The 57,671-nt window shown below is 38.6% G+C and carries 46 protein-coding genes and 2 pseudogenes; 43 read left to right on the forward strand and 5 right to left on the reverse strand.

Annotation, left to right across the window (positions count from 1 at the left end; all coding sequences use genetic code 11):
* Nucleotides 1–454 precede the first annotated feature (454 nt).
* Nucleotides 455–589, forward strand: a pseudogene (locus GJU41_RS25530) (VOC family protein); the annotation flags it as partial.
* 384 nt (nucleotides 590–973) lie between these two features.
* On the opposite strand, the gene GJU41_RS23160 reads toward GJU41_RS25530, so the two are convergent.
* Nucleotides 974–1,636 carry a GntR family transcriptional regulator gene (locus tag GJU41_RS23160; RefSeq protein WP_170292893.1) on the reverse strand — a complete coding sequence of 221 codons (663 nt, stop codon included), beginning with the start codon at nucleotides 1,634–1,636 and terminating at the stop codon, nucleotides 974–976.
* Nucleotides 1,637–1,804: 168 nt separating this feature from the next.
* Between GJU41_RS23160 and GJU41_RS23165 the strand changes: the two genes are divergently transcribed.
* Together GJU41_RS23165 and GJU41_RS23170 are read left to right on the forward strand one after the other, a co-directional pair.
* Nucleotides 1,805–2,578, forward strand: a complete 774-nt coding sequence (locus GJU41_RS23165) for an electron transfer flavoprotein subunit beta/FixA family protein (protein WP_154319703.1) — start codon at nucleotides 1,805–1,807, stop codon at nucleotides 2,576–2,578.
* A gap of 15 nt (nucleotides 2,579–2,593) precedes the next feature.
* Entirely contained in the window at nucleotides 2,594–3,571 is a 978-nt protein-coding gene (locus GJU41_RS23170) for an electron transfer flavoprotein subunit alpha/FixB family protein (protein WP_170292894.1), read from the forward strand.
* A 249-nt stretch (nucleotides 3,572–3,820) separates the two neighbouring features.
* On the opposite strand, the gene GJU41_RS23175 is transcribed toward GJU41_RS23170, so the two are convergent.
* Together GJU41_RS23175 and GJU41_RS23180 are read right to left on the reverse strand one after the other, a co-directional pair.
* Nucleotides 3,821–5,101, reverse strand: a complete 1,281-nt coding sequence (locus GJU41_RS23175; RefSeq protein ID WP_154319704.1) for a TRAP transporter large permease — start codon at nucleotides 5,099–5,101, stop codon at nucleotides 3,821–3,823.
* A gap of 13 nt (nucleotides 5,102–5,114) precedes the next feature.
* Complete coding sequence (locus tag GJU41_RS23180; protein WP_170292895.1) at nucleotides 5,115–5,657, reverse strand: TRAP transporter small permease; 543 nt, start codon at nucleotides 5,655–5,657, stop codon at nucleotides 5,115–5,117.
* Between the two features lie 252 nt (nucleotides 5,658–5,909).
* Between GJU41_RS23180 and GJU41_RS23185 the strand changes: the two genes are divergently transcribed.
* The 17 genes from GJU41_RS23185 to GJU41_RS23265 all read left to right on the forward strand — a co-directional run bounded on the left by GJU41_RS23185 (nucleotide 5,910) and on the right by GJU41_RS23265 (nucleotide 25,211).
* On the forward strand, nucleotides 5,910–6,959 hold the full coding sequence (locus tag GJU41_RS23185; RefSeq protein WP_154319706.1) for a TRAP transporter substrate-binding protein: 1,050 nt from the start codon (nucleotides 5,910–5,912) through the stop codon (nucleotides 6,957–6,959).
* 100 nt (nucleotides 6,960–7,059) lie between these two features.
* Nucleotides 7,060–8,229 (forward strand): iron-containing alcohol dehydrogenase, encoded by a 1,170-nt coding sequence (locus GJU41_RS23190; protein ID WP_154319707.1) that lies wholly within the window; start codon nucleotides 7,060–7,062, stop codon nucleotides 8,227–8,229.
* 12 nt (nucleotides 8,230–8,241) lie between these two features.
* The gene (locus GJU41_RS23195; RefSeq protein ID WP_154319708.1) at nucleotides 8,242–9,702 is read left to right on the forward strand and encodes an aldehyde dehydrogenase family protein; all 1,461 of its coding nucleotides are present in this window, start codon (nucleotides 8,242–8,244) and stop codon (nucleotides 9,700–9,702) included.
* Nucleotides 9,703–9,823: 121 nt separating this feature from the next.
* A complete protein-coding gene (locus tag GJU41_RS23200; RefSeq protein WP_154319709.1) occupies nucleotides 9,824–10,963 on the forward strand; it encodes an acyl-CoA dehydrogenase family protein in 1,140 nt (379 codons plus the stop codon).
* A 62-nt stretch (nucleotides 10,964–11,025) separates the two neighbouring features.
* Nucleotides 11,026–12,621, forward strand: a complete 1,596-nt coding sequence (locus GJU41_RS23205; RefSeq protein WP_154319710.1) for an acyl CoA:acetate/3-ketoacid CoA transferase — start codon at nucleotides 11,026–11,028, stop codon at nucleotides 12,619–12,621.
* Nucleotides 12,622–12,625: 4 nt separating this feature from the next.
* The gene (locus GJU41_RS23210; protein WP_154319711.1) at nucleotides 12,626–14,377 is read left to right on the forward strand and encodes an FAD-binding protein; all 1,752 of its coding nucleotides are present in this window, start codon (nucleotides 12,626–12,628) and stop codon (nucleotides 14,375–14,377) included.
* Entirely contained in the window at nucleotides 14,374–15,147 is a 774-nt protein-coding gene (locus GJU41_RS23215; RefSeq protein ID WP_154319712.1) for an enoyl-CoA hydratase/isomerase family protein, read from the forward strand. Before GJU41_RS23210 ends, GJU41_RS23215 begins: the two co-directional genes overlap by 4 nt.
* 20 nt (nucleotides 15,148–15,167) lie before the next feature.
* Nucleotides 15,168–15,878, forward strand: a complete 711-nt coding sequence (locus tag GJU41_RS23220) for an RraA family protein (protein ID WP_154319713.1) — start codon at nucleotides 15,168–15,170, stop codon at nucleotides 15,876–15,878.
* Nucleotide 15,879: 1 nt separating this feature from the next.
* Nucleotides 15,880–16,854, forward strand: a complete 975-nt coding sequence (locus GJU41_RS23225; protein WP_154319714.1) for a 2-hydroxyacid dehydrogenase — start codon at nucleotides 15,880–15,882, stop codon at nucleotides 16,852–16,854.
* A gap of 153 nt (nucleotides 16,855–17,007) precedes the next feature.
* Entirely contained in the window at nucleotides 17,008–17,670 is a 663-nt protein-coding gene (locus GJU41_RS23230; RefSeq protein ID WP_154319715.1) for a GntR family transcriptional regulator, read from the forward strand.
* 308 nt (nucleotides 17,671–17,978) lie between these two features.
* The gene (locus GJU41_RS23235; RefSeq protein WP_154319716.1) at nucleotides 17,979–18,239 is read left to right on the forward strand and encodes a stalk domain-containing protein; all 261 of its coding nucleotides are present in this window, start codon (nucleotides 17,979–17,981) and stop codon (nucleotides 18,237–18,239) included.
* A gap of 283 nt (nucleotides 18,240–18,522) precedes the next feature.
* A complete protein-coding gene (locus tag GJU41_RS23240; protein WP_154319717.1) occupies nucleotides 18,523–19,212 on the forward strand; it encodes a GntR family transcriptional regulator in 690 nt (229 codons plus the stop codon).
* A gap of 69 nt (nucleotides 19,213–19,281) precedes the next feature.
* A complete protein-coding gene (locus tag GJU41_RS23245; protein WP_154319718.1) occupies nucleotides 19,282–20,334 on the forward strand; it encodes an NAD/NADP-dependent octopine/nopaline dehydrogenase family protein in 1,053 nt (350 codons plus the stop codon).
* A 35-nt stretch (nucleotides 20,335–20,369) separates the two neighbouring features.
* Nucleotides 20,370–20,948 (forward strand): hypothetical protein, encoded by a 579-nt coding sequence (locus GJU41_RS23250; protein WP_154319719.1) that lies wholly within the window; start codon nucleotides 20,370–20,372, stop codon nucleotides 20,946–20,948.
* 31 nt (nucleotides 20,949–20,979) lie between these two features.
* Nucleotides 20,980–21,789 (forward strand): energy-coupling factor transporter transmembrane component T family protein, encoded by an 810-nt coding sequence (locus GJU41_RS23255; protein WP_154319720.1) that lies wholly within the window; start codon nucleotides 20,980–20,982, stop codon nucleotides 21,787–21,789.
* A 40-nt stretch (nucleotides 21,790–21,829) separates the two neighbouring features.
* Complete coding sequence (locus GJU41_RS23260) at nucleotides 21,830–23,572, forward strand: ABC transporter ATP-binding protein (protein WP_154319721.1); 1,743 nt, start codon at nucleotides 21,830–21,832, stop codon at nucleotides 23,570–23,572.
* Nucleotides 23,573–23,825: 253 nt separating this feature from the next.
* Complete coding sequence (locus GJU41_RS23265; RefSeq protein WP_154319722.1) at nucleotides 23,826–25,211, forward strand: MATE family efflux transporter; 1,386 nt, start codon at nucleotides 23,826–23,828, stop codon at nucleotides 25,209–25,211.
* Here the strand turns inward: GJU41_RS23265 and GJU41_RS23270 are convergent.
* Nucleotides 25,197–25,412 (reverse strand): hypothetical protein, encoded by a 216-nt coding sequence (locus tag GJU41_RS23270; protein WP_154319723.1) that lies wholly within the window; start codon nucleotides 25,410–25,412, stop codon nucleotides 25,197–25,199. The two genes, GJU41_RS23265 and GJU41_RS23270, sit on opposite strands and share 15 nt — an antisense overlap.
* A gap of 774 nt (nucleotides 25,413–26,186) precedes the next feature.
* Here GJU41_RS23270 and GJU41_RS23275 point away from each other — a divergent pair.
* The 6 genes from GJU41_RS23275 to GJU41_RS23300 all read left to right on the forward strand — a co-directional run bounded on the left by GJU41_RS23275 (nucleotide 26,187) and on the right by GJU41_RS23300 (nucleotide 32,946).
* The gene (locus tag GJU41_RS23275) at nucleotides 26,187–28,244 is read left to right on the forward strand and encodes a BglG family transcription antiterminator (protein ID WP_154319724.1); all 2,058 of its coding nucleotides are present in this window, start codon (nucleotides 26,187–26,189) and stop codon (nucleotides 28,242–28,244) included.
* Between the two features lie 233 nt (nucleotides 28,245–28,477).
* Nucleotides 28,478–28,951 carry a PTS sugar transporter subunit IIA gene (locus GJU41_RS23280; RefSeq protein WP_154319725.1) on the forward strand — a complete coding sequence of 158 codons (474 nt, stop codon included), beginning with the start codon at nucleotides 28,478–28,480 and terminating at the stop codon, nucleotides 28,949–28,951.
* A 24-nt stretch (nucleotides 28,952–28,975) separates the two neighbouring features.
* Nucleotides 28,976–29,260: a PTS sugar transporter subunit IIB gene (locus GJU41_RS23285; protein ID WP_154319726.1), complete on the forward strand. Its 285-nt coding sequence runs from the start codon at nucleotides 28,976–28,978 to the stop codon at nucleotides 29,258–29,260.
* Between the two features lie 76 nt (nucleotides 29,261–29,336).
* The gene (locus GJU41_RS23290; protein WP_154319727.1) at nucleotides 29,337–30,596 is read left to right on the forward strand and encodes a galactitol-specific PTS transporter subunit IIC; all 1,260 of its coding nucleotides are present in this window, start codon (nucleotides 29,337–29,339) and stop codon (nucleotides 30,594–30,596) included.
* A 23-nt stretch (nucleotides 30,597–30,619) separates the two neighbouring features.
* On the forward strand, nucleotides 30,620–31,645 hold the full coding sequence (locus GJU41_RS23295) for a zinc-binding dehydrogenase (RefSeq protein ID WP_154319728.1): 1,026 nt from the start codon (nucleotides 30,620–30,622) through the stop codon (nucleotides 31,643–31,645).
* 194 nt (nucleotides 31,646–31,839) lie between these two features.
* Nucleotides 31,840–32,946 (forward strand): galactitol-1-phosphate 5-dehydrogenase, encoded by a 1,107-nt coding sequence (locus GJU41_RS23300; protein ID WP_154319729.1) that lies wholly within the window; start codon nucleotides 31,840–31,842, stop codon nucleotides 32,944–32,946.
* A gap of 58 nt (nucleotides 32,947–33,004) precedes the next feature.
* Here the strand turns inward: GJU41_RS23300 and GJU41_RS23305 are convergent, their stop codons facing one another.
* On the reverse strand, nucleotides 33,005–34,852 hold the full coding sequence (locus GJU41_RS23305; protein WP_154319730.1) for a hypothetical protein: 1,848 nt from the start codon (nucleotides 34,850–34,852) through the stop codon (nucleotides 33,005–33,007).
* An 800-nt stretch (nucleotides 34,853–35,652) separates the two neighbouring features.
* Here GJU41_RS23305 and GJU41_RS23310 point away from each other — a divergent pair.
* From GJU41_RS23310 to GJU41_RS23395, 17 genes and pseudogenes are all read left to right on the forward strand, one after another.
* Entirely contained in the window at nucleotides 35,653–37,212 is a 1,560-nt protein-coding gene (locus GJU41_RS23310) for a primase C-terminal domain-containing protein (RefSeq protein ID WP_154319731.1), read from the forward strand.
* A gap of 908 nt (nucleotides 37,213–38,120) precedes the next feature.
* A complete protein-coding gene (locus GJU41_RS23315; RefSeq protein ID WP_224771462.1) occupies nucleotides 38,121–40,724 on the forward strand; it encodes a type IV secretory system conjugative DNA transfer family protein in 2,604 nt (867 codons plus the stop codon).
* 14 nt (nucleotides 40,725–40,738) lie between these two features.
* On the forward strand, nucleotides 40,739–41,629 hold the full coding sequence (locus GJU41_RS23320) for a replication-relaxation family protein (protein ID WP_154319732.1): 891 nt from the start codon (nucleotides 40,739–40,741) through the stop codon (nucleotides 41,627–41,629).
* 53 nt (nucleotides 41,630–41,682) lie between these two features.
* A complete protein-coding gene (locus GJU41_RS23325; protein WP_154319733.1) occupies nucleotides 41,683–42,021 on the forward strand; it encodes a hypothetical protein in 339 nt (112 codons plus the stop codon).
* Nucleotides 42,022–42,126: 105 nt separating this feature from the next.
* On the forward strand, nucleotides 42,127–43,101 hold the full coding sequence (locus GJU41_RS23330; protein ID WP_154319734.1) for a conjugal transfer protein: 975 nt from the start codon (nucleotides 42,127–42,129) through the stop codon (nucleotides 43,099–43,101).
* Nucleotides 43,102–43,125: 24 nt separating this feature from the next.
* Nucleotides 43,126–43,347, forward strand: coding sequence for a hypothetical protein (locus tag GJU41_RS23335; RefSeq protein WP_070874648.1), 222 nt, complete (start codon nucleotides 43,126–43,128; stop codon nucleotides 43,345–43,347).
* A 26-nt stretch (nucleotides 43,348–43,373) separates the two neighbouring features.
* Nucleotides 43,374–43,802 carry a conjugal transfer protein gene (locus GJU41_RS23340; RefSeq protein ID WP_154319735.1) on the forward strand — a complete coding sequence of 143 codons (429 nt, stop codon included), beginning with the start codon at nucleotides 43,374–43,376 and terminating at the stop codon, nucleotides 43,800–43,802.
* Nucleotides 43,771–46,353 carry an ATP-binding protein gene (locus GJU41_RS23345; RefSeq protein WP_428842547.1) on the forward strand — a complete coding sequence of 861 codons (2,583 nt, stop codon included), beginning with the start codon at nucleotides 43,771–43,773 and terminating at the stop codon, nucleotides 46,351–46,353. The genes GJU41_RS23340 and GJU41_RS23345 overlap by 32 nt, the downstream gene beginning before the upstream one ends.
* Nucleotides 46,350–46,787: an LptM family lipoprotein gene (locus GJU41_RS23350; RefSeq protein ID WP_154319737.1), complete on the forward strand. Its 438-nt coding sequence runs from the start codon at nucleotides 46,350–46,352 to the stop codon at nucleotides 46,785–46,787. The genes GJU41_RS23345 and GJU41_RS23350 overlap by 4 nt, the downstream gene beginning before the upstream one ends.
* Nucleotides 46,784–49,174, forward strand: coding sequence for a CD3337/EF1877 family mobilome membrane protein (locus GJU41_RS23355; RefSeq protein ID WP_154319738.1), 2,391 nt, complete (start codon nucleotides 46,784–46,786; stop codon nucleotides 49,172–49,174). Before GJU41_RS23350 ends, GJU41_RS23355 begins: the two co-directional genes overlap by 4 nt.
* A gap of 16 nt (nucleotides 49,175–49,190) precedes the next feature.
* Nucleotides 49,191–49,817 carry a hypothetical protein gene (locus tag GJU41_RS23360; RefSeq protein WP_154319739.1) on the forward strand — a complete coding sequence of 209 codons (627 nt, stop codon included), beginning with the start codon at nucleotides 49,191–49,193 and terminating at the stop codon, nucleotides 49,815–49,817.
* A gap of 307 nt (nucleotides 49,818–50,124) precedes the next feature.
* A pseudogene (locus GJU41_RS25535) lies at nucleotides 50,125–50,283 on the forward strand (peptidoglycan DD-metalloendopeptidase family protein); the annotation flags it as partial.
* 587 nt (nucleotides 50,284–50,870) lie between these two features.
* Nucleotides 50,871–52,694 (forward strand): reverse transcriptase/maturase family protein, encoded by a 1,824-nt coding sequence (locus GJU41_RS23370; protein WP_154319741.1) that lies wholly within the window; start codon nucleotides 50,871–50,873, stop codon nucleotides 52,692–52,694.
* Nucleotides 52,695–52,801: 107 nt separating this feature from the next.
* Complete coding sequence (locus GJU41_RS24830) at nucleotides 52,802–53,530, forward strand: C40 family peptidase (RefSeq protein WP_191559212.1); 729 nt, start codon at nucleotides 52,802–52,804, stop codon at nucleotides 53,528–53,530.
* A 951-nt stretch (nucleotides 53,531–54,481) separates the two neighbouring features.
* A complete protein-coding gene (locus GJU41_RS25540) occupies nucleotides 54,482–54,739 on the forward strand; it encodes a GNAT family N-acetyltransferase (protein WP_154319746.1) in 258 nt (85 codons plus the stop codon).
* A gap of 93 nt (nucleotides 54,740–54,832) precedes the next feature.
* A complete protein-coding gene (locus tag GJU41_RS23390) occupies nucleotides 54,833–54,991 on the forward strand; it encodes a hypothetical protein (protein WP_154319742.1) in 159 nt (52 codons plus the stop codon).
* A gap of 770 nt (nucleotides 54,992–55,761) precedes the next feature.
* Nucleotides 55,762–57,279: a phospholipase D-like domain-containing protein gene (locus GJU41_RS23395; protein WP_154319743.1), complete on the forward strand. Its 1,518-nt coding sequence runs from the start codon at nucleotides 55,762–55,764 to the stop codon at nucleotides 57,277–57,279.
* Nucleotides 57,280–57,671 lie beyond the last annotated feature (392 nt).

Genomic DNA, 57,671 nt, shown 5'->3' on the forward strand with positions numbered 1-57,671 from the left:
ATATTAAATTTAATATATACATTAACATTGTTGTTAATGTTAATGTATATATGTAAATAAAATTATGGTTGACTATGTAATTAATGTATATGTTTAACTATATAATTTTTTATATGATAATGTATATATTGACATATACATTATCATTGTTGTACAGGATGGTTTGAAGATAAAATACCTTAAGTATCTCTAGTAAAATGTAGATGGGGGAGGTCACTTATTAATAGAAGAGGGAATGAACCTAAATAGGATCAAATGATAATTTATAATAATGTCTGATTGTTTATATATAGATTGATAAGTTTAAAAAGTTTGATCAAAATCCTGTAGTGAAAATACAGGATCTTTCTTTTTTTATTGCACTAGCAATTGCACTAGCAAAGCGGTTTATTTCAATAAGACCTGCTTCCTTTGTATGATGGGAATATAAAAAAGTCCAAATTTGAGGTGGATAGTGTCTGTAAAAGGTTTAAATCATTTTTATTTTCAGTGTCTGATTTAGAGAATTTTTATTAAATTTTATCAAAATGTATTTGATGTAAAATTGTTAGTTAAGGGTAGAAGCACTGCCTATTTTGACTTAAATGGATTTTTGGGGTAGTCGACGTCGATATCCAAGGATATTTTGATAATCACTCAAACCAAGTTAATGAAATTTTCGGAGCAACGAATAAGCGATTGACAGGCCTTAAAACTCGTTCGAAAGTGGTTGGAAGCAGGCATTGGAGGAAGGAAACATAAGGAACCAATGTTAAAAGAAAGCTGGATTCCACTATTAACTTTAAAATGAATAAAACCACCCTTTTATCAAGAGCGGCTAGACTTTTGGATCATTCCAATGTAAATCCCTTCTTTGGGCGTAAACAATAATAACAATCCATTTAAAATATATATCCTTTCCAAAAACATGCAATCTATAAAAGCCAAATGTAGCTCACTTAATATCAATTTAAAAGGCCATTCCTAATGGTTTTTAGAAAATGATTTTCTCATCTTGGCGGATTTTTTCCCAGACAAAATGCATATGTGCCTTAAATGCTTCAATACACTTTTTTTCATCTCGTTCATACATGGCATCTAAAATCGGCTTGTGAAGTTCTGCAATTTCATCTAGCTTATCAAAGTAAATCTGACTCGTTAAGTACCAAATGCGATCGGATAAAGCGGTTAAATCCTCCCAAACCTGATACATAAATCCGTGATCAGCCAGCCTGTATATATAGCTATGGAAGGCATTGTCTGTTTCTCTAACCTTATCAAGATCATTATTTTTACCAGCAGTGAGCATGTTTTTGTAAAGATTCGACAATTCCCTTAAATCTTCATCTGTCAGGTTATTAAGTGCTTTTTGGATGGCTAAAGGTTCCATCATTTCCCGGAAGCTGTAGACTTCCTCTACATTTTTCTTGGAAAAATTGGATACAAATGACCCTTTATGTCGGTAATGAACAACTAATCCCTCAATTCTAAGGCGGGATAAAGCTTCACGAACTGGAGCCTGGCTAACTTTATATTCCTTTGCTATTTCCATCTCAATAAGCCGATCGCCTGGTTTTAATTCACCCTTGATAATGGCATCCTTTAATAGCTCACATACCTGATCAGCTAATGAAAAATTTTTGACTGATTTCCCCATAAGCATAACTCCTTTTCATTAACTATCAATTATCGTTAATATTAAGTTTAGCTAAAAAATAACAGATAATCAACGTTAATTATTTTTTGACAAATCAAAATATTGAGTATAGTATTAATTATATATTATCGATAATATATAATTTAAACTTTGGAAGGGAGTAAAGGTATGAATATTTATGTTGTAATGAAAAGAACTTTTGATACTGAAGAAAAAATTGTTATGAAAAATGGAGTGATTGAAGAATTCGAAGCAAAATATGTCATCAATCCATATGATGAATACGCAATTGAAGAAGCCATACTTTTAAAGAATAAACATGGCGGTGAGATCACAGTTATTACAGTCGGTGGAGAAGATGCAGAAAAAGAACTACGGACGGCATTAGCAATGGGGGCAGATAAGGCAGTTTTGGTGAATTCGGATGATGATCTTGAAGATGGAGATGAATGTTCAACCGCAAAGGTACTATCGCATTTCTTTATGAAAAATGAGTTTGATATAATCCTGGGTGGAAATGTGGCAATCGATGGAGGTTCTGGTCAAGTCGGCCCTCGATTAGCAGCACTTCTTGATATTTCATACGTGACGGCCATTACAAAAATTGAAATAAATGGTCAAGCAGTGACAATTGAGAGAGATGTAGAGGGGGACATGGAAGTTATTGAAACTTCACTGCCGTTACTCGTTACGGCTCAGCAAGGCTTAAACGAACCACGTTACCCCTCTTTGTCAGGAATTATGAAAGCTAAGAAAAAGCCGCTTTTAGAGCTCGAGCTTGATGATCTTGACCTTGATGAAGAAAATGCAGCAGCCAAAACCAAAGTTTTGGAAATATATTTAATGCCTAAAAAAGAAGCTGGGAAAGTTTTAAAAGGAGAGGTACATGACCAAGTAATTGAGTTATTAAATTTATTGAAGAAAGAAGCGAAGGTAATATAAGGGAGGAATAATCAAGTGGGACGAAAAGTATTGGCATTAGGTGAAGTTCGGGATGGAGTCATCCGTCATGTGTCGTTTGAAGCTATTGCTGCGGGAAAAGTTATTGCTGAAGATGGAGAAGTAATTGGTGTGCTTTTTGGTGAAAATGCAAATAATTTAGCAGAAGAAATGATTTCATATGGTGCAACTCGTGTTTTAACCGTGGATGAAGAAAAATTAAAAACCTACTCATCCGATGGCTATACACAAGCGATGATGGCTATTATTCAAAAAGAAAAACCAGAAGGAATAATAATAGGACATACTGCACAGGGCAAAGATCTAGCTCCATATCTTGCAAGCAAACTAGATACTGGACTTGTTTCTGATGCTATTGATTTGAAAAATGAGAATGATAACATCATATTCACTCGCCCGATTTTTTCTGGAAAAGCTTTTGAAAAGAAAATAATTATAGATGGCATGGTTTTTGCAACGATTCGCCCTAACAATATTCCTCCTCTAGAAAAGGATGAATCCCTTTCTGGTGATATTCAATCTGTAAAAGTAGACATTAAAGACTTGCGTACTGTGATTAAAGAAATTGTTCGCAAAACATCTGGCGGGTTAGATCTCTCAGAAGCTAAAGTTATTGTAGCAGGCGGTCGTGGAGTTAAGAGTGCTGAAGGCTTTAAGGTGCTCGAGGAGCTTGCCGATATTCTTGACGGAGCAGTTGGTGCATCACGTGGTGCATGTGACTCTGAGTACTGTGATTACTCTCTTCAAATTGGTCAAACAGGGAAAGTTGTGACCCCGGATCTTTACATAGCATGTGGAATTTCAGGTGCAATTCAGCATCTAGCAGGAATGTCGAATTCCAAAATACTTGTTGCGATTAACAAAGACCCTGAAGCGAATATCTTTAAAGTAGCAGACTATGGTATCGTAGGAGACTTATTTGAAATTGTACCATTATTAATTGAGGAATTAAAAAAGGAACTAGTAAATGCATAAAATGATTAAATGGATTGTTTGGGAGGATTCAGAAGTCTAAGTCCACAGATAACCTAAAATTAATGTCTATTAATGCCTTTTATCTTACAGGAGTGTTCTTTTCCTCTAAAACTAGTATGTGAAGGAAAGAATAATAAAAGCTTGTCGAAAAGGTAATTCTTCCTTAACGACAAGCTTTATTATGTTTAATTTATGGAACATATATTTTTTATCTTGATATACACTCTGCATTTCTAGCTCTCATAAAACTTATTTGAAAATTGAAGGCAAGAGAGTCGATACCTGTGGGACAATTATAATCACAATAAGCGCTAAAATCATCGCTAATATAAATGGGATTATAGCAATCGATATTCTTTCAATTGATAACTTGGATATGCCTGAAGCAACAAAAAGATTTAATCCAACAGGAGGTGTTAATAATCCTATCTCAGCAGCCAACACTAAAATAATCCCAAAGTGAATCGGATCAATTCCTAATTGCAGAATGACTGGCAAGAAGAGAGGAGTTAAAATTATTATAATCGAAAGCGTTTCCATGAAAGTTCCAATAATAAGAACCAATAAGCCAATTAATAGCATAATAACCAGTGGATTACTTGATATACCCATAATAAAGTTTCCTATCATACTCGGAATTTGATAGATTGAAATAAGCTTGGAAAATGCAGCTGCGGTACTAAGAATAATCAAAATGGCTCCTGTCATGATGGAAGAGGAAATAAATGCAGTTTTTATTTTCTCTAAATTAAGCTCTTTATGTATAAACAAACCAACTGTGAATGCGTATAAGACAGCTGTTACTGCTGATTCAGTTGGGGTGAATATACCTCCATAAACTCCTCCTAGAATAATGATTGGTGTCAGGAGCGCCCATTTTGCTTCCCAGAAATTAATTAAAACTTCTTTCCAATCAATCCTTCCCTCAGCCCCTTTATAACCTTTCCTTTTAGAAATAATGATTACAGCACCGATTAAAAATATTACTGCAACAAGTCCAGGTCCGACCCCTGCTAAAAACATATCACTTATGGATACATTTGCTAATATAGCGAAAATGATAAGTGGAATAGATGGAGGAATTAAAATCCCTAATCCACCGCCAGACGCTGATACAGCAGCTGAAAATCCTGGATCATATCCTTTTTTTATCATAGCTGGAATCATAATTGACCCTATTGCAGCTACCGTAGCTGGCGAAGACCCCGAAATAGCAGCAAAGAATAAACAAGATAACATTGAAACAAGTGCAAGTCCACCTGTAAACGTTTTCATTAAGGAGTTAGCAAATGCGATTAATCTCGCTGATAAGCCACCTGTTTCCATCAAAGCCCCAGCTAAAATAAAAAATGGAATGGCTATTAGGGGAAATGAATCTAATGCAGTAAAGGCGCTTTGTGTAAGGAATGCAATGGGAATATCGGCTAAAAGCAAAGAAACTAGCACAGCAATGCCGATTGCAATAGCAATTGGAATCCCGATAATTAAACACATGATCAAAACTGACCCTAAAGCAATACTTGCTGCCATAAATGAGACCCCCTTATTGTATGTTTTTTATTGGATGTTTTTCTAGTTCATTATGAATTACACTGCCTTGAATATGCTCAGGTTCTGAAGAAGTGTTTTTTCTTTTAATCATATTTTGAATAATTCGCAGAGACATTAATGCAAATCCAAATGGAACAATCGTATAAACGGCTCCCATATTGATTCGCGTTACTGCAGAAACTTGAATTGAACTCAATAAACTCTGAACCATTTGAGTACCATAAAATATCATAAAAATATTAAATGTTAACCAGCATAAATCTGAAAAATAGTAAATCCAATTACCAGTTTTCTTTGCAATTGTACTTTCTCCAATTTCCATTTTTAAATGGCGATTGTGTTTTGCAGCCAATGATATGGAGATGTAAACAAGCCATATAAATATGAATCTAGCCAATTCTTCTGTCCATTCTAATGGGTAATTAAAAATGAACCTAGTAAATATTTGAGCACTTATTAATAGAGTCATTATGGAAAATAAAACGATGCAAACATACTCTTCAAAATTTCGATCAATCTTCTTTACAACATTCATAAGATAATTAACCCTCCTTATATTCATCAAGATAGACAATCTTAAAGCTTATTATATTTTATCGATAATCGAAAAGTAAAGAGAAGTTTAGAAGATAATATATAATTTTTAAATTATTTTGACAATTAAAAAGAAACTTGATAGAGTTTGTATTATAGATTATCGATAATTATTAGAAATATAATCTATACTGTTTGGCGATTAAATTCTAGAAACACCAAATGTCTAGTGATAGGGGAGGAGAAATTTATTATGATGAAAAATGGTTTCATTCTGCTAATACTTATTCTTTTAGCAGGCATTTTGGCATCCTGTTCTAGTGAAGGTGCCACGAGCTCCCAATCTTCCAATGAATCTGGCGGATCTATGAGTTCCGGAAAGAAAGTAATTAAACTTGGTTCTGTAAATAATGAACAACACACATTATTTAAAGGATATGAAAAATTCAAAGAACTTATAGAGGAAAGAACAGAAGGGAATATAACTGTGGAGATTTATCCTAATGGACAATTAGGAGACGATCGTACAATGATTGAGGGTCTGCAGTTTGGTACATTGGAAGCCGTCGGGGTATCAACTTCCATGTTGGCAAACTGGGCGCCGCCCATGTTAGCTTATGATCTACCTTTTGTATTTCCCAACGCAGATACGGCTTATTCAGTATTAGATGGTCCTTACGGAGAAAAAGTAGGCAAACTACTTGAAGAAGAAGACCTTGTCTTTCTAGCTTACTTTGAGAATGGATTTAGACAATTAACAAATAGCACTAGAAAAATAGAGTCTGTAAAAGACATCGATGGATTAAAGATTAGGGTTATGCAAACACCTGTTCACATTGAGACATGGAGTACATTAGGTGCTAGCCCGACACCAATGGCGTATACAGAGCTTTTTACAGCAATGCAGCAAGGAGTTATTGATGGTCAGGAAAACCCATTTGGGAACACAGCGATGGATAGATTTTATGAAGTACAAGAATACATGACGGTTACAAATCATGTATATAATCCAATGGGGCTGGTAATTTCGAAAAAAATCTTTGATGGATTCTCAGAGGAAGAAAAGAAAATTGTATTGGACTCTGCTAAAGAAGCAGGCGATTATCAGCGTCAACTTAACCAGAAAGAAGATCAAAACTATAAAAAAATGATTAGTGATGGCGGTACAAAAATTACAGAACTTACACCTGAAGCACATGCTGAGTTCGAAGAAGCTGTAAAAAGTGTTTATGATGAATTTGTTGATGAGATCGGCCAAGATTATTTGGACGAGTTTCTAGCAGAAATAGAAAATGTAAAGTAAATTTAGCCACAAATGAAAGCGTTTACCGTTAGGGTACTCTTTAAATGATTTAGATCTCTTAAATCATCAAAATGATATTGCATTCACAGGAGGATTAGTTATGAACCTAATAAAAGATACTTTTGAATTTGGCCTTCACACTCAGATTTATTTCGGTGTTAACCGCCTTGCAGAATTACCTGAAATTATAAAAAAATATAACTATGAAAATGTATTAATTTGTACAGATAAAGGTATTGCACACTCTGGAGCACTTGATAGGTTAGAATCCATACTTAAGGAAGGGAATATTAAATTTGAAGTATTCGACGAGGTTGAACCTGATCCAACGATTCGAATCGTGAAAAAGGTTGAACAAATTTTCACGGAAAAAAAATGTGACGCATTAATCGGCTTTGGCGGAGGAAGTTCAATTGATATTGCTAAAGGCATTTCCATAGCTGTGGCAAATCCAGGTTCCTTAAACCAGTTCGAGGGGAAAAATAAAATTCCAAATAAAGGTCCTGATGTAATAGCTATTCCAACGACGGCAGGCACCGGATCAGAGGTAACTCATGCCACGGTCCTCAAAGACGAAGATCGAAAATACAAAATGGGTATTTTAAGCGAACATTTACACCCTAAGGCAGCTATATTAGATCCTGTCTTGCTTACAACTTTACCAAAAGGACTTGCTACAATGACCGGAATGGACGCCTTAAGTCATGCTATAGAATCATATACGTCTAATCAGGCACAGCCAATCACAGAAGCATTAGGACTCTATGCAATTGAATTGATTGGAAAGAACTTAAGACCATTTGCTGCAGATCGATCAGATATTGAAGCTGCTTCCAATATGATGCTTGCGAGCACAATTGCAGGTGCAGCGTTTATTTGGGGAAGGGTAGCAGCAGTTCACGCTTTATCCCATCCATTAGGTGGGCGGTATAAAATTCCACATGGTTTGGCAAACTCTATGCTTCTGCCAGTTGTAATGAAATATAATGTTAGCTCTAACTTTCAGAAATTTAGAAATATCGCTTTCCTGCTTGGAGAAAATGTTGAAGGCATAACACTTAGAGAAGCTGCCGGAAAATCAGTGACTGCTGTTGAAAATTTAATCTCGGACTTAGATATTCCTACAACGCTTAAAGAAATAGACATTGAATTATCCGATGAAGAAGTTCAGGTTGTTGCTGAAGAAGCATATGCAAGTGGGATTGCAAATGCAAACCCTAAACAGGTTTCAGTAAAAGATTTAGTTTCATTAATTCATACTATTCTATAAGAGGTGAGAAAAATGGTAACAGTAAAAAACAAGACTATTACAGTGCAAAACTACATTGGAGGTAATTGGGTACCTTCATCTAAAAATCAGACTTATAATAGAGAAAACCCAGCAAATATTGAAGAAACCGTGTCAATTTGTCCAAGTTCAACAACAGATGACGCCAATCATGCAATCGAAGCGGCTCACGAAGCTTTCAAAACATGGTCACAAGTTCCTGCAATAAGCCGTGCTAAATATCTTTATAAATTTGCCGATCTATTAGAATCACATAAGGATGAAGTTGCAGAACTTTTAACAAGGGAACAAGGGAAGCCACTTAGTGAATCTTTAGGAGAGGTAAATAAAACGATTGGTGAAGTCCGTTATACAGCTGGTGAAGCATCAAGGCTGTCTGGAGAAACATTGCCGAGTGAACGTGAAAACGTTCAAATTCGAACTGTGCGTGTTCCAAAGGGAGTAATCGCAGCCATTTCACCGTGGAATTTTCCATTAGTAACACCATTAAGAAAAATTGCACCAGCGCTTTCAGCGGGTAATACAGTCGTGTTCAAGCCAGCTAGCATAACAGGCGCAATGGGCGCTAAAATAACTGAACTATTTGAAAAAACAGGTTTGCCGCCTGGTGTTTTAAACTTAATTATTGGTTCTGGCAGATCTGTTGGAAATCAAATTGTTAATCACCCAAAAGTAAGAGGAATTACATTTACAGGTTCAACGGAGGTAGGTTCAAGTATTTACCAACTGGCATCTAAACGTTTAGTAGAAGTTCAGCTAGAAATGGGTGGGAAGAACGCGGCTATCATTTATGACTACCCAGATGTAGAAGGAGCGGTTACACAAATCGTTGGAGCTGCTTTTGCTGCAGCAGGGCAAAGATGTACCTCTATCAGCAGAATTATTATTAATGAAAGAGATGCAGACCGCGTATATGCCGCACTTAAAGAAAAAGCTGAAGAATATGTTATTGGAGATGGGCTCGAAAGTAATACTACGATGGGTCCTCTTGTGTCTAAAGATCAGTTGATTACAACGCAGAAATATGTAGAAATCGGTCATGAAGAAGGTGCTACACTGCTTACTGGAGGAGAAATAAAAATTCAAGAAAAAGATGGCTACTACTTCCGGCCGACGATCTTTACAAATGTAAAATCAAATTCAAGACTTGCCAAAGAAGAAATTTTTGGTCCTGTCCTTTCTATAATGACTGCAGACAGCTTTACTGAAGCAATAGAAATTATGAATGACAGCGAGTATGGACTTGCTGCTTCTTGCTTTACAAAAAATAAAGATTATGCAGATCAGTTTGTTGCACAAGCAGAAGCTGGAATGATACACATAAACAACGGAACCATTAGTGAATCGCATGTACCATTTGGCGGGATGAAAGCTTCTGCTGTTGGCCCTTACTCAATTGGAAGTACGGCAAAGGATTTCTTTACGGATTTAAAAGTCATTTATAATGCCAATTAATAGGAATCTATATAGAAAGTGTCATAAACATTTATCTGGCAGAAGAGCAGAATATTAGAAGTTTTATGAGTTTTTAATTATCGATAATATATGATATTTTTCAGAAAGGAAGGGTATTTATATGGCAATTACAGAAGCCCAACAAGATTGGAAAGACGTAGCACGCAATTTCGCGAAAAATAAATTAAATCCTGCTGCAAAGTGGCTAGAAGGCGAAGAGTTTTGGAGTAATTCAAAAAAATTAGCAGATCATGGTTTTTTAGGCTTAACCCTCCCGGAAGAATACGGGGGGATGAATCTTGATTTATTTGAAGCATTACTAATCATTGAAGAACTTTGCCGAGTATGTCCTACAAGTGGGCGCCATGCTTATCATGCCAGTATGGGGATTGCTTCCTTCATTAATCACTTAGGAAATGAGAATCAGAAAAATAAATATCTGCCGCAAGTCACTTCAGGAACACTTTTTGTTGCGCTTGGAATGAGTGAGCCAGAAGCAGGAAGCGCTGCAACAGATATGACAACAACTGCTATTGACGAAGGTGATCATTACCGTTTAAACGGATCGAAAGTGTTTATCAGTGACGCTCATCTTGCTGACTTGTTTGTAGTATATGCTCGTTTTGGTAATTCAGGCCGTACCTCAGATATAGGTGCAATTCTTGTTGAACGTGGAACACAGGGCTTCACAATTGGTCCGCACGAAGAAAATATGAGCGGTGAAATACAATGTACACTTTATTTTGAAGATGCAATTGTACCAAAGGAAAATGTTCTTGTTACAGAGAATGCCTTCAAAAAATTAATGGGCGTATATAACGGTGTACGCTTAGGATTTTTAGCACAAACGCTTGGGATTACTCAAGCTGCATTTGATCGAACAATTGAGCACGTAAAACAGCGGAAACAGTTTGGCAAAGACATTGCAGAGTTTCAAGGGTTACAATGGATGATTTCTGATATGTATGTTGAGTTAGAAGCAGCTCGCACACTTCTATACCGCGCAGCAGAGGCTGCATCAGATAATAAGCCTGATAAAAACGCAGTAAGTGTTGCAAAAATCTTTGTGGCTGAAGCATCTCAACGCATCACAGATACTTGTATCCAGCTTCACGGGGGATATGGATATTCAAAACAATATCCACTTGAATGGTACTACCGCTGTGTACGTGCTGCTTCAATTGCAGGAGGTACACTGCAAGTTCACAAAACAATGCTTGCTTCAAGCGTACTAGAAAGAAGATTCGATCAGCGAGGATAATGAACCACTAATTATACGAGTAACCAACTATTGATTTCAATGAAATTGGGAGGTCTTTGAGAATGGGGACAACATCTCATTATAAAAAAAGCAAGTCCAAGGTCATTTCCGCGGAAGAAGCAGTGAACAGAATTCCGAACGAAGCAACAATAACGATAGGAGGTCTTATCTCCATTCTCTGCCCGGAGAAAGTTTTGTCTGCCTTGGGTGAGCGGTATGTAAAAACAGCCGAACCAAAAAATCTGACTGTCGTTACCCCTGTCAGGGTAGGGTGGGATCCGGAAAGAAGCACTGGACTTGAACATGTTGCGTATAAAGGGATGCTAAAAAGACTTGTAAGCGGCAGTTTCAATGTCAAAGAGAGTCCAAATTTAACAGATATGATTCGGAACAATGAAATTGAAGCTTATAACTTTTCTATGGGAACACTTTTCCAGCTTATCCGATGCATTGCAGGTGGACATCCAGGATTGCTTACCACAGCAGGGTTACATACTTATGTTGATCCGAGATATGATGGCGGCCGTTTAAACAATTTAACGAAGGCCACTCTAAATCAAATCCTTGAACTTAATGGAGAAGAGCTTCTATTTTATCCGTCCTTTCCAATTGATGTTGCAATTATCAGAGGGACGACCGCAGATGAAGATGGAAATATTACGCTGGAGGAAGAGCCAGCTACTCTTAGCGGACTTGAAATGGCAATGGCTGCGAAAGCTAGCGGCGGCTATGTTATTGCACAAGTAAAACGTGTAACGAAAAATAATACCCTTCATCCGAGGTCAGTTGAGATTCCTGGTATTTTCGTAGATGCAATTGTTGTCGATGAGGAACAAACACAGAGCCTATTGCCGGGATATGAACCAAGCTGGACAGGAGAAATCAGAAAACCGATGAGCCAATTATGCAATCCTCTATCACTCGATGTTAAAAAAGTTATTCTCCAAAGAGCTGCAGAAGAAATTGAACCAGGCATGACGGTAAACCTAGGGGTAGGTATTCCTGTTGATTTGCCTCAGCTAGCAATTGAGCAAAATTTCTTTAAGGACATTACATTTTCCTTGGAGCATGGAGCTATTGGAGGAGTGCCGATGGGTGTAGAAGTGTTCGGTGCACATATAAACCCTGATGCATTTGTTACATCTACGCAAACCTTTGATTTCTATCAAAGCGGAGGACTTTCAGCTACATTGCTTGGCTTTGCCCAAATTGATGGTTCAGGGAACGTCAATGTGAGTAAATTTAATGGTATCTATAGAGGCTCAGGAGGTTTTATTGATATCACACATAAAACGCCAAAGATTCTTTATTGCGGGACATTAACAAGCGGCGGCTTAAAAATATCTATAGCAGATGGACAGTTGAAGATTGAACAGGAAGGCAGACACAAGAAGTTTGTAGAAGCCATTGAACATATGACGTTCAATGCAGCTCAGGCGATCAAAAAAGGGCAAGAAGTTCTGTATATTACAGAGCGCTGTGTTTTCAGATTAGAGGAAGATGGCATACATCTAATAGAACATGCACCGGGAATTGATGTAGAAAAGGATATTTTAAAAAATGTAGATTTCAAAGTAACGATTTCTCCTGATTTAAGAGAAATGAAGTCTAATTATTTCATGGAATCTGCCACTAAGACATTTATGGAAAGGGTGTAATAGATTGTCACAATATAATGTTGACAGAATAATTGAAACAGATGTACTAGTAGTCGGAGGAGGCGGAGCAGCAGCTAGGGCTGCTTTATCTTCAGTAGAGGCGGGGGCAGAAGTACGTGTAGCTGTAAAATCAAAATGGCTTGGAGGCGGTTCTACTGCAACTGCATTTTCTGAATTGCTTGCGATTGCTGCTGCCATTGGGCACGGAGATGAGCGTGATCACCCTGAAATCCACTATGAAGATACACTTGATGCAGGAAAAGGATTTATTGATCCGGAGCTTGTTTGGACACTTGCCTCGGAAGTTCCAGATCGAATAAAAGACCTTATTGATATAGGATTAAATTTTGATAAACAAGAAAACGGTAAATTAGTGCAAGGTATGAGTGATTTTGCAACTTATCCAAGAACATGCCGTGTAAATGGCGTAACAGCTCGGCATATCCTTGTTGCTCTTTCAAAACAGATTAAAAAAAATGGAGTTCCGATTGATGAACAAATGTCAGTTTTCAAATTAGTTACAGACGAAAACAAAAACATTTCAGGGGCACTTGCAGTAAACCATGAAACAAACGAACTGATCCTATACAAAGCTCCATCTGTTATCCTAGCCTGCGGCGGAGCTCAACATGTATATAAATACGCAGTAGGAACAGCTGAAATGGTTGGTAACGGATATGCAATGGCCTATGAACTGGGTGTTCCTTTAATCAATATGGAATTTATTCAAATCGGACCAGGAGCAATTAAACCTTCTATTACATTACTTTCAGGTCCAGTTTGGAAAACGAAGCCAATTCTTAAGAACAATAAAGGTGAAGAAATTTTCTCTAAACATGTTCCTTCGCATATAGATATTGATAATGTTTACAAGAAAAAAGTCTTTCCATTTACTATTTCAAGCGATGCGTATTACTTTGATACATCTATCCAGAAAGAAATGGAAGCGAATCCTGCACCAAACGGAGGAGTATGGGCTAATTTACCGCCTGGATCTGAAAAAATTGTGGAACAAAAAATCCCAAAAACAAGCGGTGTATTAAAAGCAAAAGGAATTGATATTCTTAAAGATAAGTTTGAAGTAGCACTTATTGCTCAATGCATGAATGGGGGCGCATTAATTGAGTCTCCAGATGGTACAACAAAAGTTCCTGGATTGTTCATTGCTGGAGAAACAGCAGGAGGACTTCGAGGTCCAGACCGTCCAGGAGGGAATTCCTTAGCTGAAGGACAGGTTTTTGGTCACCGCACAGGGAAAGCAGCTGCTGCATACGCGAAACAACAGATTCAGACCAGTGATGTTGAAAGCAAAGCAAAAACTTTATTAGCTGAGGTATTTGATTGGATAAAAATGAGTACAGGAACAAAGAACCTAAATGAAGCCTCTAAGAATTTAAAAGATAATATGTATAAAAACTGTCTAATCATCCGTAATGAAAAACGGTTAAATGAAGCGTTGGAACTTATAAACGACCTTGAAAAAGACCTTGAATCAGGAGAATTTAAGCTTGGTGAAGAGGACTTCGCTGCTGCTATTGATTTTAAACATATGCTCATTACTGCGAAGTCCATTGTGATTTCCGCCCAAGCCAGGAAAGAAAGCAGAAGCTGTCACTTTCGAGAAGATTATCCGGAAAAGGATGATTCAAATTGGATCAAAAGTATTTATGTTGTAAATGAAAATAATGAAATGAAACTAAAAACAAAAAATTGGCCAGGACAGCGAAAAGAAAAAAGAAATGAAGTTAACATATGAAGGTAAAAGTCACCGTTTGCGACAGAATTGCTCAAGTTCAATTCGATTCGCCTCCATTAAATTTACTTTCTAATAAAGCAAAATGTGAGATCAAGGATCTTTTTCAATCGTTAGGAGCAGATAAAGATGTTAGCGTTATTCTTTTTGAATCCACTGGAGAGCATTTTTGCTGTGGTGCGGACTTGAAAGAATTTCCTGATAGAATCAAGAATAATGAAAGTGAAAAAGCATGGATTGAGGGACATGAAATGCTTCAGGCGATTATGAACACACCTCAGCCTACTATTGCTTGCGTACACGGAAACGCACTCGGGGGAGGGGCAGAGTTAGCTAGTGCATTTGATATAAGGCTGTTTGCACATGATGTTATTTTTGGCTATCCGGAAATAACTCGAACTGTATATCCTGGCAATGGCGGATTTGAACGGTTAATTCAGCTTTGCGGAAAAGCGAACGCACTTTATCTGTTATTAACAGGTGAAAGAATGAAGGCGTCCGATATGCTGCGGATGGGAATAGCCAATAAAATTGTTGAGAGAGATCAACTGAAGAAAGAGGGAAAGAAAGTAGCAGAGCTTCTTGCCTCCTATTCTTTTACAACCGTTAAAACAATTAAACAAGCTATGAAAGATTACAAAAATGCTGAACAATTTTACCAAAAAGGAATGGACTACTTTTCTGCCCTTCATCAGACAGAACATATCAAAGAATCACTCAATGCTTTTTTTGAAAAAAGAAAGCCTGTGTACCACCAAAAATTAAAAGATTGATAAGAAATGAGGGTTGTAATATGAGCTTAGGATTTAGGGTGCTATCCGTTGAAAAACGTCTTAGCAAAGAGATAGTTGAGCAGTTTAGGCATATTGTTACGCCTCATATCAGCGATAATATGGGACGAATGATAGCAGCAGGTTGTGAATTAAGACCTTATCATAAAGAAGGTAAGCTTGTCGGAACAGCGCTTACAGTGAAAACAAGACCAGGTGATAACCTGCTGGTTCACAAGGCTATAGATATAGCTGAGCCTGGTGATATTATCGTTGTCGATGCTGGTGGTGATATAACAAATGCAATTGTTGGAGAAATTATGAAAAAAATTGCTGAAAAAAAAGGGATTGCCGGGTTTATTATAAACGGCGCAATCCGTGATGCAGCAGCATTCAAAAACGATACTTTTCCAGTTTACGCAAAAGGTGTAACGCATCGAGGTCCCTATAAAGATGGCCCTGGAGAGGTGAATGTGCCAATTTCCATTGGAGGAATGCTGATTAATCCAGGTGATCTTATTGTAGGCGATGAGGATGGACTTGTTGTCGTACCACAGGCTGAAGTCGAAGAAATTCTGAAAAAAGCAAATAACATGGCCTCAAATGAAGTGAAAATCTTTGCTGCAATCGAACAAGGGACAGTGGATAGAACATGGGTAGATAAATTGCTGAATGAAAAGGGCTGTGAACTTCTTGAACCTTCCAAGTCCATAATAAGCAGCAGGGAGCAGTAAAATGAAACCAAAAATCTATATTACACGTAAACTGCCAGATCAAGTTCTTACTCAAGTCTACGAACGGTTTGAAGTAACAATGTGGACAGAAGAAGAAACTCCAGTTCCACGTAATGTGTTGGAAAAAGAAGTTCAAGATGTTGATGGTTTACTTTGTTTGTTAACCGAAACAATAGACGAACAGTTAATCAAAAAAGCAAAACATTTAAAAATTATTGCTAATATGGCTGTTGGCTACAATAATATTGATTTAGATTGTGCCTCAAAGCATGGGATTATGGTAACAAATACCCCTGGTGTTTTGACCGAAACAACAGCTGATTTGACATTTGCCATTTTAATGGCAACAGCACGCAGACTTATAGAGGCTTCCAATTATTTGAAGAGTGGTGAATGGAAGACGTGGTCTCCTATGCAGCTCACAGGACAGGATGTTTTTGGAGCTACTCTTGGAATCATAGGACTAGGCCGAATTGGAGAAGCATTGGTAAAACGGGCAAAAGGTTTTAATATGAATGTTCTTTACTTCAACAGAACTCGTAAATATGATAAAGAAAATGAGTTGGGCATCACCTACTCCTCTTTTGAAAATGTTTTAAAGGAATCTGATTTCCTATGCATTATGGTCCCTTATACACCAGATACAATAAATCTGATTGGTACCGAAGAGCTTAGATTAATGAAGAAAAGTGCGATTCTTATTAACACAGCAAGAGGTGGAATAGTCGACGAACAAGCGCTTTACCATGCACTTAGAAACAATGAGATTTGGGGTGCAGGACTAGATGTCTTCCAAAATGAACCTGTAGCGCTGGACCATCCACTTTTAGCATTGCCAAATGTTTTATGCCTTCCACACATAGGAAGTGCAAGTATCTCAACCCGTTTGAAGATGGCTAACCTTGCCTTAACAAATCTACAAGCTGGTTTATTAGGAGAGGCCCCTCCCAACTTTGTGAACAATTATATTAAATAAATGTTTCCTAAGAATGCAGTACTCGTAGTACTTTATAATATTATTCATCAAGATTCATATTTTTTCACTTGATTTGCCTTGTAATTTTCCCAACATTATACTTAGTAATATTTAAAGATTATCGATGATATATAATTCAGATGAGGTGTAACAATGGGGAGATTATTGAAGCAAGATTCTCTTGCGGATCAGATATACCATTTGATAAAAGATTCAATAATAAAGGGTGAATTAAAACCTGGTGACCGTATCACGGAATTAGATATTTCTACTAAACATGGTGTAAGCCAAGCACCTGTTCGAGAAGCCTTTTTGAGGCTTAATGAAGATGGTATGGTAGTAAGTATGCGGCATAAAGGAACATTTGTCTCAAATCTCTCTCTCAAGGATATTAAAGAAATATATGATTTCCGGGAAAAGATGGAACCGTTAGCTATTCAGCTAGCAATCGAAAATGCAAAAGAACAAGACAAAATAAATCTTCTTTCACTTTTTGAAAAAATGGTGGAAGCAGGGGAAAAGCAAGATGTTGATTTAATTAGAAGTGCAGACGTGATGTTCCATACTTATATATATAAACTGGCGAATCATTCTTTTATGTATAGAATATGGGAATTATTAAGTGCTAGATCAAATCGTGTTTGGTACCTTACAAGCCAAGTATACTTTGATGATTTTAATGAACTGACACAAATTCACAAACCTATAGTGGATGCATTCATCCAAAAAGATACTGAAAGATGTATAGATGCCTTTACAGTTCACTTGGAGTTTGTTAAAAACAAAATTCTCTCAAATAGAGAGCTGGAAAAATGATGGTGGGGCAATTTTTTTATCATCTGTGTCCAAAAGGTGTTCCATGTCAGATAGACACAAATTTGAATTTAATTTAGACGGTAACGTGGATTAAGACTAATTTCGCCTATTACAGGTTGAGTTATTAGATAGAAATCTGTAAATATTAAAAAAATATCTTTATTTGAAGATACTTTTTAATAAGGTTTTTTTCTAGTAATAATTGATTAACAATCGGCGTAGTTGTTGAAATTAACGGTTTAAATCCTTAACGTTAATTCTTATTCTTCTCCTATGAATTATATATATCATAATTATTGTTATAACATATGCTAATATATATATTAATATATGTTGATGTGTCAAATCCAGAAAACTCGGTCCTATTCGTTCAAAAAGGGAAAACAACTACTGAATTCCCTGTAAATAAAAACATCGTAACTATTAATGGTAAAGAAATAGAGCTTGATAGCGTGACTGTACAAACAAATGGAAATTTTTACGTTTCAAAAGAAGCTGTACAACTAGTGAAAAAAATAAATAAGAAAAGAACGGTACGAGTTGTTTTTTCTATATCTTTACAGATGTGAAATAAAATGGGTCTGATATACGATAAGAATAGCTAAATCAAAGAAACAGTCCGATAAGTATAAATTGGACTGTTTCTTCTTGTTCAGGATTATGTCATACACCATAAACTGTAGGTATATTTGATTGGAATCTGCTTAGCGTAAGATTTCTCCATTGGCTACCGATGTCCTTATTTTATAAAATACAAAATATTTTGATTATTCTTTACATTTTAAGAAAAACTGAATACAATATAATTGTATACAATTATATTTGGATACATTCTACAGGAGGTGAGAATTTTTGAGAACACAGCGAGATATCCCGTTAATGAGAGTTTCGGCTAAAGACTTCGCCTATACAGAAGTTAAGCAAAGAATCATAAATTGTAATTTCAAACCAGGTCAACAAATTGTTGAAGAAGAATTATCAAATGAATTGGAGATTAGTCGAACTCCTCTTAGGGAAGCTCTTCAAAGGTTAGAACTAGAGGAATTAGTCGTTCGTCAACCAAATGGGCGTTTAAAAGTCGCACCAGTATCGGTGAAAGAAGTTAAAGAGCTTTTTTTAGTGCGCAGCATGTTAGAAGGAATTGTCGTGTCAGAAGCTGCTGACAACATTACGGATCAGGATATCAAAAATTTATCTTATTTAGTTCGAATGGTTAAAGAAACTTCAGTGGAAGGGAACCATGAAGATGTCAGTAATTTTGGTACACAATTTCATACTTACCTCTACAATTTAAGTCAGAACAAAACGGTAGTAAAAATACTATTTCAACTAAACGACCATATCACGCGATACAGACGGTTAGCTCATTTTATAGACACAAAAAAAACATCGGATGAACATGAGGTCATACTTGATTTCATCATTAAAAAAGATAAAAAGAATGCAGAATTAACTATGAAAAATCATGTATTAGATTCAATGAATCAAGCTGTCCAAGCAGTAATTCAATATGAAGAAACTTTGCAAATCGAATCCAATTAATAGTTAAAAAGAAATTAAGCAGTCATTTTTTAAAGACTATTTCTATTACAAGTGAATAAGGGGGATAATATGACATTTGCGGTGATTGGAGCAGGTAATACAGGCCAAGCGATTGCAAGCTACCTCTCTTTAAAAGGGGAGAGGGTAAAATTATACAGTCGAGATCCATTAAAGGCAAAGAGAATTTCGCAGCAAGGACTAGAGCTGAAAGGGATGTATTCTGCGAAGCTTAGTATAGAAGCGTCTTCTCTTATGGAAGAGGTCATCGAAGATGCAGAATATATCATTGTCACTACTACATCTTTAGGACATAAACAAGTCTTTAATAAACTGAAACCTCTATTAAAAGATAACCAAACCATTGCTATTTTTCCAGGTTATTGGGGGGCAATAGAATGTAAAGAGATTATTGGAGGTATTATAGAAGAGAAAAATATTACTGTTGCAGAAACTAGTGCGATGCCTTTTGTTAGTAAAGCAGATAATGCAGGATCCGTCTTCATCAATAAAATTAAGAAAAATGTTCTCATCAGTTCCATTCCTACATCAAAGAATTCTTCCATCTCAAACAAGTTTTTAGAAACCTTCCCACAATTAATAACAGCTAAGAATATATTTGAGACATCTTTAAACAATTCAAACGTTGTTGTCCACACTCCAATTACACTTTTCAATGCAAGCAGAATCGATTCATCCGAGGAATTCCAATTTTATGGTCAGGGTGTTTCACCACTAACCGTTGCATTTATTGAAAAACTTGATCAAGAAAGAGTAACGTTAGCAAATTTGTTACAAGTGGAAACTAAAGACATCCTCAGTATCTTGAACGAATTTTATGGAACCAATTATTCAAGCCTTTATGAGGCTCTGCCGGGATTATTCCCAGTTGGAACTGCACCTACCACTCTAAATCATCGGTACATCACAGAGGATATCCCATTTGGACTTGTTCCTATATCGGAATTAGGAAAGAAAGTGGGGATAGACACCCCTTATACAGATTCAATCATAAACACAGCTTCTTTATTTATGAATACGGATTATAGAGAAGAAGGTGTTAATTTTAAAGATTGGAGGAAAGAGCAAATCTTAGGTGTAGGAGGGCTAACGCAACAGATCTAGGAATATCAAATTAATATTAAGTGGGGGGCAAAATAATGACTGAATTAGTTACTGGAAATAAAATTGCTGTACTTAAGAAGAAGGTAACTGCGGTTGATTTAATTACAATTGTCGTATTTGCTGTCTTATATCGAGTACTATGGTATTTCTTTAAATTTGCAGGAGTTGTCTTTCCATTTAATCATACGTTTGTTTATCTGTTTTGTTCTTTCTGTCTAGTTCTTTGTTGGGTGATTGTAAGGAGGCCATATGCTTCTGTCTACTTTACTGCTGCCTGGTGCGCTATCAACTTTTTTATCCAAGGAGAAATACCCGTATACTGGGTTTTGGTTGTAATCGCTCCATTATTGCCTGAAATCTATTTAAATATGAGAAGTAAAGCATTTGCAAATGCTGACGAGGTTTATTCCAGTACAAAAGATTTAATCGTTGCGGCTGTTCTTTATAACATGGTATACGAGGCTTTTGTTTGGTGGAGTATTATCAGTGTTTATCAGATTCCTGTTCCGTTTAATATGATTGCAATCGTGTTCGCTATTTCTATTGTAGGTATGATAATTGGTGCTGCTATTGCCAGGAAACTTGGGCTCAAACTGAAGGGTCTTTTAGGCTGATATTCTAGTAATTCATATGGAGGTGTAAACAGTGGCTGCAATTGATTTTGTTTCCAACTTGGATGAAAACACTTGGGTCCATAAATTAGACCCAAGAGCTAAATTACTTTTAATATTGAGTTTCGTTATTATCCCACTCTTATTCTTGAATCCTGTATATTTAACTACCATTCTATTGTTGGGTCTGCCATTATGGTTTGCAGCGAGGATCAAGATTAAGCCAATCCTTCCATTGCTCGTAACGATCGTTATACTTGCTATGTCTGCAATTGTTTTTGCAACTTTTTATAACTACAACCAGCCAAATGCTAACATCCTTTTTTCAATTGGCTCACTTCAAGCAACTGATATCGGCCTATATTCAGGTCTAATCCTTGGTTATAGGATTGCTATTCCTTGTTTTATGACGATCATATTAATTTCTACAACAGATCCTGCTCTACTTGCAAAAGGGTTAATGAAAATGAAGGTGCCTATCAGTGTTGCATTTATGTTTTTAGGAACATTGCGGTTTTTCCCACTAGTGTTCGAAGAATTAACCAATATTTCTAATGCCCAAACAATTAGAGGCGTAAATAAGAAGGGGATAAGAGGAAGTTGGAACAGTTTCAAATTGGCTGTCTTTCCACTTTTAATTAACTCTTTGAGAAGAAGCAGAACAATGGGTCTAGCCGTTGAAAGCAAAGGGTTCAGTAAAATGGCATGGAAAGAATACTATCAGGATATGAAATTCACAAATATCGATACGATTATTACTATATTAACGATTATTTTCTTAATAGCTGCTTTATATGTAAGATTCGTTTTGGGGTTAGGTGCAGATAATTCAGTCGTCTTATAGTAAAGTGTCCATCAAAACCCTTTACAAAAGGAGTGAGAGTATGAGCAGTAATATAATAGAAGTGAAGAGCCTAAGTTATTCATACCCAGGGGTAGAAACTAACACATTAACTAACATAGACTTAGAAATCCAAAAAGGCGAGTTTGTCCTCATAACTGGTACAAGCGGAAGTGGCAAGACAACTTTGGCAAAATGCTTAAACGGGATCATTCCTCATCTCGCAGAGGGTAAATTAGAAGGAGATGTAATCATCAACGGAAAGAATACCCAAAGCGTGCCTATGCATTCTCTTGCCTCAGAAATAGGCATGGTTTTTCAAAACCCTGAAGACCAAATTTTCTCAATAAGAGTGGAAGATGAAATTGCTTTCGGGGTAGAATGCCAAGGATACACTCAAGAAGTAATTAAAGAAAGGGTACACTATGGGCTTCAAAAGCTCAGATTAGAAGATATTAAGAAGCAAATAACGTTCTCTTTATCAGGTGGGCAAAAACAAAAGGTGTCAATTGCTAGTAACTTAGCGATGCTACCATCTATCTTAATTCTTGATGATCCTACAACGGACCTGGATCCAGTCAGCAAACAAGAAGTCATGGATATATTGGCAGAATTAAAGGAAGAAATCGATACGACATTTCTAATTATCGAACATGATTTAAACGATCTTATTGAGTTTGTTGACAGAGTTATCATTATGAATGAAGGAGAAATACTTTATAACGGTCATCCGAGCGAAATTTTATATAATCATTTTAATGAATTGGACGAATTAGGAATACGTATACCAGACCATATACGACTAGGTAAGTTTCTGTTTCAAAAAGGATTTAAATACGATTCCTTTCCAATTTCAAAAAAAGCAGTTTCTGAATGGGTTAAAAATTTACTTGTTTCTAAGAAATTGACTCTGCCAATACATGAAAATAACTTAAAAAGCAGTACCCAAGAAATCGTTGCTAAAGTTGAAGACTTGAACTTCCGATATCAGAAAGATAAACAAATCCTATTTGATATTAATGTAGAAGTTAATAAAGGGGAACTTTTGGCGATTGTCGGTCATAATGGATGTGGCAAATCTACATTAATGAAGAATTTAATTGGATTATTAAAGCCGTCTGAAGGAAAAGTCGAAATCAATAACAAGAATACTAAAAACTATAAAGTCCAAGATATCATTTTAGATATTGGATATGTGTTTCAAAATCCTGATAATCAGCTGTTTTGTAACACTGTTGAGGAGGAAGTCCAATTCGGATTGAAAAATAGGGGCTATAGTGAAGATGTCATCAGTGAGCAGGTGGAACTGGCTATCAATACGGTAGGGCTGCAAAAGAAAAGAAAAGAACATCCTTTTTCTTTAAGCAGAGGGGAAAGACAAAGGTTAGCTGTAGCAACGATGTTAGTTTCTGATCCTAAGATCATTTTGTTAGATGAACCCACTACAGGCCAAGATGATCAAAGCTTAAAAGCTCTCTTAACCTTAATGGAAAAGCTGGTAAAGGAAAAAGGAGCAACAGTGGTCATGATTACTCATGATATGGAGGTAGTTGCTCAATACGCCAGCAGAGTATTAGTCATAGATGCAGGGAAAGTTGTACTTGATGGCTGTCCTAAAGAAGTATTCTTTCAAAACTATCAAAAGCTGCATTCACTAAAATTAAAACCGCCCATCATTTCTCAGTTTTCAGCAGAGTTATTAGAATATGGATTTCCTCAAGTATTGAATTGGCACATGTTTAATAAAGAAGTAGTAAATTATAACCAAGATATTAAGATTGTTTAAAGAATCAGCTTGTATCACCGTTCAAAATGAACGGTTTTTTTCTTATCCAAAGGATGTAAATTGAACATAATGTATACTATGTAAAATACTATAATTTATATGTTAATGATGTTTTTATCATATATATCATTGTATAAAATGACATACCTTTATTTCTTTTTATATCATTTAGTAAAGATAGAAGAAGAAACCAAAATTCAGAAATTTAAATGAGGTAATATATATATTCAATCGATAATTAGGGGAGATTGAGTTGAGCCAGCTAGCACACAAAGAAGAAACCAATGGACAAATTCTCAAAACTATTTTTCTTTTAGCCATACCAGCGGTCATTGAAAATTTTTTCCAGACTATCCTAGGTTTTGTTGACACACTCTTTGTATCTAAACTTGGATTAGTTGAAGTTTCAGCTGTAGGTGTGACAAACGCGATTTTAGCAGTCTATTTCGCAATCTTTATGTCAATAGGAGTAGCAGCTAATGTATTTGTAGCTAAACATCTTGGTGCTAACGAAAAAGAAAAAGCCAATTTAGTCTGTCAGCAATCCATTCTGCTTGCGGCTGTCATTGGCATTATTTTTGGCTTTATCTCATTGTTTTTCGCAAAACCCTTATTGCAACTGATGGGAGTTGAAGATCAGGTTTTATCATCTGCTCTTACATATTTTAAAATCGTCTCCATTCCTTCCATCCTTATTTCTTTAATGTTTGTTTTGGGAAGCATCTTAAGAGGAACAGGGGATACAAAGTCACCAATGAAAGTCAGCATTATGATTAATCTGCTAAATATTGCTTTAAATTATGTTCTCATATTCGGATTCTTCTTTATCCCTGCCATGGGCCTAGCTGGGGCTGCATATGGAACCGTTATTGCACGATTAATTGGAGTTATTGGCCTATTTGTTTTTCTATCTAAATCAAAAGACATCTCTTTTGACTTCTCTAAGTGGAAACTTGATAGGAATATGCAATGGAAGATAATTTCATTAGGCACTCCAGCTGCAGGAGAGAGACTGGTCATGCGTATTGGGCAGGTGCTATACTTCGGACTGATTGTTGCATTAGGAACAAAAACGTTCGCCGCACATCAAATTGCAGGGAATATTGAAGTTTTCTCCTACATGATTGGCTACGGCTTTGCAGCAGCAGCAACAACTCTTGTCGGTCAAAGGCTGGGAGCAAATGATGTAGCTGGAGCAAAGAAATACGCAAACTTCTCCATCCTTTTGGGAACTGGAATAATGGCTCTTTTTGGGGTTTTTCTCTTTCTATTGGGTGAGTGGACAGCATATTTTTTCACTAATGAAACCTCAGTTATCCATGAAATAAAAATTGCATTACAAATTGATGCATTTATCCAGCCTGTTTTAGCTGTAGTCCTTATACTTACTGGTGTGTACCAAGGAGCCGAAAACACGAAATTCCCTATGTATTCAACTGCAATTGGGATATGGGTGATACGAACAATTGGGGTTTACCTATTGGGTATATATTTCGGATGGGGAATAGCTGGAATCTGGATTGCAATAGGGTTTGATAACCTGTTTAGAGCTGTTTGGTTGTGGATCAATTATCAAAATAATAATTGGTTAAAACATTCTGATATTGTACCTCAATTAGGTAAATCAAGAAGCTTCTAGATCCCTTCTTAATTTATTGATAAAATTTTGCCTTTTATTTTCTTTTCTGATATACCGAGAGAGGGTGGAGTGCGAGATACCTATATCCAGTGCAGTCTGACGAATACTTACATTCAGTGTATCTATCATTTCTTTCATTGCTTCTGGAGAAAGGGTAATTTCTTTCACCTTATCGATATTATCATCTATTTTTACATTCATATAGCAGAATACATCTAGCACATGCTGTTGCATCGGCACTTGGCTTAGATTTGAAGAAATTGGATAATCAATTATTTATTATGCTGAGACAGCATTTAAAGCAATGGGAGCAAACGTTAAGATTGTTGTGTCAAATCCAGAAAACCCGGTCCTATTCGTTCAAAAAGGGAAAACAACTGCTGAATTCCCTGTAAATAAAAACATCGTAACTATTAATGGTACAAAGAAATAGAGCTTGATAGTGTGACTGTTCAAACAAACGGAAATTTTTATGATTCAAAGATAGCTGTAGAACTAGTAAAAAAGAATAAATAGAGAAAAAACTAGACGTTATTTTCTAACAAATTTTGAAGATTCGGTTTGTGATCAAAACTTAAATATAATCAAGCAGAGAAACAGTCCAATTTGATATTAATTGGACTGTTTCTTTTTATTCTAGTTTCAGAATACCCCTAATTGAATGGTGAGGTGTGAAATTAGATTGGGAATTTGGCATGAACGTTCACTCTGTATTTAACTTCTTCTAAGCCACTTTCAGATTTATGAAGTCTTTTTAGATATAGGGGTGTCCAATAAGTCCCATTTTGTTTTTCGGCCAAACAGCAAAACCTCAACCTGGATAAAACATCTTATTTCCATTAATATAATGTACAACAAATTTGATGTATATTGTACCGCACAATGATGTACATCATTTGTACATAAGGTTGTGATGAAAGCGGATACAAAACAAAACTTTAAAGTGCTACACTACATTCAAGAAGGAGGAACACCATGATGCTTAGCGATCGTTGCACGAAAATCCTGAATGAGCTGACAGGCAATCCAGGTGTTACGAGCATTGAATTGGAGGAAAATTACACGCTTACCCGAAGGCAGCTTGGATACAGCATAGACAAAATCAATGATTGGCTGATGTTTAATAAACTTCCTCCCATAGGACGAACTAGTAAAGGTCATTTTGTCATTGATCAATCGGTGATTGCAAAATTAGGCGGAGGATATGAAGGGGTTTCAGCTGCTGCAGAGGCGGCAGTTCTTACCGAGGGTCAGCGAGTCCAGCTGATTATATTAATGCTTGCCGGATCGGCGGAGGAGTTATCGCTCAATCATTTCGTTTTTGAACTGGGGGTCAGCAAGAATACCATCCTTCTTGACTTGAAAAAGGCCCAAAGCTATTTAAACAGTTATGAGTTATTGATCCAGTATTCAAGAAAATACGGCTACCTTTTAACAGGGAAAGAATTTCAAATCCGCAAGCTGTTGATGGAAATAACGAATCTTGTCCTTCGAATGCATCATGGAGAAAACAGACTTCAAAAAATATCAGGGATTACTCAGGAGCAAATTGAAGATTTCACGAGAAAAATTGAAACGGTAGAGGAAAAGCTGAATTTAAGATTCACCGATGAAAAATTGAAATCGATGCCATATGTGCTGATTCTGATTCATCAGAGAGTAGATAAGGGGTATATTCTTGATTCGTTTTCCATCCAGTACGAGGAGCTTTCCAATACGAAGGAGTACAAAGCGACAGAAGAAATCCTCTCAGGTACCGGAGATATTCCAGTGGCGGAACGGCTGTTTATTACGCTCCACCTGCTAACGGCGAATGTGTTTTCAACCAATCTTGTAAAAGATGAAACCGTGCCAAACCTCGTGCCGGCAATAGATCAGATGCTTCGGCAATTTGAAAAGAGTGCCTGCATTTACCTGCAGGAGCGTGAGCAACTTTTAAGTAAGCTTTTGCAACATATAAAACCCGCGTACTACCGGATTAAATATCAGCTAACCGACACCATTGTCTATCAGGCTCCCTCAAGCAAGGAATTTAAAGAGTTGTATCATTTGACGAAACGTTCCATAGGTCCGCTGAAAGATCTGATTGGTCTTGAAATCCCCGAGAATGAGATTGCATATATTACGATGCTCATTGGGGGATGGATGAAGCGTCAGGGGGAAAGCATCGAAAAGAAAGTGAGAGCGATTGTGGTTTGTCCGCAGGGTATATCCGTTTCAAGGCTGATGTTTAACGAATTAAGAGAGCTCTTCCCTGAATTCATCTTTTTGGATTACTTATCGGTGCGTGAGTTTCTGCATTACTCGCTGGATTATGATGTTGTATTCGCTCCTATTTATCTGGAAACCTACAAAAAACTGTTTGTTACAAAGACATTTCTAGGACGGGATGAAAAGCATCAGCTTCGAAAACAAGTATTGCTTGCAGTGAACGAATATTTACCATCAGAAATTGATATAAACACCATCTTAAAAATGGTAGAAAAACATGCCGTAATTCAACACAGGAGTGCACTTGCAGAGGAATTGACTAAATATTTTCATAGAGAAGATGCTTCTCCCTTTGTAGAGCAAGGCGTGGAGACCGATCTAAATTTAGACCAGCTTATAATCCCTGAACATATTACACTTAGAGATTCAGTAGCTTCGTGGGAAGAGGCTGTTCGAATAAGCGCTGAACCGCTTATCCGGAGCAGGTGTATTCAGCCGGAATATGTGGATGCCATGATTGGATACAGTAAAAAAGATCCATATATCGTTATTGGACCAGATATTGCCATTCCCCATGCAGCACCAGAAGATGGAGCAAATCAGGTGGGAATGAGCCTGCTGAGAGTAAAAGAAGGCGTGCAGTATACACAAGACTACAGGATTCACCTGATTATTACGATTTCAGCGGTGGACAAGCATCAGCATATCCATGCGCTGATGCAGCTCATGAGCTTGGCCGGTGCAAAGGAAGAGCGGGACAGCTTGATACATGCAGAATCCGTTGAGGAAGCCTATCAAATGATCCAGTGCTATTCCAAATAAGGGTAGCGTCCCGAATTTACAACGATAAGCTCTTTACAGCATTAAAAAAGAAGCATTTAACAACAATAAGACTTTTGAAACAATTCATGAGAGACATTAGGGAGCATTAACGTAAAATCAGTTAAGTCCCTATAGATTAAACTCTATTGATACAAGGTTTTCTGTTTTACCGTTGTAAATGGTCAAATCCTCACGCTATCTTAAAGAGAAATTACGAATCAGGGGTGTACCATATGAGCAAATTGATTTTCAATGAATCTCTTATTCTACTTGATGTAGAAGGTGATTCCGTAGAAAAAATACTAGAGACAGTTGCACAGAATTTAGCAAATCAAAAATTAGTTAAGGAGAGCTTTATTTCCGCCATCATTCAACGAGAAAAGGAATTTGCCACGGGACTACCAACAGCAGGAGTTTCTGTAGCCATTCCCCATACGGATGTGCATCACGTCATTGCAAAATCAATCAGTGTGGCTGTATTGAGAGAGCCGGTTGATTTTGGGGTGATGGGAAATGACAGCGAGACAACACCCGTCCAAATCATCTTTATGTTGTCTATGGATGAAGCTCATTCCCAGCTTTCGCTGCTGCAGAATCTCATGCAGATTTTCCAGGATGGAGACGTTCTGAAGTGGCTTGTGAACCAAAAGGATAAATCAGAAATTAAGAAGCTGCTGGAAAGAAAATTAGAATTCGAAATTAATTGAGATATAAAAACAGGAGGGCTTAAAATGGCAAAAAAACAAGTATTGGTAGCATGCGGAGCAGGAATTGCAACATCAACGGTAGTAAACAGCGCAATTGAGGAAATGGCAAAAGAAAATAATCTGGATGTTAATCTAGTCCAGCTTAAAATTTCCGAAGTGGGAGCCTATGAGGATACAGCTGATTTATTGGTGACGACCGCCATGACGAAAAAAGAGTACAGGTTCCCTGTCATCAATGCCCGCAATTTCCTTACGGGAATCGGAGTGGAAGACACGAAGAAAGAAATTTTAGAAGCTTTGAAAAAATAAAAGATAAAATGCGAATTGACCGACATAGATAAGAAGATTTTATAAATTTACACATCTCTGTAAGGGGGGCATTTTCATGCAAGCATTTGTTGATTTTATCCAGGGATTTTTAGATTTGGGTGCCACCGTTATTTTGCCAGTGGCCATCTTTCTACTCGGTCTGCTTTTTGGCCAAAAACCAGGAAAGGCTTTTCGTTCCGGGTTGACCATTGGGGTTGCATTTGTCGGGATATTCCTTGTTATTGATTTACTGACCAAAAATCTTGGGCCGGCTGCCCAAGGGATGGTGGACCGGTTGGGGGTGCAGTTAAACGTCATTGATGTGGGATGGCCAGCGACTTCCTCTGTTGCTTGGGCCTCTGTCGTAGCGGCATTCATCATTCCGATTGGACTGTTTGTTAACGTTGTGATGCTCTTGACCAAGACGACTAAAACGATGAATGTAGATATCTGGAATTATTGGCATTACACTTTTATGGCCGCTTTGGTCTACACCATTTCAGGAAGCATTGTTCAAGGACTAATCGCAGCTGTGCTGTTCCAAATTGTATGCCTTAAGATAGCAGACTGGACACAGCCGATGGTCAGTGAATTCTATGATATGCCAGGGGTATCGGTAGCCACCGGGAGTACGATTTCATATGCACCGTTTATTTTCCTTATTAAGGGGATTCAAAAGGTTCCAGGGCTGAACAAGTTGAACGCCGATCCGGATGCAATTCAAAAACGGTTTGGTATTTTCGGAGATTCGATGGTTATGGGTTTGATTCTAGGTGCTGCCATTGGAGCATTGGCAGGATACGGCGCCGGCCAGATTGTTGAAATTGGAATGGCGATGGCAGCCGTCATGGTGCTGATGCCTCGCATGGTTAAGATTTTAATGGAGGGATTGATGCCGGTTTCTGAATCGGCTCGCACCTGGCTGAACAAACGGTTCGGAGACCGCGAAATTTATATTGGACTTGATGCAGCGGTTCTGCTCGGACATCCTTCCGTCATTGCTACTGCGCTCATTTTAACACCGGTGACGGTTCTGTTGGCGGTTATTTTACCAGGCAATGCCGTCCTTCCTTTCGGCGATTTGGCCACTATTCCTTTTGTTATCGCCTTTGTAGTTGGCGCTGCCAAAGGGAATATTATTCATTCAGTCATCGTAGGAACAATTATGATAGCGCTTTCTCTATATATGGCAACAGACATTGCTCCGATATTTACCGATATGGCAAAGGGTGCTGAAATAAACTTGCCGGAAGGCTCTTCAATGGTATCAAGCATAGACCAAGGCGGTAACTTAGTGAACTGGGTAATCTGGAAAGTTTTCTCCTTATTTAATTAATACATGCTTGGAGGGTATACACAATGAAAACACTGTCTAAAACAGAACAGGGCTTTGGACACTTGGCAATTCAGGAAAAACCAGTACCATCGCCTGGAAAGAATGAAGTAAAAATTGAAGTGAAATACGCTGGTATCTGCGGTTCAGATATTCATACGTATGAAGGCCATTACAGGGTGGCGGTGCCTGTTACGCTCGGGCATGAGTTTTCCGGTGTTGTAGCGGAAGTTGGTGAAGAGGTAACTGAATTTAAACCGGGTGACCGTGTGACGTCCGAAACGACTTTTTATATTTGCGGCGAATGCCGATATTGTCAATCCGAAGACTATAATTTGTGCACTCTTCGTAAAGGATTGGGAACGCAGCAGGATGGAGCTTTTGCTAAATATCTGATAGCCCGTAAAGACAGTGTCCATCTGCTTCCTGAGCGTGTGGACTTCAAATCAGGTGCTATGACTGAACCTTTGGCGTGTACCTATCACGCAATTGCAAAGACTGAGATCAATCAAGGAGATCTCATTGTAGTAATAGGTCCTGGACCAATCGGATTGCTCGCTGCTCAAGTGGCCAAAGCCCGTGGAGGAAAAGTTATCATTACTGGGCTGACGAATGATAAGATCAGGCTGAATAAAGCTAAGGAGCTAGGAATTGACTACGCAGTCAATACCCAAGAAGAGAATGTAAAGGATCTTGTAAACCAATTAACAGATGGTTATGGCGCTGATGTCGTTCTTGAATGCTCCGGTGCGGTTCCTGGTGCAAAACAGGGACTTGATTTGCTTCACAAAAAAGGCCAGTACGCTCAGGTTGGACTTTTTGCAAAATCTGAAATTCCTTTTGACCTTGAAAAAGTCATTCAGAAAGAGATTAGGGTGGTAGGAAGCAGAAGCCAAAATTCGGCGGACTGGGAACCATCACTTGCTCTGATGAATGAAGGAAAGGTCAATGCAAAGGCACTGGTAACCCATGAATTTTCAATTACCCAATGGAATGAAGCGTACCAAGCCATAAAAAGCGGTGAAGCGATTAAAGTATTGCTGAGACCTTAAATAAGGAGTGGTGAAGAAATGATTGACGGACTCTTAAATTTCATGCTGGGACCCTTAAGGGGAATCAGCCATTTCTATTTCCAAAATCAGGTCGTTTTCAACTTAATTATTGTAGGATTAGCCTCAGGCAAACTCCTTTTTGGAAAAAAGAAAAGGACTGTTAATTCAGAATCGTAGAAAGCCGGGTGATTAGAATGAGAGCTTTAAAATTGTACGGAAAACAAGATCTGCGCTTTGAGGAGAACGCCCCTATGCCTGTCATTGAAAATGAGGACGACGTCATCATAAAAGTAAAGTCAGCAGGGATCTGCGGTTCCGATACTTCCAGATACAATAAGCTTGGTCCATATGTGCCCGGGATGACATTCGGTCATGAATTTGCCGGAGAGGTAATAAAAACAGGCCCTGCAGTGACGGGGGTGAAACAAGGGGACCGGGTAGCGGGATGCCCAGCCTTTGTGTGCGGAAAATGCGAAAGCTGTCGCAGAGGAGAACCGGCACAATGCGAGAAACTTCAGGTCATCGGGGCTTACAGGCCAGGTGCTTTTGCAGAATATACAACTTTGCCTGAAAGTCATGTAATTCTTTTACCAGACAACGTAGATTATGACAGTGCGGCACTGATAGAACCCTCCGCCGTCGTCGCACGCGGCTTCTACCATACGAATATCCGCCCCGGGGCAGAGGTGGCGATTATGGGGGTCGGCAGCATCGGCTTGCTTGCCGTGCAATGGGCTAAAATTTTTGGGGCGAAGAAAGTATACGCCATTGATATTGACGAACGGAAACTACAAATTGCCAAAGAACTTGGTGCAGATGTAACCATTAATTCACTGAACGCCCCACCTTATGAAATGGTAATGAAATATACGAAAGACCGGGGTGTTGATTTGGCTATAGAATCAGCGGGTTCTCCTGTAACCTCCGAGCAGGTCTTTGCGTTGCCTCGAAAAGGTGGGGAAGTTGTTTTCATGGGGATCCCGTATGCAGGTATCCATATTGAACGGTTCTTTTTCGAAAAGATTGTCCGTAATGAACTAAAAGTATACGGATCCTGGAATGCCATCTCTAACCCTTTTCCAGGTAAAGAATGGACTTCCACTATTCACTATTTAAGCACTGGGCAAATCCAATCCGGCCCGATGATCTCACATCGGCTTTCATTGCAGGATGGCCCGGAAGCTTTTCGTAAAATAACCAATCGGGAACTGCATTCGGTAAAAGTAATTTTTCATCCCGAAGAAATGCGGAGCAAGCTGAAGAATCATGAATCAGAGGGTCAAGTTGGAATTAGGAACTAAGAAGGAGCTCCCAGAAAGTCAGTTAAAACTGACTTTCTAGGAGCTCCTTTCAAATTGGTTAGATGTTTATTAGTGATTCTTTTTCTTTTAGCCAATTGAGCATCTTTAAATCATTATTTTTGTTTTGTCTCTTGTTTTCCCTGCGGATATACCTTGAAAGTGTCGTGTGAGAAATGCCAATTTCAGATGCAGACTGCCGAATACTGATGTTCAGTGCCTGGATCATTTCCTGCATAGCGGTCGGAGACAGCGTAATTTCCGTATCGGTATCTGCCTCGGAAAAATGAAAACTCTGTTGCGCGTACTCTTCTTTATGAATCATATTTGCCGGAATTGATTCGATTGATGCAGCTGTTTGCAAATTGCCAATTGTTTCTGGCTTATATGAATCTGAAATTTGAGTTGCACGCTCATAGTCACTGTGGTGCATTTGTTGCTTGATGCTACTCATAATTTTATCCTCAAGGCTGTTGCCCGTATTTTCCAGAAGGTTTTTCTGGTTTTCCTTAATCACGATATCAGTCGGAAGAAGCACGATGCTCAGCTTGCTCCAGTAATTTTTTACCCAGCCCTTTTTTCCGACTTTCTCTTCTGCAATTTCCTCTGAATACGCCCAGGATTTTATGACATCATCTTTTTGAAGTTCATCAAGCACTGTTTCGAATTTATCCCTTATCTGAACTCCATTGTAACGTGCGGATATGTCCATTACTTTGAGTAGGGTAGCAACTTTAAAAGGCTGCTGGAGTGTCTTTTTCATCGTGCGTATTTTCCATTGAAGGTTCAAATAACGCGTTAATCGCTTTTGCTCTCTCTGTGTAAAGTGGCTGTATTGAAACACTTTAAGATCAAGGAGGCCGATGGATCTGTTTGGTCCGACGAGATATGGGGTCAGGATTGACGTCGGCTTCACTTGAACCGCATATATTCCTTTTGCTTCTCCCGTTTTTTTGTCATACGCCACTCGTATCTTACCGATTTCAAACATACGCTGGAAATCCTTAAAATTATAGAGCTCATTTTCTTGCATCTCTTGCGTGTTGAGCACTTTAACCTTTTGGTCTCCAAGAGATATCCATATGCTTGAGAGGGCTGCTACCCGTTTCATGATATTGAAACGGTCTTCTTCCCTGAAATCGAGCACTCTTCCGTTTGACGTCCTCTTTTTTAAGTTTCTAAGCCGCAGTGCATCACTGCTGTGAAATTCAATGTATCCGTCACTGCTCCTAGGGGATACCATCCATAAGTATGTAATAAGGTCAAAGAGATCTGCTGTCATTTCATCTAAAGAATTTATGGTTGAACCAATCATCTCAAGCCACATTGCTTGCTGTTCAGTTGTTACTTCAGCGATCGACGTTTCATATGGCCTCAGTTCAGCAAGACCTTTCACTTTCCCACGATTATCTATAATTTCAGTCGCAAGGTGTCCGGTTTCATTCTCTTTGAATTCTTTTTTCTTCGTTACAATATCTCTCATCAAATGAAAGTCTATATCCATGCTGCCGTATATATAATCCCGGTCTAATGCTTCAGTAATCTTTTCCTCATTCAGGCTCCGTTTAATTTCATCGTTTGGAAACTCATTGATGAAGTGACCTGCCAGAATAATCCTAATGGTTTCGCTGTATTTTTCAACGCCTTCTCTAATCAATTTCTTAGTAATATGTTTTTCACAATACAGGGTTTGAGTAAATAAATAGAATAATGCCCGAAAGCTTGGGCGCATTTCTTCACATGGTGATTGATGCCTGTACTCAAAATCCGTCATTTCGAATGCATCTTTTTTCCAGTGATTTTTTATGTAAGGCCTGTCATCAAACAGATGCTTCGTTTCTTCATATATCGCTATTTTCAAAAGTTCATAATTTAATATGAGAGAGTCAGAGATATCCGTATACCTCATGTAAATCATCCTTTCTTCATTCAATGAAGATCAGAGTGCGAGTGAGGATAAAATGCACCAGTCCACTTCATTATAACAACAGCCGGGATTGCTGTGTACAAAAAATGCACCAATATAGAGTGAAATGCACCGGATTATTCAGAATTAGGACCAAATTCGACATATAATGCACCAAATACATGCTGAAATGCACCAAATACTACACACGTTCCGCTGAAATGAGTAAATTGGTTTACACATACGGGGAAAGTGGTGCACAAAAACCAAATGTACATTATGAGCGGAAGTTGTATAGTATTTTCGTATAAAAAACTGCACCATTTGAATGCAGTGAGCGGAACCTGTTTAGAAAGAAACCCTGGTGTATCACGTTTAATTAAGAAAAAATGCAATTTTGCACCAAGATGATTCAAGTTATCTACGGGAGATCGTTATTTTGAGCGAGACCTGTATCCAATAAATGCACCACTGAAGAGAAGATAAGAGCGGAACCTGTTTATTAAGAAAATAGCTTGTATTCCTTTTATTCGTTGATATAAAAGGATTTTTTGAACTGCTGGAGAATAGACTCAATCCTTAAAAGTGGTGCATTCTAAAAAAACTGGTGCAAAAGTTGAGCGAAACCTGCATAACAAAAAAAAATAAACTTTTTTTCAATCCCTTGGGGCTCTTAGCTTCAGGGGTGTTTTTGATTTTGGTGCATTTTGCTTAGAGAGCGCCCTTTGGCAAATTTCGATTTCGATATACTTATTACAGCAAAATATTCCAATAAATTTAAGAGATTTAGGAGGGTGATTAAAATGGGAGAACATGAAGTTAATAGAGTAACAAAGAGCGTGATTTCACCGGCTGAGATCATGCAATTCATGACCCATAACAGCCTTCTGCTCTATAAGACAAAAGGGTCTCGTGCCCCTTTAGATAGATTAACAGTTTATCAGAAAACAGAAAAAAAGAATCCGTACCGTAAGGGTGCGGTATTTGTGTCTCCAACAAAAGATGATCTTATGGAAGGCAAAGGTTTTATCGTGACTTCATATGAAACCTTAGGAGAGAAGTGCAATCTTTTATCGCACTGGACACCAAACACGTATCGTGGCGGAAGCTATTATGATTTCAAAAAACGAATCATCAAAGGCCATAAGCGAGAAAATTTAAAGCAAATCAATGTGATTGGTTTTGATATAGATACTAAAGAGGTTGATCTCTACGGTTTATATTTAGGCTGCGAAGAATTAAAACTGCCGAGACCTAACCTCTTACTTGAGACACCTAGAGGATATCAGTGTTTTTTTGTTTTAGAAACGCCTTTTTATGTACATAACCGAGAAGACTATAAATCATTAAGAATAGCAGAACGCCTATCAGACAACATCCGCAAAGCGTTAAGCAAGTATGTTCCGATAGATATGAACTGTGTGCCCTTTGGCTTTTACAGGATTCCCAGAGAAGACAACATTCTAGATTTTTATGAACAACCAGCTAATACAAGCCTCCTTCTTTCTTGGTCAAAGAATTTTGAGGAACAAGAAAAAAAGAAGTTTCTTCGTGTTGTCTACAGCAGCAATCCTTCGTCAATGGACCTTTGCTCATCAGATTGGTACAAAGCCTTAATCCAGGCTACTTATATTGAAAAAGGACATAACAGCGCGAGCCGCAACAATGCTTTAATGACTCTTGCACTTGCCAATTACGCAAGTGAGCGTCCTTACGAAGAAGCATATGATGAACTCGATCAATTCAACAGCTATTTAGATTATCCGCTTGGCAAAGCTGAATTTGAGAAAACGTTAAAAAGCGCCTACTCAGGAAAATACAAGGGTGTTAAGCGTTCCTATGTAGAAGGATTGCTTGAATTATGGACTGATGGGAGTGCCAGTTTTCAAGGGAGAGAGGGCTGGTATAAATTTAAAAAAGAGCGTGAAGACAGAGAAAGATCCCATTATGATGAATGGGAAGAAGATATTGTGAAATACATAGAACAGAATAGAAGTCCAGAAACCCCTTTTTTAGAGGGTTCTTTAACTATGCTTGCAGAAACCTTCGGTATGGCAGTTTCCTCCTTAAGAGAGGTGATTAACCGTTCTGACAGGCTTATTAAGCGAACCGTTGGCCGTGGTCGAGGAGCTGTTACAAAAATCAGCAGCAGAAGTATGCTTTTTAAAGGATTGCTGCATATGCGTAAAAAGCAATTAAACCTAAATCAATCGAATCCTGAATCACTAGTCAGCAAGGTATCCACAATAAGAAGAGAAATACAGCTAGTTATCAATATGTTCGACATGCCGTTTTCTTCCCAAGAAGAGATAGATATATTTAATGATTCTGGATCCCTTTCATCAATAAAGAATACCAGTTGAAATTAATAAGCCAGTCTGCCAATACATATCTATATTCTCCTGCTGCTGTATTCCCTTGTTTTAGTGTTACTTACATACTTAGCTATTTCTAGTGGGCCTCAGATTATAGTAATTACAAATTAATTTATTAGAACAACTAGAGGTTATTTATTATTTTGGATTTATATGATTCATGTTTTATGTTTGGAAGAGAACAAATCTGTGCAGAATATGTATGCTTTATCATGAAGGATTCACTAGAGTAAGGAAATTACCTGGCCAAGCAATACTTCAAATGCTGAAATTCGATAAGTGAAAAAACTGGGAGAAATTTCATAGCGTTTACACGAAAATAAGAACATTTGCTCTCTAAACAGGAAGAAAGACTCTTTCCATTTATTTACCAAGATGGTAGTATTAACTAGTAATAACTCTTGTAATTACTGTAGTAAAAGCTGTTATCTGTATATGCAACATCTAATACAACTAGTGATGCACCTAAACTCAAGTGCAGTCCTGCTAAATGGTCACGGCATGATGAAGAGTTATTCCGTGACCATTTAGCAGGACCTTAGATATCTAATCCACTTACCCATCTTAGATAGATATAGTGTATAAGTGTAAGGTGAGTGGTGGTGAGTAGTTAGTAGAGAGAGAGAGAGTAAGTAAGTGTAGTAGTTAGGAGGAGGAGAGAGAGGTAGAGAGAGTAGTAGTAGTGTGTGTAAGAGAGTGAGTGAGAGTAAGTTCAAGGGAGGTAGTTCAAGGGAGTAAAAGAGTAAGTTCAAGTGCAGAAGGAGTTGGATGGAGTAGTCTATAGGGTTTAGGATCAGTGAGATTGTTTTTGGTTAGGTTTGATGAGTTGGATGCAAGTGAGAAATTGTTGGTTTAATTGAGAAACTTTGAGGTTGGTTTTAAAGGGGTGAATGAGTGTGAGGTTTCATTTGTTGCCGTTTTTGATTCCGAGAGAAGGTAAGGTTTATGAGTTAAGGACAACGATGGATGCGAAGATTTTGTATTTCAAGGATGAGACAGCCTGGACGACGATGCTGAGTTTTTTAACGCGTCCGTGGTACCGCCGGTGGGTTAAGCAGGAATGGATCAGCTGGGAGATTGCTGCAACAAAAGATGAGATCCGGTATTTTGTCTGGGTGCCTGATGAACATATTGGGAGAGCGTTCAAAGCCAAGTTTTATGCCGAACATTCCGATGTTGAAATTGTGGATGCAGATTACTCCGTTGATTTTAGCCGTCCTCACGCAGGTACTAAGCTATTCACCGAGAGCCACTGGACGATTCCGATAAAAACGTATCACAACGAGGTCGTTGATACTCAGGCTGAGCTTGTAGAGTTTTTAGATGATTTAGAAGATGGCCAGGAGATACACATGCAATTTCTTGTACAGCCTGCTTATCGCACTGAAAAGAGCTTCAGGGGAATAGTCCGTCAGTTTCATAAACAGGGTGAGTATGATGAGACGCTCGAGAAGGATAATGAACTGTACTTATCAGCGATAGAGGGTAAGTCAACGAGGGTTCTTTCGAGGATAGGGGTTAAAGTTGTTGCATTTGGACGTGACAAACGTGATTCCAGAGAGCTGATTAAAAGTGCAAAAGGTTCGATCGGAACGTTTTCGAGTGGACGATTGAATCAGCTTAAAGGGCGTGAGTGGTGGTGGTTCCGTACGATCCGGCCATTGTTTCGCTGGGAGTATAACCACCGCATCTATCCAATGGAGACGATGAAGAAGCGAGTGATTTTAGGAACTGAAGAGATGGCAGCTATGATGAGGCTACCTAGTGAAAGAATTCACAGCACTAAACTCAACCGGCTAAAAATGAGGTCTACGCCACTGCCGAAAGAGTTAAAGAATGTGGAGTTTGACCCTTCTTTATCCGTAACGCTCGGAGAACACCGTTATCACGGCAAGCAGTCTGATGTTATGTTTGATCTTGCAACGCTCCGTTATCATGCTGCATTTATTGGAATGTCGGGCATGGGGAAATCGACTGCGATGTATAATCTGGTTGAAGATTTAATCAATCTTGATGGTGCGGGCACTACTATAGGCGGTACCATCATTGATCCGCACGGGGATTTGTGCCAGGACATTGCTGCAAGAATTCCGCCAGATAAGCAGCATCTTGTCAGATACATTAAGTTTTCAGAAGGTGAGATTCCGTTTAACGTGTATGATGTTGATTTTCAGGCGACTGAAGATAAGATTGCCCAAACAGTTGCGGATGTACTGAAGAGAACCTGGAAAGATTTTTGGGGTCCGAATATTGACGATAATTTCTTAAACGGGGGCATTGTGCTGCAGAGGCTAGGCGAAGCGAGTCTTCCGAACTTGCAAAAGCTTTTGAGTGATCCTGATTATCGTGAAAATATCCTGGAACGTCTAAATCGTGATGACGCAATCGAGAATGACCTTTATCTGTACTTTGCAAACCTGCAAGGCCTTCAAGATCGTGAACTGCAGGCAAAAACGAATTCCACACTTAATAAGCTGCGGAAAATCACTTTATCAGGAGTGCTTGGGAAAATGCTTCGTGCTAAAACCAACGGACTGCGCTTTCGTGAAAGCATGGATCAGGGAATGATCAATCTGTTAGATTTATCAGAACTGACAAGTGACGAGAAGAAGCTTATTGGTTCGATGTGTTTGACGTATGCTGAGCTTGCCGGTAAAAGCAGAGCTGACACACCAGTATCTGAACGTCACAAACTTCCGTATCATTTTGTGATGGTGGATGAGGCTCCGACTTTAATGGAGCATAGCATAGATGCAATTGAGTCTTTTGCATCTGAGCTCAGGAAATACAAAACATCGATTATATTAGGCATGCAGGGCATCAAAGATCAATTGCCAAGAGAAGTTGCGTCTGCTATATTCAGAAACTTCGGAACATTTGTCTCTTTTCGTCTGGGGGAGCCTGATGACGCTCAATATGTGAATCGCTCCATGTCATCAGAGGTGCTGCAAGAAACAGATTACCTGCAAATTGAGCCTTATAGCGCGTATATGAGAATGCAGGTTGGAAACGAACGAACCCGTCCATTCTTAATTAACATGAAGGCACCTAGACCGGCTTTATATGCAGATTCCATTCCAGAGCTTAAGAAGAGAACAATTATTGAAGCCATGGAAATTGAAAAGAAGGCTGCTTTAGCTTCCATAGAGCATCAAAAGGAAGATGCAGAAAAAGCAATATATGAATCATACCTTGATGAAGAAGACATGCAAGATACCGATTACCCTGATTATCTGACAAATGAAGTCGCTGCAGCAATTGAGATTAAGAAAGATACAGACAGCAAAGCAGTTGAAAAAAATCCTTTGCTTCATCTTTCAAAAGATTATGAGGTACCTCATGCCGGGGCACAAGTTTTGCAACCGGAAGAAGACAACATAAATCCTGATTCAGAGCACTTAGATTCTGATAGGTCTTTAAGTGAAAAGAAAGAATCGCAGAAAGAGAAAAAAACGAATGAAACAAAAAAAGTCATCAGCAACGATGACTTATGGGTGTAGCAGGGGGAGAAAATATGGCCAAAAGAATAACCGATTTAGAGGAAGAATTGTTTGTATCACTGCATGATTTAGTATTTGTTGATGTTCAATATTTAGAAAAATATATATATGTTCATGAGGACCGGAAGCCTTACAGTAAATACTGGATTTCAAAGCAAATGAGAGCGATGGAAGCAGAAGGGTACATTAAGTCATTTCCAGTTGCCAAAGCTTCCGTTCAAGGACGGGATCGGCTCGTTTATACGCTTGATTCAAAAGGCGTTCAGGAAGTGAAAGAAATACTAGGAGAGGCTGACTGGGATACAAGGTGGACGCAGAGAACACCGACTTATGTTTTTCATTCTTTGAGAATGTCTCATATCCAGGCTGCCTATGCCTCGCAAAAAGATAGTCAGTTTACATTTAAAGAGTTTTTCTCAGAACGCAGAGCCTTTCGTAATTATGGTGAGGTCTTGATAGATAAGGAAGGAAAGAAAAAACAGTCTTCTACAACCGTGATTCGTCCTGATGGTGCGTTTACATTGGAGAGAGAAATAAACGGGCAGAAAGTGAAATTTTTGTTTTTTGTGGAACTCGAGAGAAGCAGGCAGAGAGTGGATGTCACGTTAAATAAGATCAGACGCTATAACGAGTATGTCCGAAAGAGATCATTTGAGAATGACGGGATTTTTGGAGATGGTGTTCGGGTTGTCCGTGTGTTATTCGTATCAAATAACGATACTGAGCGCAATAAAATCATGGAGAACTCACATAAAGCTGATTCCCGTGAAATTGAAAAAATAGGCGGCAGTTTATTGTTTGGAACTTATGAAGATGTCATTGCAGATCCATTCGGTCAGATCTGGAAAGCGAAAGATTCATCGGATTCTAGTAAATTATACAGTTTATATAAAAAGGTTGAATAATTTGTAATATTCTGACACCATAAAGATAAATAGCATAATAAAGGAGGTGATACATGGTGGGATATAAGGTGAAACGCGGTTCAACTCCTACCGACAGTTCCATTAAAGAGATGTTCTTAAGCTTTATTAGAAGACTTGTGGCCGTTGTGATCATTATGGCCGTCATGGCGGCTATTGGGTATTTTCTCTATCAATTTGCGTATGATGCGTTTCCGGCGTTCGCTATAGCAGCTGATGATGTCGCACAATTTGTCAGAGCATTCTATGATGAGCACGGTGTTTGGGCCACAATCGGAATGGTTGGATTCATCTGTCTTGCGGTCTGGGCTTTTGGTGAAGAAGCAAAAAGGAAAGATCGCCGCAGGCAAGCCATGGATGAAATGATGAAATAGCATAGGCTCAAGAATGTTACACAGCTATTTTTAATTGAGAGGATGCTTCACAGACTTTGACACATATAAGAGTTTAGCAGAGTTATAGTTTTGAAAGGAGGCACTATGAAAAAACGTGAATACCCTAGAACCGTATTATTAAAAAAATTTATCAAAGGAATGTTTTGGACTGCTTTTATATTAGTATTGTTTCTGTCAGTAGTGGCAATTGAACGTAGTGGAAATGCAGGTGCGGGTGCAATACAACATAAGCCAGGTGAAGATGTAATAAAAGAAGAGAATGTTGCAGCTGGCGTTGGAGCCCAGTCTTTTGCAGAAAACTTTGTCTCTGAGTACTTCAATTGGGAAAACACCGATGAGGAAATAAAAAAACGAGCTGACCGTCTCCAGCCATTCCTAGCCATGGGACTCGATGAACAGGCAGGTCTTTCTTTTGAAGATTCGGACTGGAGCAGCAGTCTAACAGATTCACAAGTTTGGAAAGTAGAAGAAAAAGCAGAAAATACAGCATTAATTACCCTTCGAGTACAACACACCTTAAAGAAATCCACACCGCCTGACGCCAAAGCCGTCGAACAAGCAAAGAAAGATAAAAAACCTCTCCCTAAGGCTAAAGAAGAAAAATCAGATCCCTATGAAAAGTATATTGTTGTTCCAGTCAAAAGTGACGGAAAATCATATGTTGTGCATAAGGTTCCTTATTTTGTCCCTCCAGCCAAGAAACCAGAAATCACGTCAGATGCCACGATCAGCGAAGAAGGAAAAATCCAAGATTCAGAGCTTCAAGATGAGATTACTTCAGGACTTAAAACATTTTTCAAAGTATATACCTCAGGAACCCAGGAAGAACTGTCTTATTATACGAAAAGCGATGAAATCAAAGCGATGACCGGCATCACTACGTTTAAGGAAGTAAAGGATACCATTATTAAACTGGGTGATGCTGAAAATGAATATACAGTCCATGCGACGGTGATTTTCGAGGAGGATCAATCAAAAGCTCAAGTTAGTTACCCTTATGAGTTAACCCTTGTAAAAGAAGAGAATCGTTTGTTCGTTAAAGAGATGAAAAATAAATAAGAATTAGCAGGAGGATGGAAGACTATGAACTTTGGAGAGAATATTCAAAACTGGTTTTCAACGCAGGTAGGAGCGTTATTCCTTGTCATTATCGGAGCTATTGCCATCTACTTTTTAGTCAGACGCGAGTTTTCCAGATTTGTAGGCTTTGCGATATTCGCCATGATTGTAGGAGTGTTTGTCTTTACACCGGACAGCGTAAAAGATCTGGGCACTAAACTATGGGCTACTGTTTTCGGAAGTTAAAGGACAGATGAAAGTGAGGTAATACCATGAAGCCTAAAATCTTACGCACCTATAACAGTGTGTGGAAAGTAGAGAAGGTTCTGTACGGAATTCAAGATATCCCACTGCCGATACCTCTGACGTATCGGCAGATAGGATTTTTCGGGGGTGGAGTGTTCCTTGTGTGGGTACTCAACCACTTTCCCCCTTTAAGTTTACTTGAACTTGGTTTAGTTGAATATATCTTTTTGCCGGGACTTTTCGCTTGGTTTTTCACAAAACAGCTGCTCGACGGGAAAGCTCCGCACCGGTTTTTCATAAGTGCCGGGCGCTATCACTTATCACCACATCAAATGAATCGCTACATGGAAGTATCTGATATAAAAAAGCCTTATAAATATGCCGGTAAAGTCGGGTACCGAAAGCTTAGCTATTATGAGAGGGGTGAAGACCTTGACCATCGAATTTCCGATTAAATACTTTGAAGGCAATCTAGTATTCTCACAGGAAGGTTCATGCTGGGCCTATTATCAGCTAGCCGGATATAATTACGATTTTTTAGCAGATGATGAAAAAGAGATTATCTTTACAAAGATCAAGCAGTTTTTTTGGCAAATCAATCTGGATACACACCTCCTCGTAGTCCCTAACTTTCAATCGATTGAAGAAAAACATGATCGCTTTAAACATAAATTAACCGGCCCCCTAAAAGATGCGGCTCTGAAGCATACGGATGATGCTGCCGTTCAGCTTGAGAAGATGCTTGGTAAAGAAGGAACTGAATATCGTTTCTTTATCGGTGTGAGACTTCAAAAAGCCGAGGGAAAGAAGCAAAAAACCTCTCTATTTCAGGACATAAAAGAAGCGTGGAAGGAATTTATCAGTGGAGTTAATGAAGCATCCGGCCTTGATGTGCCTGAGATCATTGAAGATGAAATTGACCGGTACCGGAAAGCAGAGCGCCGTGTTTATAACAAGGTATCTACAAGGCTCCAAGCTGATCCTGTCAATGAAGAAGACATTCAATGGCTGGTGCGCCGAAACTGGTACCGTTCAATCGGGAAAGCACCTGTTATAAAAAATTGGAGCCCTGATTACAGCGTTCACTATAAAGAGTATGAAGAGGGGGAAGTTACAGTGCGACGGCCCCTGTATCATGATGTATTGCGATTATCAGAAGGATTTGTTGATGATTCGCCAAAGAGAAGCATCATACTTAAGCAAATACATGAAGGGGAAGAAGTGGAAGGGCATGTTGCTTTCCTTGCCATCGCCAATGTCCCATATGAACTGGAGTTTCCCGGTGAGGAATGGATGTATGTTATTCAAAACCTTGATTTTCCTGTAGAAATCAGTGTTCGAACAGAAATGATGGATAACCGAAAAGCGTTATCTTCTGTTCGCAACGCGCAGAAAGACTTGAAAGATCAAGACCGTCATGCGAGGGAGACCGGGAATGATACCGGGCTCAATGTGCTTGACGGCAGAGCAGAAGCCCATGAACTTGAAGCCCATCTACAAAAATCACGTATGCCTTTAATTAAAACGTCCATCATTTTAGCTGTGTCTGCCACGAATGAAGATGAATTAAAACGACGCTGCGATACGGTCAAAGACATGTATCAGGATATGATGTTTCAGGTCGAACAGCCATACGGGGACCAGTGGCTTGCTTTCAATGAATTTCTGCCCGGTGCGAAGCGCTACATCAAGGATTATGTTCATTTTATGGAACCTGCAACCGTTGCCGGAAGCATGTTTGGAGCAACTAAGCAGCTAGGTGACGGGGAAGGGTTCTTTATTGGAAGTACAGGGATCCTTGATCAGCCCGTTTACATTATGCCAAACCGGGCTGCACAGGGGATTCGGGGAACAAAGACCAATGCACTTTCCGCAGCGTTCCTCGGGTCACTTGGTGGAGGTAAATCCTTCAGTTCAAACCTCATCACCTACCTGTCGGTTTTATCCGGCGGTAAAGCGCTTGTCATAGATCCTAAGGGTGAGCGCGGAAACTGGAAACGGGATTTATATGAGCTGGGTGATGAGGTCAATATCATCTCCCTCTCTACAAGGCATGAGGATAAAGGAAGGTTAGATCCATTTTCCATTCATGATGACATAAAAGAAGCTGAAACGTTGGCGCTGGATATCCTGACGTTTTTAACGGGGGTACGGCTTGATGATTCAGAGCGTTTTCCAAAGCTCACCCGGGCTGTCCGGTCCGTTGCTGAATCCGAGAAGCCGTGTCTTGGGAAAGTTGTTACCAATCTTTTAGGCAGCAAGGATAAAATCGCAAAACAGTTAGGTGAACACATACGTTCATTTAAAGAATTGTCCTTTGCGCAGCTGCTTTTCGGTGATGGGGAGAATGATTCGGCCATCAACCTTCGCACAGCTTTAAATGTTTTGCAGATCCAAAACCTTGAGCTTCCGGCGCCGGATACGCCGCAAGAGAAATACAATCTGTCAGAAATGCTTTCGGTTGCGATGATGCTTCCGATTTCATCATTTGCGCTAAAGTTCATTCACAGTGACCGCAGGATTTTCAAAACGGTACTCTTGGATGAGGCATGGGCGGTCCTTAACACAAGTCAGGGAAGCCATTTAGCCTCGCGTCTAGTTCGTGCAGGACGTTCAATGAATGCCGGCATCTATTTTGTTACCCAGAATGCGAATGATCTTCTTGATGAAAAAATGAAAAACAATATCGGAATGAAATTTGCTTTCCGCAGCACGGATCCAAACGAGATTGAAAATGTGCTTTCTTTACTAAACCTGAAAAATACGGAGTACAACGCGTCTACTTTAAGAGAGCTTCAGAACGGTCAGTGCCTGTTCCAGGATATTACAGGACGTGTTGGTGTTGTATCAATAAATGCCTTATTTAAAGATCTTTTTGACGCTTTTGATACACGGCCCCCGGCAGAAGAACTGGAAGAGGGAGAGATCATTCCTGATGGGGATCTTCCGATTGATGGACACCTTCAGAAAGAAGAAAAACACAAGAAGGAAGGCGTGTTTGTATGAAAAAATTGTTCTTAATTATGAGTCTTTCGTTCCTGTTGGTGGTTGCTGCGGCATGTGGCAGCAATGAGGTTAACGGAAAAGGACCTGAAGAAATACCAGTTGAATGGGCGAATGCAGATACACAGCGAGATCAATCCAAATTGCTTTCACTTCTTGATAAAAAAGAGTCAGCTTTAGATCCAGAAGACAGTGCAGATAATAACAAAACCGTTAAGAAATATAAGTTAGTCGAATGGAAAGGGAATAACGATAATTATTTTTATGAGATTAGTTATGAAAATCCGATTAAGAAAGACACATTAAAAACTGAACAAATGGAAGTAATTAAAACAGATGATGGATGGAAAAGAACAGCTTTTGGCGATTTAAAGGATTTTGATAAATTAGTTGAAGATTTAAAACCAGAAGTACTCAGAGAGATGAATGATAAATGAAAAAAATCATAAGGTTTATCTTGTTATCTGTTACTATCCTTTTGACATTTCAAGTATCAGTTTCAGCAGAGAGCCTTCAAGATAACTTAGTCCCACAAGATTCTGATATAGGATCTGTAGGAGAAGTAGATTTAAAATATAAAGAACATCCACAACACCACTATAAATTAGACACTTGGGTAGATACCGATGGTGACTGGATGCCGTGGAATTGGGCAGACGGGGCAGGAAAACAAATTTACATCGCATTAATGGAAATCATCAATTCCATCTGGAATGTCAATATTCTATTGGCTAATTTTACGATGAAGATTGTACAAGAAGCATTTGAGCTTGATTTTGTTTCAAATATAACCGAAGAGATTGGCACAGCTATTCAAAATATCGCAGGGTTTGGCCCAGACGGTTTCGCGGGGGATGGGCTATGGCCGTTACTTGTCACGTTTGTTATCGCGATTGTAGGTGCCTGGGCAACATATGTTGGAATGGTAAAACGTGAAAGCAGCCGTGCCTGGGGCGGTTTGATTTCTTCAATGATTATTTTTGTTTTTGCGCTTGGTTTTTTCTCGAATGCACCAACTATATTAAAAGGAATTAATAATTGGTCCAGTGACCTTCAAAGTGATGTTTTAGCTGTTTCAGCGAGTGTTGTAAACCCTGGTGCCTCATATTCTAAAGAAGAAGGAATTGCGACTATCCGCAATCAAATGTTTGATTTAATGGTTAAGAAACCATATATGCTCATGCAATATGGAACGACGGAGGTTGAAGAAAGAAGAGTAAACGATTTGCTTGCGGTAGATCCTTTTACGAATTCAGAAGATAGAAATACCAAGGCTGAAGTAGAAGTAACTCAAAATGATAATATCATGATGTCCATTGACGGAATATCTCAGCGTGCAGGGTTTGTCCCTTTGCTTTTTGTAGCAAATACCATCATTGGCATTTTCCTTCTCATGGTTTCAGGCACGATTATCCTTTATCAGATGGTTTTTCTTGCATTGGTTCTTTTTGCACCGGTTCCGTTGCTGATGGCGTTGGTGCCACGCTGGAAGCATGCAGCTTTTGATTGGGGCATGAAAGTGCTTCATGCTCAGCTGATGAAAATCTCCATTGCTTTGTTGCTTACTATTTTGTTCGGTATTTCAGCCATTCTTTACCGTGCGACAGAAAGTTCGGATTTAGGGTATCTTGGAATGATGCTCCTTCAAATAATCTGTTTTGTTGGGGTTTGGGCTAAACGAAAAGAACTATTTAATATCGTATCGACAGCTGTAAATAATGTTGAAAGCAGTACGGGAGCTACTTTGCAAAGCTACCGTCAGAAATTCAGCCAAGCAAGGAGTATAGCCCGAAATGCCAAGAGCAGTATGGATGCAAGCACGAGTAAAGGACGGATCCGCAATCAGCCCCTAACTGAACGGAAGCCTTTAGGGCAGGGTAAGATCGGCGCACTTACCAAAGAGCAGTTAGCAGAAAGACAACAGCAGATGAAATCATCAAAAGAAGGTCTCCTTAACAAAAAGGATGCTGTAGCTGCAGGAGTGAACGGAGTCGTGATGGCCGAACGAAGCAATCCTGAAATTCAAAGTGGCATGGAAGATTACCGAAAGCTGAAAAGTCCTACAGGAGTTGAAAATGCAAGTTCAGACCGTGAACAGCATATGGATCGTATCCATGGCTCTCAACCTGAAATTCAAAAAGGAAATATTACTTCAATTGAAGATTTACGACGCCGACGTTTAGAGAGTGGAAGTCTTGCGAATGCTCCATTAGCAGATCGCCAATCACTAATTGCTGCACGAAATGAAATTGCTGCCTCATTAGAAAGGCCGGAAACGCAGGATGCAGAGATGTCAGATCGAACGCAAAGTGAGCGTAATGTGAACTTAATTAATCAAAACAGTCACGAAGATAAGGTCAATGACAAACAAAGTAATCATTTAGCAGAACGCAGAGTGCTGGATCGGCAGGCGGACAAAGAAGTTTCTGAAGATACGATGAGTCGTGAAAGATTAGTTCAAACAAATAATGAACGCACTATCAATGATAAAGTTAATCGTCAGTCTTTTAATCATGATGGCCATGAACGTAATATCAATGAGACAACGACTCGTAATTTAATTAATAATGAAAATAACGATCGAACTGTTAATGATGTGATTGACCGCAATAACGTTGAAACTGAAACGCATCGAAGGTCACAGGAAAACATTACAACCAGGGAGACGCTTTCTCAAGAAGCCACTCACAGGAATGAACAGCTTGTTAATAATTTAGAAAATATAGAAAACGTCATAAAACAGGGGAAACATATTACACAGTGGGAAGCTCAGCAGCAAATCAATGCACGTAACCGTAATCGAGATAAGGGACAGGAGGAATAAACAGGAGGAGAGACTAATGTTTGGATGGGATTTACAAAACAGTAAAAGCGATCGGATCAAGCTGTTCCTTTTTCTTCTTGCTGTTTTTCTGATTGTCGGTTTTGCAGCTTCAACTTTCTTTAGGAGTACATTAGGAAATCCCACTGGGGTTTCAAAGACTGTTGAAACGACCCAGCCCCCCTCCGATAATACTAATTCAAAGGACAGCACTGATGCAGTGATGCACCGTAAAGAGGTGTCAAATGAGTATGATCAAACGGAGCACTTTTCTGCAGAAGAGCTTGAGGCTACTAAAAAGATCGCTGTTCAGTTTGTTACAAAGTTTCATACCTATGATGCAGATAAACCGATGGATTACCTTGTTAAGGCAAAACCTTATATGACAGAAGCTCTATATGAAAAAATGAACCAGAACGGCAGACGGGAAGTGCTTGAACGCTCATATTTAACAGTGAAAGAAACAGAAGTGACGCCAGTTGTTAACAAGAGCAGCAAGATTGTTCGCTGGAATGTCATCGTCAAAGGAGAAGCAAAGTCAGTTGATGGAAAGGTTTCTTCAACCGAAGATTGGTACTTAGTGGGCATCCGAGACGTTCAAGGCGAATGGCAAGTAGAGGATGTGAGAGTGAATGTCCCAAATTAATGATTCCAATACTCACGAGACTGATGGAAGTTCTGCTTTAAAGAATGCGACAGGTACAGCCGGAAAAGCCGTAGCGAAAAAGGCTGGGAAGAAAGCTTTGAAAGCAGCAACTGCAAAGGCAGCCGCAGCTACTGGTTCTACCGTTGGACTTCCTGTTGTCTTGGGTCTTGCAACTGCCGCCATTGTTCTCATTGGAGGGCTTATCATTATCGCTTTTGTTATCCTGTCTTCGACTGGTGGAGAAGAAAAAATGCAGCCAGGCATGGGATATCATGGGGGAGAAATCTCAGAGCTTGGAGCAAATGAAATACCGGCTCAATATCTGCCAATCTATCAAGCTGCAGAAGAAAAGTATGCGGTACCGTGGCATTTGCTTGCTGCCCATCACAGGGTAGAAACGAGATTTTCAACGTTAGAAGTAATGGTTTCACCAGTTGGGGCAGCTGGACATATGCAGGTGCGACCATAAGGTCGCATAAGAAATTTCCTTTAGCAAGGAACAGGTTAGACCACAATGACCTGTCGTCACCCAGCTTATCCGTGAGGGAAACCAAATATCGGGGAGTGTAGCATGCTGGGAAAGCCATAAGTTATCGAAATACCACGATACGACTGAGTGGCAAGACGAAAAGTTGTAAATAAGGATGAAAGCTAAACTGCTTGAATGATAGTCCAAGGGGGTTAATGGTCCACCTATAGCGGAAGGTATTTATAAACGCTATACAGCCAAAGGAAACGAAATAATTGCAGGTTTGTTTCCGATTACTTAACTGATTAATTGCGTGTCAGTTGAGAAGTGGTCTAAGGCTGACCGTCTTCAATAAGAAGAAAAGGACGACCGTCACATCCGATATTACAGCGAGCTTGTTCTTATGCGTACTAAATGGTGATTACCTAAGTTGGAACGCCCTTTAGGGCTATGTACAAAGGTACTGAATATCCAATATGGTAACGGAGCTCTCGTAGTAGTCCGAGACAGGGAAAGCCTGTTACATGGCGAAGGAGAGCAGTTTATCTCGTCTTACACAACATTGGAAAGGAGCGTGAGGCTCTATGAGAAGTCCAAACATAGTGTTAGACAATCTAGCGAAACAGACTACTCGTAATGATTACAAAATCCGCAGGCTTTACAGAAACTTGTACAACACTGAATTTTATCTTATTGCTTACTCTAAGGTGTACAGCAAAGAAGGTAATATGACCAAAGGTGTCGATGAAGCTACCATTGATGGAATGAGTCTAAAACGCATTGATAATCTAATAGAATGTCTGAAGGACTATAGCTACCAGCCTAAGCCGTCAAGAAGGGTGTACATTCCCAAGAAAAACGGTGGGAAACGTCCATTAGGCGTTCCATCTTTTGAGGATAAGCTGTTACAGGAAGTCGTTAGAATGATACTGGAAAGTATCTATGAGCCAAATTTTTCTGATCGTTCACATGGTTTTCGTCCCGAAAGAAGCTGTCATACAGCCCTAACTCAACTAAAAGAACGCTTTACAGGGGCAAAGTGGTTTATCGAGGGAGATATTAAAGGGTTTTTCGATAATATTGACCACCATACACTCATCGCCATCCTAAAAAGGAAGATTGAGGATGAAGCCTTTATAAACCTCATCTGGAAATTTCTCAAGGCAGGCTATATGGAGGAATGGAGATACCATAAAACATACAGTGGAACACCACAGGGCGGAATCATCAGTCCCATACTGTCAAATATCTACTTAAGCGAGCTTGACCGTTTTATCGAAAAGTACAAATCGGGGTTCGATAAAGGAAAAGCCAGAAAAAGATTACGTGAATACAGAACCCGTGAAATGCGCCTCTCTCGTGCTAAAAGGAAGTACGGGGAAAAATGGACTGAATTGGACGAGGAAGAAAAAGAAAAGGCAAGACTTCACGTCAAAACACTTAAAAATCATATGATGGAACTTCCCTATAAAGATCCGATGGATGACGGCTACAAACGGCTGCAATACACAAGATACGCAGACGACTTTCTCATAGGGGTCATTGGCAGTAAAGAGGATTGCCAGATCATTAAAAGTGACTTGACCAATTTTCTAGAGAACGAGTTGAAGATTGAACTATCTCAAGAAAAAACGTTGATTACACATTCAAAAGACCGAGCGCGTTTTCTCGGATACGACGTGAAAATCAGTCATGATAATAAGACGGCAAAACATACAGCCAGTGGTCACAAACAGCGTACTCGTACAATGAGCTGTGAACTGCTTATGCCTCATGAAATATGGAGAAATAAGCTGATTGAGTACGGAGCGTTGAAAATTGACTCGAGAACAAAAAAATGGAAATCGGCCCATCGAACATACCTTATCCAAAATGATGATTTAGAAATTTTGTCGATTTACAACGCAGAAATTAGAGGTTTGTATAACTATTACCAACTGGCGAACAATGTTTACAAATTGGATAGCTTTAAACACATTATGGAGTACAGCATGTATAAAACATTCGCCAATAAATATAAATCCAGCGTTAAAAAGATCATCAACAAATTCAGATTAAATGGTCATTTTGGAGTGCGATACGATACAATCAGTGGAAAAAAAGTTTCCTACTTCTACAAAGACGGATTCAGAAAAAAGAATCTTGTTTACAAGACAAAAGAAATTGACAAAGTACCTGCGGAAAGAAACATTATCTATAACAGAACGAGTTTGGTCAAACGACTTTTAGCGGACAAATGTGAATGGTGCGGTATGAGTAACATACCTTTAGAAATTCACCATGTAAGAAAGCTAAAAGATCTGAAAGGTAGGAAAAGGTGGGAGAAGCGAATGATTGAAAGAAATCGCAAAACCATGGCTTTGTGCGCAAAGTGCCACCTTGACTTACACAACGGAAAGCTAGATTGATAAATGGAGAGCCGTATACGTCGAGAGGTGTACGTACGGTTCGGGGAGGAGTACTTGGAAACCTATCATGGAAACATGAAGAAGGCGCCGGGTGCTTACTCTACTTCATGCCTTTAACTTGGATTGGATGGTCTTACCCCGGCGGAAATCGGTTGGGTAATGCCAATATTCCGAGTGAAATCTTAACTAATCCTATTATGATTAAAAAGTATGGAGGATATGGCGTAGATGCAAATGGTGATGGAAAAGCAGATCCATGGGATATAGAAGATGCCATATTTTCTGCAGCTAACTATCTTGCTGCAAATGGGGCAGCTGAAGGTGATTTAAGACGAGCAGTATTCGCTTATAATAGGGCAGATTGGTACGTAGAAGAAGTCCTCGGTTTTGCAGATCAGTATGTGAAAGGGTATGTAACGGTAGGCGGTGGCGGTGGTGGAAATACAGGCATTGCAGTGGTTGACGTAGGCAACAGATGGATTGGAAACTCTGTTTATGTGTTTGGCGGAGGAAGGAATCAAAGTGACATATCTAGAGGACGTTTCGACTGTTCCAGTTTTATTCATTGGGCGTTTAAAGAAGTCGGAGTTGATTTAGGTCCATTAACATCTACCAGCACGGAAACCTTGAAGCATCTAGGGGAACCGGTATCTGCAGATAAGTTGAAGCCTGGGGATCTCGTATTCTTTAATACGTATAAGAGAGATGGCCATGTGGGGATTTATGTTGGAAACGGGAAGTTTATAGGAGCTCAATCCAGTACAGGTGTTGCAATAGCTGATATGAAACAAGGTTATTGGAAGAGTGTATTCAATGGCCGTGTAAAAAGGATATAAACAAATTAATAGTAGATATCTCAATTCGATTGGATATAGGCATTGAATAAGGAGTAGAATCAGCTGATGAAAAAATTTGGAGATTCAAACTTTATTATAATTAGTGTGCTTGTTATAGCATTTTTCATTGTGCTCTTCTTTACAACACCATAGCCTAAGAAAAGCTGAAGTACTCTTCAGCTTTTCTTAGGCTTTTTTAATATGAAAGGATGGTTTTATCCAATAAGTCTAAATAGATGATCTTCAACAATCGGACCATATTATGGAGTGAAAAAAGGCAATTAGGTGGTTCATCTCGAAATGTATGTTATTCCTTTCTTTATAGAGGGAGTTTAATGGAATAAGCTATTACATTTATGTTGGGAAAATTGTAAAAATCCAGCAAGGGGTGACCCGATAAGTGTTACACAATTTGTTTTCATACACATAATTATGGGATTTCTATTGATATAATGTTACGGCAAATTACCAAAAGCAATTACAATCTTTTCATTTGTTTTTTATAGTATGAGTTTTTTGTACTGGGGAGCAGTATTAGTAAATACATTGCTCACCTAACGGGACCGATTGCTGCACAAGGTAATCGCTTATTCTTTATAGAGAGTTTAATGAAATAACTCCTAGTATTTTATTGTTATTTAATAAGAATTTAAGGGGTTTAAATATGGTGCCTAAACTTGAAACGAAAAACCTATTATTAAGGGCATTTGAGCAAGAAGATGCACCTTTTGTCGAGGAGTTAGCAGGAGATAAATGAGTTGCAGAGACTACACTCACTATTCCACATCCATATCCTACCGGAAGTGATTAACTGGATTAAAAACCACAAAGAGCATGTGCAGACAGACAAGACAGCTTTGTCTTCGCAGTAGAAGAAAAAAACGATAGTAAATTGATTGGAACAGTTACCTTACGAATAGAAAAAAACCACAAAAGAGCCGAGCTTTCTTACTGGTTTGGGTCCCTTTCTGGGGAAGGGGATATGCGGCTGAAGCAATTGGCAAGGTATTAGAATTTGGTTTTAAAGACATTGAACTTAACAGGATATGGGCAACTGTAATGAAGAAAAACATCGCATCAAGTAAAGTTCTTAATAATAACGTGGTTAAACACGAAGGGACTTTTCCTAAACACGATTTAAAGTGGGGGAAATTTGAGGATGTCGAATACTATGGTTTATTAAAAGATGATTTTCTACAAACTTATTAAGCTAAAGGAATTCTAAAGTTTAACTTTAATTTGTATAAAAATCATGAAATAACACATGATAATTTCTACAAATTAAAGAATGGTGTGGTATTAATGGATATAATATCAGCTCCGCTTTTATTAGTTATTATCATGACTGTAGTAGGGATGTACATAGTTTATGTTTTGCTTCATTGGTTTATAAACAAAAAAAAGCAAAAGGAAATTGATCCTAACGAAGTTGTTGTAAAGAAGCAGGATGAATTACCTTAATATATATTTATGGGGGCGATTGTTTAACAAAGTGTCAGCTCTTCTTATTAAGGTAAAGGTCAGGATTGTTGAAGAGTGGTTTCAAGAGTTTTGATCAACAATCGGCCAGATTGTTGAGGAGAGCAGTAAGAATTAGAATACTAAGGAAACATGCTTACTCCTTATGTTGGAAAAATATTTACATGGTTATTTTTATCCGAAGATTTTAAAGGATTTTCACCTAGTGTCGCCCCATGGAAATTTGAAGTGATTGAAACTAGAAGAGTAAATGGCTTCCGTGGTGTAAACGCTAGAATAAAGTTGACAGTTTTTGCTTGATAAGATTTTACACCTTTGCTCAATCAACCTACTACTTTAGTAAAATAGATAGTGAATTTATTTTACTGGAGGTTAAGGTTTTTGGAGGAGAAGTTAGTAAACATCTATGTTTAATCCTAACTAAAAAGCAATGTCCTCCGATTAAATCATCCCTTGGCAGTCTTTTATAAACTCCACTGTTTTTACGAGCTAATAGTCCAGAAATTCAGCTTACATATCTCCAACTTTTACTTTATGTTTTTTTATTACTAGTAAACGAAACGTCTTTTTGTTTTTCTACCCATTCCTATCGTTCAAATTCCAGTAACAAAAAACAGGCTAATAGCAAATTTATTTTGGGGTGTCTCATGAGAGAAATACAGAGGTTCATCTAAACAATCCCTTCGTATTCCAAACGTATACTCGCTATAAAGTTTGTACATGTTAAGAGAAAAACAAGTGAGGGATTTCAGTTGGAGTGGATCTTTTATCTATACCTTTTAAATACGTTCTTTATGTTATTCATAGCAATTTGGGAAGTTCGTCGCCCTGCCAAAGCTTTAAATTGGATAACAATCGTCCTTATTTTGCCAATAATTGGTTTCTGGCTATATCTTAGTACATCAAATCCCAGGCGTATTCATCGAAAAAGATTGACCTCTTCTCATAATGAGTCTGACAAATTACCTGATACATTTAGTCGTTCAGCCTCGGTAATCGCTGATGCTTTACGGAATTTCACCGTGCATGGTCTTCGAGTCGGCCAAGTCCAAGTACTTAACAATGGAATAGCAAAGTATGAACAACTCATCAAATCCCTACAAAAAGCCAAAAAAACCATTGACCTGGAATATTACATCTATCGGAATGACCAAATTGGTAATCGTATCACAGAACTGCTGATCGAAAAAGCAGCAAACGGAGTAAGGGTTCGTTTTATAAGAGATGGTTGGGGGAGCAAAAAATTCCCGCGTCACATAATCCTTCAGATGATAGATGCAGGAATAGAATGCCGGACAATATTTCCTTTACGCTTTCCCTGGATTATGTCCAATTGGAATTACCGGGATCATTGTAAGATTGTTACGATCGACGGAAAGGAATCTTTTACTGGCGGTATGAACGTGGGGTATGAATATACAGGATTAAAGCCTGACGTAGGATTTTGGCGGGACACTCATTTGCAAATTATAGGGGAAGCAGCAATCGATTTGCAGACTATCTTCGACATTCATTGGAATATCGCTTTGGATGAACGGATAAAGTCAAAAACAAAATCTAAGGTAACGAAAAAGCCCACTAAAATCTCAAAATATAAATCAAAGGAAATCAATCCAACCGGCAGCGTAGATCTTTCCAAATGGTCAGCCGAATTGGGATCTGAGTTGTATGCTATAGATGGTATAATGACAGACAATTCCCCAAAGACAGGGGAATTGCAAAAAGCATACATCCATACGTTTGAAGGAAATCCCGGAGTTCCTACTCCAGTCATTCGGCAAGCTTACTTTATATGCATAACACAGGCAATCAAGACGATTGATATAACAACACCCTATTTTGTACCAGAAACAGATATTATCATGGCATTAAAGACAGCTGTGGCTCGTGGTGTGCGCGTAAGATTACTGGTTCCTCGCCACATTGATCAAAAAATCGTAGGCTTTGCAAGCCGTACCTATTTCGGGGAACTTATAGAAGCTGGAGTCCAGATCTACCAGTACGACAAAGGGATGTTGCATGCGAAGCTAATGATCATAGATGATGAAATTGCAGAAGTAGGCGCAGCAAACTATGATATGAGAAGTTTTCGTCTGAATTACGAGGTGTGTGAAGTCTTGTACAGTGCTGATGTGGCAAGGGAACTCACACAGCAATTCGAGCGCGACCTTACTGATTCTGTACCCTTAAGAATCGAAGACTTGCTGCAACGATCACTGACAGAGCGTATTATTGAGCAAGGTGCTCGCCTGCTTTCTCCATTATTATAAATTAATATATCTTAAATCTAGATTTAAAAAATTTTCATTTTATTAAAAAAGGAGTAAAACCGTGTTAGGAGAACTTTTAGCACGGATTTTTTTATTTAAGATGAAAACAAAATACAAAAAAGGTGATACTATAACGGAGCTAGGATTGTAATAATACTTTTAATTTAAATATAGTGGTGATACTAATAGATAATATATTTGAAAATCTTAAAGTAATACGTTTGTTAGAAGATAAGCTGCATCATCTAAATCTTAAGGTTTACAACTAAGTAAAGTGAAATGACCAATATTAAATCTACAGTCCAACCATTTTTATTTTTCTTGAAAATTAGGGATAACTCAGTTTCTTTGTTTAACAATTCTTTCCTTATAGTGTTGCTGATAACTTCATC

Origin of the sequence: Metabacillus idriensis (assembly GCF_009674765.1) — a bacterium.
GTDB classification, from domain to species: domain Bacteria; phylum Bacillota; class Bacilli; order Bacillales; family Bacillaceae; genus Bacillus_P; species Bacillus_P idriensis.

Excerpts from the sequence above, each read along its gene's own strand:
- GJU41_RS23340 (WP_154319735.1), top strand. The coding sequence starts at position 43,374 with ATGAAGCCTAAAATCTTACGCACCTATAACAGTGTGTGGAAAGTAGAG.
- GJU41_RS23245 (WP_154319718.1), top strand. The coding sequence starts at position 19,282 with ATGACATTTGCGGTGATTGGAGCAGGTAATACAGGCCAAGCGATTGCA.
- GJU41_RS23180 (WP_170292895.1), bottom strand. The coding sequence starts at position 5,657 with ATGAATGTTGTAAAGAAGATTGATCGAAATTTTGAAGAGTATGTTTGC.
- GJU41_RS23370 (WP_154319741.1), top strand. The coding sequence starts at position 50,871 with ATGAGAAGTCCAAACATAGTGTTAGACAATCTAGCGAAACAGACTACT.
- GJU41_RS23295 (WP_154319728.1), top strand. The coding sequence starts at position 30,620 with ATGAAAACACTGTCTAAAACAGAACAGGGCTTTGGACACTTGGCAATT.
- GJU41_RS23310 (WP_154319731.1), top strand. The coding sequence starts at position 35,653 with ATGGGAGAACATGAAGTTAATAGAGTAACAAAGAGCGTGATTTCACCG.
- GJU41_RS23290 (WP_154319727.1), top strand. The coding sequence starts at position 29,337 with ATGCAAGCATTTGTTGATTTTATCCAGGGATTTTTAGATTTGGGTGCC.
- GJU41_RS23205 (WP_154319710.1), top strand. The coding sequence starts at position 11,026 with ATGGGGACAACATCTCATTATAAAAAAAGCAAGTCCAAGGTCATTTCC.
- GJU41_RS23285 (WP_154319726.1), top strand. The coding sequence starts at position 28,976 with ATGGCAAAAAAACAAGTATTGGTAGCATGCGGAGCAGGAATTGCAACA.
- GJU41_RS23195 (WP_154319708.1), top strand. The coding sequence starts at position 8,242 with ATGGTAACAGTAAAAAACAAGACTATTACAGTGCAAAACTACATTGGA.
- GJU41_RS23230 (WP_154319715.1), top strand. The coding sequence starts at position 17,008 with ATGGGGAGATTATTGAAGCAAGATTCTCTTGCGGATCAGATATACCAT.
- GJU41_RS23390 (WP_154319742.1), top strand. The coding sequence starts at position 54,833 with ATGGATATAATATCAGCTCCGCTTTTATTAGTTATTATCATGACTGTA.
- GJU41_RS23300 (WP_154319729.1), top strand. The coding sequence starts at position 31,840 with ATGAGAGCTTTAAAATTGTACGGAAAACAAGATCTGCGCTTTGAGGAG.
- GJU41_RS23260 (WP_154319721.1), top strand. The coding sequence starts at position 21,830 with ATGAGCAGTAATATAATAGAAGTGAAGAGCCTAAGTTATTCATACCCA.
- GJU41_RS23165 (WP_154319703.1), top strand. The coding sequence starts at position 1,805 with ATGAATATTTATGTTGTAATGAAAAGAACTTTTGATACTGAAGAAAAA.
- GJU41_RS23190 (WP_154319707.1), top strand. The coding sequence starts at position 7,060 with ATGAACCTAATAAAAGATACTTTTGAATTTGGCCTTCACACTCAGATT.
- GJU41_RS23200 (WP_154319709.1), top strand. The coding sequence starts at position 9,824 with ATGGCAATTACAGAAGCCCAACAAGATTGGAAAGACGTAGCACGCAAT.
- GJU41_RS23360 (WP_154319739.1), top strand. The coding sequence starts at position 49,191 with ATGTTTGGATGGGATTTACAAAACAGTAAAAGCGATCGGATCAAGCTG.
- GJU41_RS23220 (WP_154319713.1), top strand. The coding sequence starts at position 15,168 with ATGAGCTTAGGATTTAGGGTGCTATCCGTTGAAAAACGTCTTAGCAAA.
- GJU41_RS23350 (WP_154319737.1), top strand. The coding sequence starts at position 46,350 with ATGAAAAAATTGTTCTTAATTATGAGTCTTTCGTTCCTGTTGGTGGTT.
- GJU41_RS23250 (WP_154319719.1), top strand. The coding sequence starts at position 20,370 with ATGACTGAATTAGTTACTGGAAATAAAATTGCTGTACTTAAGAAGAAG.
- GJU41_RS23325 (WP_154319733.1), top strand. The coding sequence starts at position 41,683 with ATGGTGGGATATAAGGTGAAACGCGGTTCAACTCCTACCGACAGTTCC.
- GJU41_RS23280 (WP_154319725.1), top strand. The coding sequence starts at position 28,478 with ATGAGCAAATTGATTTTCAATGAATCTCTTATTCTACTTGATGTAGAA.
- GJU41_RS23160 (WP_170292893.1), bottom strand. The coding sequence starts at position 1,636 with ATGGGGAAATCAGTCAAAAATTTTTCATTAGCTGATCAGGTATGTGAG.
- GJU41_RS23275 (WP_154319724.1), top strand. The coding sequence starts at position 26,187 with ATGATGCTTAGCGATCGTTGCACGAAAATCCTGAATGAGCTGACAGGC.
- GJU41_RS24830 (WP_191559212.1), top strand. The coding sequence starts at position 52,802 with ATGCCTTTAACTTGGATTGGATGGTCTTACCCCGGCGGAAATCGGTTG.
- GJU41_RS23305 (WP_154319730.1), bottom strand. The coding sequence starts at position 34,852 with ATGAGGTATACGGATATCTCTGACTCTCTCATATTAAATTATGAACTT.
- GJU41_RS23215 (WP_154319712.1), top strand. The coding sequence starts at position 14,374 with ATGAAGGTAAAAGTCACCGTTTGCGACAGAATTGCTCAAGTTCAATTC.
- GJU41_RS23235 (WP_154319716.1), top strand. The coding sequence starts at position 17,979 with ATGCTAATATATATATTAATATATGTTGATGTGTCAAATCCAGAAAAC.
- GJU41_RS23225 (WP_154319714.1), top strand. The coding sequence starts at position 15,880 with ATGAAACCAAAAATCTATATTACACGTAAACTGCCAGATCAAGTTCTT.
- GJU41_RS23270 (WP_154319723.1), bottom strand. The coding sequence starts at position 25,412 with ATGAATGTAAAAATAGATGATAATATCGATAAGGTGAAAGAAATTACC.
- GJU41_RS23185 (WP_154319706.1), top strand. The coding sequence starts at position 5,910 with ATGATGAAAAATGGTTTCATTCTGCTAATACTTATTCTTTTAGCAGGC.
- GJU41_RS23335 (WP_070874648.1), top strand. The coding sequence starts at position 43,126 with ATGAACTTTGGAGAGAATATTCAAAACTGGTTTTCAACGCAGGTAGGA.
- GJU41_RS23175 (WP_154319704.1), bottom strand. The coding sequence starts at position 5,101 with ATGGCAGCAAGTATTGCTTTAGGGTCAGTTTTGATCATGTGTTTAATT.
- GJU41_RS23355 (WP_154319738.1), top strand. The coding sequence starts at position 46,784 with ATGAAAAAAATCATAAGGTTTATCTTGTTATCTGTTACTATCCTTTTG.
- GJU41_RS23330 (WP_154319734.1), top strand. The coding sequence starts at position 42,127 with ATGAAAAAACGTGAATACCCTAGAACCGTATTATTAAAAAAATTTATC.
- GJU41_RS23320 (WP_154319732.1), top strand. The coding sequence starts at position 40,739 with ATGGCCAAAAGAATAACCGATTTAGAGGAAGAATTGTTTGTATCACTG.